We start from the raw sequence: 57,437 nt of genomic DNA on the forward strand, positions 1-57,437 counted from the left end.
TCCTTAAGGGAAGTTGGGGGGGTGTTCCATTGGGTAGTGTGGATTGGTTTACAGTTGGTCTAACCAATTAGTTTTTTTACTGATCAACCTATAAAATCAAATATGGAATGGTTTCATTTTAAGCTGTTCAATTAAGCAAAAGTTGCTATTTGTGGATTTGAATTCATTATTGGGCAAGTGGCTATTTTAGTTTTTTTTTTGTTAATTGAGCTAGGAAAATTGTAGGGCTGGTTTTGGTCCTATAAGTCAATAGGTTTAATATCCTTTTTTACCTTTTTTCAATAGTATTAGGTGGACTTTTTCAAGGTCTGTGCATAATTATTGGAAAAAGGTAATTCTTTGGGGTTAATTGTCAATGAAATTATAGTGAACTCAAAATAATTATTTAACCGATCAATTATGACTGAAAAGAAAAAATCCTCACTGTCCAGGCGGAAGTTTATGGGTACAGGTCTGCTTAGCGCGGCAGGAATTGGGGTTTTGCCACAAATAAGTCTTGGCAAAGAAAGTTACAATAAAAAGGAAGCCAATGAAGTATTACGTTTGGGATTCATTGGTCTAGGTAGACAGAGCAATGGTTTACTTGGTAGCTTTATAAAATTACCTAATATCGAAGTAGTTGCCGGCTGTGATGTGTATGGTGACAAGCAAAAGCGATTTTTAAATCGTACAAATGAGTATTACAAAAGCAAAGGGAAAACTGTTGAGGTAGAAGTGTATGAAAATTACCATGACCTTCTTGCAAGAAAAGATATTGATGCAGTGGTGATAGCAAGTCCGGATCATTGGCACGCTTTAATGGCAATAGATGCGTGTAAGGCCGGCAAAGATATATATTTGGAGAAACCCTTGACTTTTACCATCAAGGAGGGTCAGGAATTGGTTAAAGCTGTGCGCTCAAATAGCATTGTTCTGGCCACAGGAAGTATGCAAAGGTCTTATGACAATTTTCAGCATGCGGTTAAAATGGTGCAAAAGGGAAGAATAGGGAAAATCAAGAGAGTGTATGCTTGTGTAGGTGGACCTCCTAAACCTTATGATTTGCCCAAAGAGGAGATCCCTGCAAGCCTGAATTGGGACATGTGGTTAGGTCCATTGGCAGCTGATATACATTTTAATAATGATTTAAACCCACCCATTTCCATTAATCCACCGGAAAATGAAAAAGTTTGGGGAGCATGGCGTTGGTATAAAGAAACGGGAGGTGGACTGACCACCGACTGGGGTGCACATATGTTTGATATTGCGCAATGGGCTATTGGAATGGATAGAAATGGTCCAATAGAAATTATTCCTGCAGGATATCAAGACACTGAATATTTAACATTCATTTATCCAAATGGTGTCACTGTAACAGAAGAACCTTTTGATAAAAAAGAGACCAGAGGATGTAAATTCGTTGGTGAAGATGGTTGGATAGAAGTGTCCAGGTCTCATTACAAAGCCTCTGATGATAGCCTATACCCATTGATAGCTGAAGGCGATGATCTAAGAGGTGGTGGAGGTACAGCCCACCATATAGATTTTATAGAGTCTGTAAGAAGAAGAAAAGACCCTATCGCACCGGTTGAAGTTGGTCACAGTACCTGTACTACTTGTAACCTTGGCAATATAGCGTATGATTTAGGACGTCCATTAAAATGGGATCCGGTCAATGAGAAATTTGCTGCTCCCGATCCTGAAGCGGAGAAACAACTTCATAGATCTTACAGGCCGGGTTATAGGCTTTAAGGAATAAAAAAGCGAAACTATTCAAGTTTCGCTTTTTTTATTGTGTACCTGTACAAGCCTTTTTTCGAGTTCATTTTCCTGAGGTAGTCCCTAATGTACTATGGTTTAGTTTAAATTAAGAGACTGAGGTCCAAATTCCTCATATGAAATGTCCGATACAGCCACACCTTTGTCTATCAATATTTTATACTGTTGGGCAATAAAACCGGCAGGACCACAGATGTAATATTGAGATTTTTTTGGTATTGGGTCAATTTTGTTGAGATCCAAGGGGCCTTGGATTACCCCGTCTTTTTTATCCTTTTCTGTCAATGCATCATAGAAAATATGTTGTTGCATATTAGGGTAGGTTTCAGCTATTTTATAAACATCTTTTTTAAAAGCATGAACAGTTTGATTTCTACAGGCATGTAGCCAATAAACCTGGGAAGATTGATTTGGGAGAAGTGTTTGTAACATGCTAATTAGTGGCGTGAGACCTACACCGCCACTGATAAAAGTGATGGGCGTACCTTTTTTCGGGTTTAAGGTAAAATCGCCAACAGGTGCAGTCAGGTAGACCGGATCACCAACCTGTATTTGGTCATGTAAAAAATTGCTGATCATTCCATTGACATTCAGTTGAAGGTTAACTTCTTTCTTTACAGAAATGCGGTAATACTGTTCATTGGGAGCACTAGATATACTGTATTGCCTGGCCTGATTTAGACCCAATTCCGGCAAGAATACTTTGAGACTAATAAACTGGCCGGGCAGGTGCTTTACGACTTTTCCCCCATCGCTTGGATATAGGTAAAATGAGGTGATTTCATCTGATTCTTTTACTTTTTCCTTTACTTCAAATGGTCTCCAGCCTGTCCAACCTCCTATTTTTTTTGTTTGGGACTTATAGCAGTCGGCCTCAATCCCTATCATCAGTTCAGCTAATTGGTTATAGGCGATTTCCCAAGCTTCCAGAATCTCTTGGCTGGCTGCCTCACCAAGTACCTCTTTAATGGAAGCAATAAGGTGATTGCCAACAATAGGGTAATGTTCAGGACGAATATCTAAACTGACATGTTTGTGGCCTATTCTTTTTAGCTCAGGTAACAATACGCCCGGGTTGGCAATATTTTCTGCATAGGCCAATACCGCCATGGCCAATGCATTTTGTTGTTTTCCGGACTTTTGGTTCCCCATATTGAAGGTATTCTTCAGGTCAGGATGATGTAAAAACATCCTATTATAAAAATGGGTGGTGAGGGTCAATCCATGTGCCCTAAGAATGGGAATGGTAGCAGTAATAAGTTCTCGTTGGTTCTCGTTCATCGTGAAAATATTTTGTTGAAACCTCATGCAATTTGCTGAGGAATAGCATTTACTATGGTTTCCCAAAGGTATAAAAAATAATAAAAGATAAAAACATCTTTATATCTTAAATATTGCCAAACCATTTCAAATCACCCTGTATTTCTTTGAATTTAAACCAGGCTAAACATTGGTTTGAGGGTTTTCTAAATAAGGTAATAAAATGATTTTAAGGTTTTTATATGATTTCTAGCATAGATAAAAAATACTGAAGGATTGGTTTTATCCTTCAGTATGTATGCTAATAAAAATAGAAGATGTTTTTATAGTTTGATGAATCCTATCGTATTAAATAAAAAGTAAGTGGAGCTTGCTGCCTGGCACAATGCCTATTGGATTTAGGTATTTTGCTTTACACTCTATTGAAATATTTCTATTCAAATAGTTTAAAATCCTTTCTTGTTTTCTACTTAATAAATCACCTTTGGGTCAGTAACTTTTGAACCATGGGCAATAGAAATTGATACATTCTATAATTCCCCAGATCATTAAAATGTGTTCCATCAATCGTGGCTTCATTGTCTTGACCGATCAGGTCTTTATTGGTTACATAGAAGAGGTTTTTATTTTTATTGTCGAGGTAGACTTTTTTCAAGGCATCGTTCTGTGCTTGTATATAAGACAAGGTACCGAATGTAGATGGATCATTTTCCTTAAAATAGGCGTAATCCCTGACAATACTTTCCACCAATATTATGGGTATAGAGTCATTTACTGATTGGATATATGCCAATGTCTCAGGAAGATTGGTTAATATGGTATCAGGGGCTGAATTTGGGGTGCAGTCCAGAATGATTACAGAGGGATTGTCAGGCATGATAAATTGGGCCACTTCTTTTTCAAATCTTCCATTTCCACTAAAGCCAAGGTTGATCACTTCTTTATTGATTTTTCTTCCTAGCAGAGCGGCATAGGTAAGTCCAGGCCTTGAAGCAGAAGCACCTTGGGTGATGCTGGTACCATAAAATATGATTGGATTTTCTTGATCAATAATATCCTGCCCGGGCTTGTCAATTGTTGCATTTGACTCGACACCGATTTCAATGTTCTCTACACCTTCGTAGAGTGGCAGGTTTAATAAATATTCTCGGTTTTCTTTTGTCATGTCGGCGATGACTGTAGTCTCATTCACTACTTCTTTACCGGGTATGGCTACCCCCACAAATTGCCATCGATCTTTTGTATACGCGTATAGGTCCAATCCATTGCTAGCAATTGGAGTCATGTTTCCTTTTACACGGTTGTTTTTTAAGGTCCATCGGACTTTAATGATCGAAGAGTTGCTGGAAAACCTAATTGCCAGCCCAGCAGTGTTTTTTGACAGGGACCAAACTGAATTTCTTACTGAAGATTTAGCCGCTTCGGGTAGTCTGTTGTAGGTTTTTGTTTCAGACATTTTACCTAAGATTTCAAAATGCGTGGCATTATAATAGGTTATTTCTGGTAAATCATTCATTTCCTGTTTTAGGTTTAAATTAATACCATATGTGGAAGGAATCACACCAATAAATAAGTAGAGCCAATTGGAAAAATTTAAAATTTTCAAAAAAATTGTTTTATTCAATTTCATAGAGTTTATTTTTTACCTCGCCCACAATATATTAATAAAAGTCGATTAAGTGTTAAGCGTTTTTTTAGTTTAAATTTTGGGTTCAACGCAATTTATATTATCGGATTATGCTGGATGTTAACGGTAACATTTAGAATAATGGATTAATCTTATAATTATTTATTGATAAATCATAAATGAAAAATTGTTGCATGAGTGTTCAATATTATAGTTTTGATGTTGAAGGTAAAACCAGAATTATTTATTTTTTTTCCTTGAATCACCTTATTTAAAATTTTTATTGAAGCAGATTGGAATTGGAAATAAAATTTAAAATTATTAACTAGTGCTTCAACTGGTAAATAAATGTTTAATCAAAATTAAATTATGTTAATGAAGAAATGGAAGTAAAGAGTGCCAACCCTCGAAAACCAATACTAGGTCTAAGTGCTGAATATTTGGTAATGAAATTTTAAACACTACAAAATCAAAAAGATGAAGAATGAGAAAAATCTACTAAAACTAAATCCTGAAAGGCAAGTAAAATTTACTTGGATTCAGGTGCTTACACTTACCTTCTTACTTATCTTATCACCATTTGTAACTCAGGCGTTTGCCGAAATGACCAACCTTGTTCCGGATGAAAAAGCTGAGTTTTTGGTAGTGACCGGTAAAGTGACAGATTCTAATGGAGAGCCTCTACCCGGGGTTACAATAACAGTGAAAAGTTCTAATATAGGTACGGTTTCAGACATTGAAGGAAACTATTCGATAGATGTTGCTGAAAATGCGATACTTGTGTTTTCTTATATCGGTTTTGAATCCCAAGAAGTAAATGTCGGAAATCAAAGTACCATAAATATTACCCTAAATGAGGATATAGGGGATATGGATGAATTTGTAGTAACCTCTTTGGGTGTACCTAAAGAACCTAGAGCGCTAGGTTATGCCACTACTACCATTAAATCTCAAGAATTGGTAAAGGTGGGTACTCCAAATATTGCTACTTCTTTGTACGGGAAAGCACCCGGTGTTAGAATTCAATCCGGTGCTGGTGGAGCTACTTCGGCTGTTAATATTACCATCCGTGGTATCAATTCCATCACAGGAAGAAACCAGCCTTTGATTATTTTGGATGGTGTGCCTATCCGAAATGAAGAGGTGACGAATAATAATTACTGGGGTGACCAGAGATTGCGTGGAAACGGGCTTCTTGACATCAACCCGGAGGATATTGCAGAATTGACAGTACTTAAAGGAGCCTCTGCTGCGGCACTTTATGGATCTGAAGCGGTGAATGGAGTGATCATGATTACCACGAAAAAAGGATCGTCCAAAGGATTTAGAGTGGATTTTAATGCCAATATTTCCATGGACAAGATCGCCTATTTACCAAGGTACCAAAACGTAAGAGGACCCGGTGCTCCAAATCATGTTTTTGATGTTGGTCAGAATGAGGACGGTTTTTTCACTTATGAAGATGGAACTCTCGGCTTACCAAGTACTAGCTTAAACTTTGGGCCTAAATTTGACGGCCGCATGGTATACGGCTGGGATGGGGTAGAGAGACCTTATGTGGCACAGGAAGATAGTTATGCAGCTTTATTTAATAATCCGGTAAATTCACAAGTAAACGTTGCCATATCCAATTCAACCGATGTCGCAGATTTTAGATTATCCTTAACACGTCAGGACAATGAAGCGCTAAGTTTAAACTCTAAAAACAGCAAAAATATCGCTAACCTGAATTCAACATTCCGAATTTCAAAAAAGGTGCGTACTGACCTGATGATAAATTACATCAACCAGTACACTGCAAACAGACCCTATTCTGTTGACCGTCTGATTAATAATTTTGGGGGTATGATGTCCCGCTTTGATAATGGAGCCTGGTATCTGGATAAGTACAAGACCAGTAGGGGTTACCGTTATGTGACAGGGAATGGTCAGAGTTTAACTCCTGATGAAAACATAACCAGAAACGGATTTATGGGTGCCATAGGGGACTATGTTTGGAGGGTGAACGAACACCAGGCTTCAGAACTAAGTAACCGTGTAATTGGTAGTATTACCAACCATTACGATATCACGGATGAACTATTTTTGAGGGCAAGGTTATCAACAGATTTCACTTACCGAAAAAATGAAAATGAGACTTCTTCTACACGACCATTGGCATTTGGACCTTCCGGTGGCTTTAGTATGTCGAATGAAATCTTTAGCATTTTATATGGAGACTTGTTACTAACTTATAGAAAGAAACTAACTGATGAGGTGACATTAAGTGCCATGGCAGGATACACAGCCAATAAAGAATCCTATTCTTCAATTTCCAGAGGAACAAATGGTGGCCTAAGCACAGAGAACCTATTTGATATTGTGGCTTCTGTCAACCTTCCAAATAATGGTTCTAGAAGAACTTCACAAGTGATAGATGCTGCACTTGGAACGGTTAATTTCGATTATAAAGGGTTTTGGTTTTTAGAAGGGACGATCCGACGAGACCGTACGTCTACTATGAATCCGGATAACAATGCATTTGTTTATCCTTCTGCCAATACCAGTTTTATTCTTTCTGATGCCATTGAAATGCCAGGATTTATTAACCTTGCCAAATTTAGAGGTTCCTGGGGTATAGTGGGTAATTATCCGGATGTTTATAGGGCTAATATTGCCTATAACCAAAATACTTTGGGAGTTCAGCAGACTGGCGGATCACCTGTTTTATATACAAACATTTCAAGTAGTTTTGGTAATGACTTGATCAGGCCTGAGCAAAAGCACGAATTTGAATTAGGCTTCGAAAGTAGATTTCTTCAAGGAAGGTTAAACCTTAACTTCTCTTACTATAACGCACAGATTAGAGATCAAATTCTGCCTTTAACCCTTCCATCTACTTCAGGTGCAAGTTCTGTTCTAGCCAATATTGGTACACTTAGGAATAAAGGGATAGAAATCAGTATTGATGGAACAGCTTACAAAAGCACTAATTTCGAATGGACAGCAGGAATTAATTTTTCACGCAATAAAAACGTGGTTGAGAAATTAGCCAATAATGCTACAGAGCTTTTGCATGCAGATTATGATGGCAATGCAGCCCAGTTAAGGTCTGTGGTGGGACGCCCCATGGGAGATTTCTATGCAAGACCTATTGAAACCAATAGCAATGGTGAAAAAATAGTTCAACCAAATGGATTGTATAAAATCGACCCTAACAGTTGGTTTCGTGCGGGAAATGCCATGCCAAAAGCAGTCGGTGGGGTGTTTAACACCTTAAGTTACAAAAACTTCACCTTTGATGTATTGGCTGATTTTCAAATTGGTGGGCATGTAATGCCAACAGGTGTGAACTGGATGATCAGTAGAGGGCTTACTGAGGAAAGCTTGAAATATATGGATACTGAAAGTGGAGGTTTGTCTTATTATGTAAATGCCGATGGGCAAGGTGTGCAGACTAGCGATGGTCAAGGGCCCAATGGAGAAGAAGTTTACCATGATGGAATGCTAATGGATGGAGTTACTTCAGATGGAAATCCTAATACCAACGTTATCTCACAAGCCTTGTATTACCAAAGTACCTACAACTGGGGAGGTCCACAGTATAGCCAGGCAAGGTATGAATTGTATATCAAGGAAAACACCTACTTTAAGTTAAGAGAACTATCTGTTGCTTATAATTTACCATCACAAATAGCGTCTAAGCTAGGTGCTTCTAGTATTCAGGTGTCAGCTTTTGGTAGAAACTTGTTTTTCTTCTACAGAAACTTAAAGGATCTGGATCCAGAAGTTCTTACAGGTGGTTCAAGGTGGTCACAAACACTTACCAGTGCAGGTACCAACCCGGCTACCCGAAGTATGGGTCTTATGCTTAGGGCAAGATTCTAATAGTTGTTTTCTCTAAAACTTAAGAAATTATGAAAAATAAATTAATAAGCTTTTTTCTTGTACTGATTGTAGGCATTTCCGGATGTGAATATTCGGAGTTTGAAGACAATTATGCTGACCCTTCAAAAGTGTCTGAAACCTCAGTAGATAAGCAGTTTACAGGTTTTATCATTTCCAATAGGGAGTATGTTCTTCCCAGTTACTGGAATTACTTTGTGGTGTTGAGGATTACACTCAACAGGTATACTCAGGCTGTCGGATGGGCCAACGAAGAAAACCAGTATGTGCCGGGTTCTGCGGCAATAAATGACAGGTGGAACAATTACTATCAGTTCTTGGCTCAATACAGAGAACTGGAAAAAGTGTACAATGGGCTTTCAGAGGTTGATAAGCAAGATAACAGAATCTATATGATCACAGCTGCTACTTACCTTTATGATCATACACAAAAAGTAGTGGATCTCCATGGAGCCATTCCTTTTTCTGAAGCAGGAATGTTAAGTACCAATGGTGGTGATTTCAGCCAGTCTTATCCAGGATATGACGAACCGGAAGCCATTTACACCAAGATGCTTGATGATCTTGCCGGTTTTGCGGATGAATTGAGAACAATGGATATTAATCCTGGTATCCTTACAGGTTTTCAAACCCAAGATTTGATCAATAGAGGGGATATCGATATGTGGTTGAAATACATCAACTCATTAAGGTTGAGAATGTTGAATAGGGTAAGTGCGGCTCCGAACTTTGCATCTAGAGCTGCTACAGAAATTAGTGAGATTTTATCTAATCCTACTAATTACCCCATTGTGACTACCAATGATGAAAATATTAGCTTTCGTATTTATCAATTAGGTACGCTGATAAGTGCAACCAGCTGGCAAGGAGGTTTGGAAGACTGGAATGGAAATGTTGCCGGGAAGGAAATCGTTGATCACATGCTTGATAACAATGATCCAAGACTTACTTATGTTTTCGAGCCTGGTGAAGAAGCAGAAGGTGAATATATGGGACTTGATCCATTATTGAATGGTTCTGATCAAACAGACCTAATTGGTACCAATACACTTACCATCTATAACAGGTCTACACTTAGCAGAAACCAGTATTTCCCTGGTATGTTAATCAATGCTTCTCAGGTTCATTTGATTGCTTCAGAATTCTACCTCAAAGAAGGACAAGATAGCAAAGCCATGATGCATTATGAAACGGCTGTTAAGGAGTCCATCGATTATTATGAAATGTTAAGGGATATGACCAATACTACGATTTCACCTGATCCGGTGGTTCCCTCAGAAGACGATGTGATGGCGTATTTGTCAGAAGAAGCTATTAGTTGGAGTATGGCTACTTCTGAAATGGAGAAAATGAAGTTAATCGCTAGACAAAGATGGCTTCATTATAATGTGGTACAACCTCATGAAAACTGGGCAGAAATCAGAAGGAACGACGTGTTGGGGCTTGAGTTTTGGGAGGATCAGTCTAACCAGCAATCTTTACCGCCTAGCAGATGGATTTACCCTGGATCTGAGCAAACTTATAATACCGAAAACTATGAGCGAGTTCAGGGAGATGATGTACTTTCGAGAGAACTTTTCTGGGATGTTGATTAACTGATAATAAATTTAAGAGCAATTGTTATTAAAAATTTGCTCAATAAAATAAAAAGGGAGGCTACTTTAGCCTCCCTTTTTATTTGGATCAATTGATTTATATGCCCCTCACCCTCATACAAGGGTTCTTTTATTACAAGCTGTACGTATTTTAGTTAGGGTTTGAAACTTTCTTTTCCCAGGCTTTTAACGAACTGGATAGGTTTTCGAATATTTCAGGATGTAAAGATTTTTTATTTTCCTTTTCACCAATATCTGTAGCAAGATCAACAAGCATTCCTTCTTTGTTTTCTTCATCAAATAAAATTTTCCAGTTGCCTTTTCTAGCAGCCTTTGCTTCAGGAGTTTTCCAGAATATGGTTCTTTGAGGCATTGCTTTTCTTTGGGTGATTAGGTCCAGAAAGCTTGTTCCATCCAAGGCATTTTTTCCATTTTGATTTGGCATTGGACTGCCAATTATTTTCAGAACGGTAGGCAAGATATCCATACTCATCAACGTTTCGTCAGAAATTACGTTCTCCGGTATTTTTCCCGGCCAATAGGCAATGGCAGGCACCCGATGGCCTCCTTCATAAAGATCCCCTTTTTCACCATTTAACTTACCGTTTGACCCTACTTTAGGCCAGGTTTTGCCATCGTAATCCAGGTATTGCCCGTTGTCAGAAGTAAAGAATATAAAAGTGTTGTCAGCCAATCCTTCTTCTTCCAGAAACTGAACAAGGCGCCCAATATTGCGGTCCAAAGATTCAATCATTTCATGTACTACAGTGGGAACATCTTTTGGCTTATGAGGACCTAATTTGCTTTGCGTACCGGGTTTATTACTGGTGAAATCCTTTCCTTTTTCTCGCGTTTGTAGCTGCTCATCCTCAGGGGACTGCCAAGGAAAATGAACACCAAGATGGGCCAGGTATAAAAAGAAAGGTTGCTTTTTATGTTGTTTGATAAAGTTTATCCCATTTGAAGTGATCACATCTGTGGTATAGCCTTTTTGAAAAAATAACTGGTCATTGTGCCACCAGTCAGGGTAGCCGTAGCGATCGATTTTACTGAAATAATCCCCACAGCCGGAGGTGAGGCCTTTAAACTCATCAAAGCCAAACTTGGTAGGGTTGGCATCAGGATGATTTCCCAGATGCCACTTGCCATAATAGGCAGTGGCATACCCCGTTTCCTTCAGGTAGTTGGCGATGGTCTTTGGTTTGGCATGTTTGGCATCACTAATACCTTTTACCTTTCCTTTCCCCGGTTTTTGCCAGAATCCCGGTAATGGATCTTCTATGCCCACCCGCTGCTGATAGCGTCCGGTCAACAATGCGGCACGTGTAGGGGAACACATGGCGCCATTGCTGTGGAAATCCGTGAATAGCATTCCCTTTTGAGCCAGGCGGTTTAAGTGGGGTGTATTGGCTTCTCCACCATACCAACCACCTAAGTCGCCATAGCCAATATCATCTGCCAGAATGATGATGATATTGGGATGGGCAGAGTTTTGGGCATGGGTAGGAACAACAGCCACAGATAGATATAATAGGAAAATAAGGACAGAAATTCTTTTATTAGCCATTTTCTAGAGATAAAATTTAAGTGAAAGCTGTTTTGGCATATATGATAATACGCATTAGTGGATATTTAGGCCATTGTTAAAACTATTGAAAATGCGAGTCGAGGTATGGTTTTGATATAAATTTTCTATATTGGTTATTTATAAAATCTTAAAGAAACCAAACCATTTATGAACTTAAAATTACCAAGCCGATTAATCTATATCTTCGGCATGTTGTTCCTTTTGGCATCATGTGGCCCAAAAGAAATAAAAGAAGAAGCAAAAGCTGAAAATCCCAATATTGTAATTATTTATATGGACGATTTGGGGTATGGGGACATGAGTGCTTACGATGCCGGCACCTTGGAAACGCCAAACATGGATAAACTGGCAGAAGGGGGTGTGAAATTTACTGCCGGTTATGCTTCTTCCGCCACCTGCTCTCCCAGTAGATATGCCTTATTAACGGGGACTTATCCTTGGAGAAATAAGGACGCCAAAATTTTACCCGGAACAGCTCCTTTATTAATTGGAACGGAAGAAATGACCATACCCAAGATGCTAAAAAATCAAGGCTATGCGACCGCAGTGGTGGGTAAATGGCATCTTGGCCTTGGAGATGGTACTGTTAACTGGAATGAAAAGGTAAGCCCGGGTCCCAATGAAGTAGGTTTTGATTATTCTTATATTATGGCTGCTACGCAGGATAGGGTGCCTACTGTTTATCTTGAAGACGGAATGGTGCAAGGCCTGGATCCTAATGATCCTATTGAAGTGAGTTATAAGGAAAACTTTGAAGGAGAACCGACCGGAAAGGACAATCCTGAAATGCTCAAAATGAAATGGCACCATGGACATAACAATAGCATTGTGAATGGAATCCCAAGAATAGGCTTTATGAAAGGCGGGAAAAATGCACAATGGGTAGATGAAGACATGGCGGATCATTTTCTTGAAAAAGCCCAATCCTATGTGAAGGAGAAAAAAGACAAACCATTTTTCCTATACTATGCCTTGCAGCAACCCCATGTACCCAGAACACCGCATCCAAGGTTTGAAGGTAAATCAGGCATGGGGCCTAGGGGAGATGTTATCCTTGAAGCAGACTGGTGCATAGGGGAATTTATGAAAACATTGGAAGAGGAAGGTCTTCTAGAAAATACACTGATTATTTTTTCCAGTGACAATGGCCCAGTATTAAACGATGGGTATTATGATGATGCCGAAGAATTGGTGGGAGATCATACGCCGGCTGGACCTCTCAGAGGAGGTAAATACAGTTTGTTTGAAGCGGGAACAAGGGTGCCGTTTATTAGTTACTGGAAAGGAAAAGCCACACCGGGAACCACGGATGCCATGGTTAGTCAGATTGATATTTTTAACTCTTTGGCAGCTATTTCTGGAAGTCAGGAAAGGACTACAGATGGCAAGGATTTTTCTCAATTGTTCTTAGAAAATGATGGAGAGGGAAGAGATGCGTTAGTATTGGAAGCCACCACCCGCACAGCTTACAGAAAAGGAGATTGGGTATTGATTCCTCCCTATAAAGGCCCTGCCATAAATAAAATGGTGAATATAGAAATGGGAAATGATGCTGATTTTCAATTGTACGATTTAAGTACTGATTTGGAACAGCAAAATAACCTTGCCAAGGAAAATCCAGAAAAATTAAAAGAACTGTTAGAAGAGTTTATCGCCATCAGAGGTGAAGACTTTGTGGATACCAAAGGACTTGAATTGAAGTGATCCTGAATGTTTTCGTAATTTAGTTCTTAAGTAACAATAAATGACCAGATGCTAAATTTTAAATCTATTTTCCTACCCATTTTTGTAATTTGTTTGCTGGTGCCGGCACTGCTTCAGGCCCGGGAAAAACCTCAAGTGATTGTCCTAACGGATATAGGGGGAGATACAGATGATGAACAGAGCCTGGTCAGGTTTTTATACTATGCAGACCAGTTTGACATTAAGGCCATTTGTGCCACAAGTCGGCTGGGGCATGGTCAGGACATAAAACCGGAAATTATTCAGAAACAATTGGCAGCATACGGTGAAATTTACCCTAACCTTATCCTGCATAAGAAGGATTTTCCCCACCCGGATATACTGGCAAAATTGATCAAATCCGGTAGTGGTAACTCAGAGGCCCTTGGAGAAGGTCAGGATTCAGAGGCCTCTGAGGCCATTATCAAAATTGTGGATAAAAGCGAAGCGATGGTCCACATTCCAGTATGGGGTGGACTAAGGGAATTGGCTCAAGCCCTTTGGAAAGTTAAAAATACCCGAACTGAAGAGGAACTTGATGAGTTCTGCAAGAAAATTCAAGTGCATGCCATTGGTGACCAAGATGGCCATAGAAATTACCTATTAAAAAACTTTAAAGCCTTAAGATTTATAGCCAATGGCTATGCCTGGAATGGCTTTACCGGTATCAGAGAACTTTCGGCTTTCCGTGGCATGTACATGACGGGTAATCAGCACATGCAAGATGCGAATTGGGTTAAAAATAATATTCACGGCAATGGACCATTAAGTGATTGCTACCAGCTAAACGGTCATGGCACCAGCGGTATGAAAGAAGGAGACAGTCCCTCTTTTCTTGGCTTAATTTCCAATGGATTGAATGTCTCGGATCATCCGGAATGGGGAGGCTGGGGAGGTCGGTACAGGTTATTGTTCAACCAATTGTACATTGACGCGCCTGATTTTATGGAAGGCACATTGAATGAAAGACATGGGGTGGCCCGGTGGAGAACAGCCTTTCAGTCAGACTTTATGGCCAGGGTAAAATGGGCCGTTTTACCTTATGAGCAGGCCAACCATAACCCTGTAGTTATTGTAAACGGACATGAGTCCGATACACCTTTATATATAGATGTGCTGCCCGGTAAAGAATTGGAGCTGGATGCCTCTGCAAGCACAGACCCGGATGAGGATGCATTAACCTACAGATGGTGGATTTACAATGAAATATTTCAACCTATCGGTCCGGTTATATTCAAACCTACTTCGGAAGACGCCAAAATTAAAGTGGAGGTTCCACCTTTGCCTCCGGGAAAAGAATTGCACCTTATTCTCGAGGTAACAGACAAGGGCCTACCTGCTATGACCAAATACAAGCGTGTTATAATTACTTCAACAATATGATTTAATCCATTATCTCATTTAATAAGGATACTTGATACTCCTGATTTTGTTCAGAGACCTCATTTTTATCAGGGTCTCTGGATTTCAGTCCAATTTAATAAATTACTATAAGCCCGATTCCATGTCTATACCTTTGCCAGTAAAAATATATAAAATTCCACTGCTATTTATTTATTTCACTTTGGTGTTTTCGGCCTATTCGCAAGAAAACAGAAACCTATTAATTCATTCCTTAAATAGAAAACAAATTGCTGAGAATTTAAACAGTGCAAAAAAATGGGTCAGTTATCCTGCCTATGAGGAAAGAGAAGAATGGAGTAAACTTCCGGATGAAGTCAGGAAAACTATCATAAAAGAAGGAGAGGCTTACTTAAATTACGATTGGCCAATCGTTAAGGCCAGTATGTATCTGGAATTTACCCGAACAGGAGATAGGTCTAAAGATGCTGCAGTTAATAGTGCCAGAAAACAGGCCCTTCAAACCTTAATGATGGCAGAGTTAGTGGAGGGAAAAGGTAGATTTTTAGATGACTTGGTCAATGGGGTTTTTGCTTTCTGCGAACAAACATATTGGGGTGCCTCAGCACATTTTTACTTGTATGGATTTGATGGAAGCATCGCTAACCCAACCACCATTTTGCCTGATATCGACGATCCAATTATAGATTTAATGGTTGGAGATATAGCGAGTGATTTGGCATGGACTTTATATTTTTTCAAGGATGCTTTTAATGAAATCAGCCCTGTAATAAGTAGGAGGCTTACCTCTGAATTAAAAAAGAAAGTATTGCATCCATTTTATGAACGAAATGATTTTTGGTGGATTACCGGCTGGGGAGAAGGGAGAGTAAATAACTGGACGCCATGGTGTAATTTCAACGTTCTTAATGTTTTGTTATTGGTAGAGGATGACCCGATTAAAAAACAAGATGCTATCTATAAGTCCATGCAGTCAGTTGATTTATTTATAAATTCCTATCCCGATGACGGTAGCTGCAGTGAAGGGCCCGCCTACTGGGCTCATGCAGGAGGTAAAATGTTTGACTATCTGGAACTATTAGACAAGGCCATAGATGGAGGGATAGCTCCTGTTTTTGCTCATCCACTTATTGAAAATATGGGGAAATACATTTATCGATCTCATATTAATGATGGCAGATATTATATTAATTTTGCTGATGCTCCATTAAAAATCAAGCATAATCCGGGAAGAATATTCAGGTATGGGGAAAAAATAAATGATCCTATCATGGAGAATTTTGCGGCTTATTTGGCAAATGAAAGCAGTGAAAAAGACTTGGTAACTTCCGGCACAATTGGGGATAGGTTGAGAAATATATTTTTGCTGACCTCCTTAAACGAGGTGCCTGTGGAGGCCCCCAAAATTAAAGATTATTATTTTCCTGACTGGGATGTGGTGATAGCTAGAGAAAAAGCGAATACCGGTGGCTTTTATTTTACAGCAAAGGGAGGTAATAATAATGAAAACCATAATCACAATGACGTGGGTTCCTTTATGCTTTATTATGACGGAAAACCAGTATTTATCGATGTGGGAGTAGGCACTTACACAAGGCAAACTTTTAGCCCTGAGCGGTATTCAATTTGGACAATGCAATCCAATTACCATAATTTACCACTCATTAATGGAGTGGCACAAAAAGCAGGTGGGAATTTTAAAGCAAAAGGATCCCGATATCGTATGAAAAATGATCAAGTTCATTTTCAAACAGATATTGCAAATGCTTATCCAAATGAAGCCGCAGTGAAAAGCTGGGTAAGGACCTATGAATTCAAGAGAGAAGATGGTTTAATCGTAAGGGACCATTTTGAATCGGAAAAGCATAAAAACGCAATAAACTTCCATTTTATGAGTGCATTACCAGTAGCCTTAAAATCTCCCGGCTTATTAGAGATTTCAGGTGATGGGTTTGCAATAAATATGCGCTTTGACCAAAGAAAACTTGATGCCATTATCGAACCAATTTCAATTGAAGATCCTAAGCTAATCTCCAACCATGGAAAGGAATTGTATAGAATAGTTTATAAATGGAAAGAGGACAAGCAGAAGGGAGATATTAAATTTTCAATCAGTGCTAAATAGCAAATGCTAATTTGCAGACCTTTGGTGCTAGATACAAATGAAACAATGTCCATAGATCTTCCTGATTGTATATTTTTTTGAAATTGAATGTCATTAATATTGAATTTGTTTTTCCGGTTATCCTCAAAATATGGGCAATAACATAATTTCAACCATTATTTCAGTAATTAAGTGATTTTTTCAATTAGATTGTATGTCAAATTAAATAGATCAATGAAAAACATCACCCTATTCTTCATTATTATGAGTTTTATGGCTTGTACTAATAGCCACAAGGAGTTGGAGCAGCCAAATATTCTCTGGATCTCTCATGAGGATTTAGGGCCTATTTATGGTGCTTATGGGGACGAATATGCCAACACGCCTATATTGGATCAATTGGCAGAAAAAAGTTTGAAATTTACCCAGGTGTTTTCCAATGCACCCATTTGTGCCCCTGCACGCTCTACCTTAATCACGGGGATGTATGCGAGCTCCCTAGGGACCCAGCATCTAAGGTCTGACATACCAGTTCCTGCGCCAATGAAAATATTGCCGGAAGTAATGCGAGAGGCAGGGTATTATACGAGCAATAATGTAAAGACAGATTATAATTTTAGCCATGAAGGAAGGTGGGATGAAAGCAGCAAAGAAGCACACTGGAGAAATAGGCCGGAGGGGAAGCCTTTCTTTAGTGTCTTTAATTTCATGATTACCCACGAAGGACCTACCAATGCCTTGCGTCCAACAGATACTTCAGGTCTTAAAAATTTTCATGATCCCCAAAAAGCAATCCTTCCACCCCATTTACCGGACAGTCCTAAAATGCGTGAAATATGGGCGCATATGTATGATTTGCTTTCCGTATTTGACCGGCAAGTTGGTGATTTATTAGGCCAATTGGAGGAAGATGGTTTGTTGGAAAAAACAATAATTTTCGTCTTTTCTGATCATGGACATGGCCTACCGGGACACAAACGCTGGCTAGACAATGCCGGTTTGCAAGTCCCTTTTCTTCTACATGTTCCTGAAAAATACAAGCATTTGGTAACTCATATAGCTTCTCCGGAATCGGATAGGCTGGCAAGCTTTGTAGATTTTGCACCTACCACCCTTGCCTTGGCAGGAGTTCCCGTTCCTGAAATGATGGAAGGACTTAACTTCTTGGCAAAAGAGGAAAGAAAATATGTCTTTGGCTATAGAGACAGAGCAGACGATGTTTATGAAGTGTCAAGGTCGGTTTACGATGGGAGGTATCTGTACATCCGTCATTTTATGCCGCACTTACCTTATTTTCAAAATGCCATAATTTTTAACAAAGGGGGGAGTTATGCGGAAATTAACAGACTTCGGGAGGCTGGAGACCTTCCTGAACCAACCATGAAAATGTTCACTTCCAAGCCGGTTGAGATTTTATACGATCTGAAGACAGATCCCTTGGAGCAGCATAACCTTGCAAATGATCCGAAATTTGAAAATAAAATAGCAGAATTGGCCAATGAGCTTGATAAATGGATGATTCAAAACCGAGATACGGGATTGCTATCTGAAGGTATAATGATGGAACAAGCTAAAGCAAAGGAAGCAAGTGTTTATGAGATCAGCAGAGGATATACTGAGGCTGATTTCAGTGCAATCTTGAAGGCAGCCAAAATGGTAGGTGAAATCAATAAACCTTCCGCCATTTTACCTTATTTGGTAAGCGAAATTGATGCAGTCCGATTTTGGGCTCTTGTTAGTTTGTCAGCCTATAAGGGAGATATTGGAGAAGTGGTTCCGAACTTATTGCCCCTCTTATCTGATGAGGCCCCGGCTGTGGCGATCAAAGCAGCAGAAATCTTGATTAAATATGAGGATAATGACGCGGCCTATAAATTATTGGGCGAGATGTTACTATTAGACGATGAAGTTCAGGTTTTACAGGCAGCCATAAGTGTCCGACAATTGGGTGTCCAGGCAAAACCATTAATCCCATTAATTAAGGAAGAAGTATTTCCCAGGTATTCTGGAGATATTTGGGGAAGGTATAAAAACTGGAGTTATCCCATGTTTATAGGAATGGCGTTAGATCAGGCTCAGATAAATTGTGGGCTGAATATCTCTATTAGAAAATAACTGTAATTTAAACCCAAAATAAAACCAAGAAACATTTCATTGAGAATTAATCCCCACTAACAAACTTAAATTATGTTATTACAAGGAATTGATTGGTTGATATTGATCGCATTTTTTGCGGTTTCTCTGGGCATAGGTTTGTACAGTTCCAGGCAATCATCTAAAAATATTAATGAATTTTTTAAAGCCGGTGGAAATCTTCCTTGGTGGATTTTGGGCACTTCCATGGTGGCCACCACCTTTTCTACCGACACGCCCAATTTAGTAACGGATATCGTGAGAAAAAATGGGATTTCGGGAAATTGGGTGTGGTGGAGTTTTCTATTAACAGGTATGTTAACAGTGTTTTTCTTTGCCAAATTATGGAAGAGGTCTGGGGTGTTAACGGATATTGAGTTTTATGAATTGCGTTACAGTGGCAAAGCGGCTTCTTTTTTAAGGGGGTTCAGGGCAATTTTTTTAGGATTGTTTTTTAATGTGGTCATTATTTCCGGTGTTTCTCTGGCGGCGATTAAAATTGGTGGGGTGTTATTGGGAATTAGCCCGATGGCTACCTTATTGATTTCCGGTATTGTGACAGTGATATATAGTTCATTAGGAGGGCTTAGAGGAGTTGTATTTACGGATTTCATCCAATTTGTACTCTCCTTGGCAGGGGCGATTGCTGCTGCTTGGGTAGCTGTTAATCATCCTGCTGTTGGAGGTCTTGAAAACCTTATCAGTCATGAAATGATAGTAGACAAGCTGGATTTTATTCCTGATTTGGCCAATAAGGAGATATTCCTGACCATATTTCTTATTCCCCTGTTTATCCAGTGGTGGTCTGTATGGTATCCGGGATCTGAGCCCGGAGGTGGGGGCTTTATTGTCCAGAGAATGCTTGCTGCCAAAGATGAAAAGAATGCTTTGTCATCGGTAATGTTTTTCACCATCGTTCATTATGCCATCAGGCCTTGGCCTTGGATATTGGTAGCCTTGTGTAGTATCATTGTTTTTCCGGATATGGCTTCCCTTCGGGATGCATTTCCCAATGCGGATCCTTCCATCGTACAGGATGATATGGCTTATCCTGCCATGTTGTCTTTTATGCCCGTTGGCATCATGGGTTTAGTGGTTACCTCTTTGGTAGCTGCCTATATGTCGACCCTTTCTACCATGCTCAATTTGGGTGCATCTTATATGGTCAATGATTTTTACCAAAGGTTTATCAAGCCTGACAGCACCCAAAAACATTTGGTGTTTGTGGGAAGAGTTGCAACCGTAACAATAATGGTTTTGGGAGGTTATGTGGCATTGCAACTACAAAATGCCTTGCAAACTTTCAGTATCTTATTGCAAATAGGTGCAGGAACAGGTTTGATATATATATTACGTTGGTATTGGTGGCGAATCAATGCCATGAGTGAAATTGTGGCCATGGCAGCCTCCTTTTTAACAGCCTTGTATTTTGCTTTTGTTCATGATGCTTTCTTTGAGCCCTTGGCCACCCATGAGGAATTAATTATAGGGATCATGGTTACTTCATTTTGCTGGATTTTAACAGCTTATATTTCCACACCTACGGAAAGGGAAGTGCTGGTTTCATTCGTGAAAAAAACCAAGGCTCCGGGCCCGGGTTGGCGTAGGATACACGGGCTGATAGGGGAGGCCGGTGAAAAAGTGGACACTACAGGCTATTTTGATTTTCAAGCTGCAATACTCGCCTTTGGCGTAGGGGTAATTGGGGTGTTTAGCTTTTTGTTTGGAACCGGAAATATTTTGCTTGGTGATCCGTTCAACGGATTCTTATTATTGATTCTGGCAATCCTGGCTTTTTGGGCTTTATTTGCTTTAAGAAAGCGATTTTGAGGATTAGTGTCCTTTGGGGTCGTCATTGCAAAGCCTTTTGGGAAGGGATAAGCAGGGTAAGTATGGGGCAATTCCGTCTTCAGGTCTGGTGTTTTTCAAAGATGCCTTATCTCTAGTTCAGCAAAAGTCAAAGCAGTGCTGAAAGATCAAAATCCCCTTTAAAGGGAAAAAAGGGGGGGCGATCCCAATATAGCCGATATGATTTCGCACGGCTTAGACCGTCTACCGGCGGCTGAGCGGAGTCGAAGCCATAGGGTAACTGTAACTGCTTCGAGATACCTTTTCCTACTTTCACTTTTGTCTCATCAGGGATAACTAGAAGCTGTTCAACACCTTCAGTGTTGAGGGAGGAGGTATCTTTCATTCCCGTGGGTTGTCACCCACGGCTATTATAGTTCAGACCCTTCAGGTCTGGGGTTTTGAGAAAAAATGACCCATCTGGTCAAAGTTTAGCAAAGTATAACTTAGACCTAAAATGCCGAAAGTTTTCAACTTTCAACAAAAAAACACAAACTGCCCCAATCCCAAAATTTGTAGGGAAACGCCTTAACAATAAGATTTGGCTAAACCCACGAAGACGAGTAATTCATCATCCCCCAGTTAAAGTTAAGGGCTATTGAAAAAAGGAATCATATTGGGGATTTTTCAATCCCAATAAAACCGATATGTTTTCACATGGATTATCCGAATGCCGGTGGCTGAGCGGAGTCGAAGCCATAGGGTAACGAATCCGAGATACCTTTTCCTACTTTCACTTTTTCTCCCATCAGGGATAACTAGCAATTGTTCAACACCTTCAGTGTTGAGGGAGGAGGTATCTTTTATTCCCGTGGGTTGCAACCCACGACTATTATAGTTCAGACCCTTCAGGTCTGATTTTTTTAGAACAATTGGTCGTTTTAAAACAATTATTATTGTTTTTCGGATCCTTATTGTGAAGCCTTTTTGAGAAGAGGGTAAACAAGGAAAGACTTTGGCCATTTCGCATTCGGCTCTTGTGTTTTTCAAAGATGCGCTATTCCTCGTTCAGCAAAAGTCACTGTAGTGCTGAAAGCTCAAAATCCCCCAAGACAAGGAAAAAAAGGGAGAGTTCAATCCCAATATTCCCGATATGTCTTAACATGCGTTATCTGTCTACCGGTGGCTGAGCGGAGTCGAAGCCTTAGGGTAACGAATCCGAGATACCTACCCCTTCTGCTCAGGGTCCGGAAATATGAATTCTGATTCTAATATTTACGATTAAATAGTGTAGCATAATGCATTGATTTTACGTCTTGTGATAAGGCCGGTCCTATTTATTGGAATGAAACCTTTACTGAAAAATTTCTTAAATTCTAATAGGGTAAATAAATAAAGTTTCCGAAAAGAATTTTTATTTAATTTATAAAAGAAGAGGTATACAACCATTATGTTTACTTTAATATTTCCTATAGCGGTTGGCAAGTCATTGGTTTCAATTATATTTGCCAAATTATTTTTGGTATTGTACTTATTTATATAAAAAATGAGATTCCTTACATTTTGCGTTTTATTCATACTTTTTGCTTTTCAAGTGTTTTCTCAGAAAATCACCATAAGTGGCACCGTTAAGGAAGAGGGTACAGGTGAAAACCTCATCGGAGCGAATATTTATGACAAGGTTTCTCAAAAGGGGACAGTGGCCAATCAGTTTGGGTTTTATAGTTACACCACTACCGGAGATAGTTTAGACCTGTACTTTAGTTTTGTTGGTTTCCAAGCCAAGCATATTCAATTCCAGGCAAAAAAAGATACCGTAATTAATGTAACGCTTTTGCCGGATGGGGCGCTTGAAGAAGTGGTAGTCTCAGCATCTGATATGGACCAAATTCAAGAGATCACCAGGATGAGTTCCGTAAATGTACCCATCGAGCAAATCAAAGAATTGCCCGCCTTAATGGGGGAAGTAGACGTTTTTAAGGTATTGCAATTGATTCCCGGCGTCCAATCAGGAACCGAAGGCGGGAGTGGCTTATATGTTAGGGGAGGTGGACCTGACCAAAATTTAATTTTGTTGGATGGTGTACCGGTTTATAACGCCTCCCATTTGTTTGGTTTCTTTTCTGTGTTCAATGCAGATGCCATCAACAATGTAGAGCTTATAAAAGGAGGCTTCCCCTCTAGGTACGGTGGTCGTCTTTCCTCTGTGATCGATATCAGTATGAAGGAAGGCAATATGCAGGAGTTTAAAGGAGAAGGCTCCATAGGACTTATTGCTTCAAAAGTAACCTTTGAAGGGCCGATTAAAAAGGACAAAACATCTTTTATTCTATCTGCCAGACGAACTTACTTGGATATTTTGGCCCAGCCGATTATCAAAGCTGCTACTGAAGGAGATGAAAATATCGGCTATTATTTTTATGACCTGAATGGCAAGGTTAACCATATCATAAATGATAAAAACAGGTTGTACCTGAGTGTATATTCTGGGGATGACAAGGCCTATTCCAAGTATAAAAACTTTTATGTCAATGACAATGAAAGGACAGATTATGATGAAGAATTTGGCTTGAAATGGGGCAATTTTATTTCCGCCCTTAGGTGGAATAATGTGATCAATAGCCGCCTCTTCAGTAACTATACCTTTACCTATAGTCGTTATAATTTTGATTTATTTAGCAATTATGAGGAGACAATTACCGGTTTAGGTACCACCGAAACCAATGTTTATTCGGACAGGTATTTCTCCGGTATCAGAGATTGGGCAGGAAGGGCAGACTTTGAATTTATTCCCAATCCGGATCATTATTTTAGATTTGGGACCAATGTCATTTTCCATAAGTTCTCCCCCGGTGTTTATGCAAGTAAAAGCAGTACTGGTGACAATGATCTTCAATTAGGTGCAGATGAGCTGAACTCCACTGAGTATTCGGTATATGCTGAAGATGATTTCAATATCAGCACTCGCTTAAAAGCCAACTTAGGTCTTCATTATTCAGGATTTACCACAGATAACCAACATTATAATTCACTTCAGCCACGGATATCTGCCAGGTACTTGGTGAATGAAAGCACCTCTATCAAGGCATCTTATGTAACCATGGCTCAATTTATCCACTTGTTAACCAATGCAGGTTTGGGGTTGCCTACTGATCTCTGGGTGCCGGCTACTGCCAATATAGGCCCTCAAAAAGCGATGCAAGTAGCCTTAGGAGGGGTTAAAAACTTTAATGGGTTTGAATTCAGCGCAGAAGCCTATTACAAAACCATGGATGGCTTGATTGAATACAAAGACGGGGCAACTTATCTCAATCTGGATGAAGATTGGCAGGATAAAGTAGCTGTAGGAGAAGGGGTAAGTTATGGCATTGAGCTATTGCTTCAGAAGAAAGTGGGTAAAATTTCCGGCTGGGTTGGATATACCCTTTCCAATACCGAAAGGAGATTTGACGAGATTAACTTTGGAGAATGGTTTCCATATAAATATGACAGAAGACATGATGTGAGTATAGCCCTTACCCATGACTGGAAGGATAATAAAGACTTTTCATTGGTTTGGGTGTATGGTACAGGGAATGCAGTATCACTGCCCACCCAAAGGTATGAAGGTGCCGAGGTGGATACCCGCTTTGGAGGTTCATGGCGACCGGATATAGAATACTATGAAAGTAGAAACAACTTCCGAAACAGGGCCTATCATAGACTTGACCTAAGCTTCAGTTGGTGGAAAACCAAAAAATGGGGCGAGCGGAAATGGACCCTTGGCATATACAATGTTTACAACCGAATGAACCCATTCTTTATGGATATTGGGTATGATCAGCAAAGCAATAAAAAGGTGAAACAATACAGTCTCTTCCCTATAATTCCTTCATTTTCTTACGGGTTTAAATTTTAAATGAATATGTATACAATACTAACTTATCGAAGAAATTTCCTGTATGTATTTATTTTAGGGGCAATATTAATGAGCTCCTGTGAAACCACTGTGGACATTGACATCCCATTTGAAAAACCTCAGGTAGTTTTAAATTCAACCCTTACCCACAATACTTTTCCGAAGGTTAGGCTAACTTATTCGAGACATATTCTTGACAACGATTGGGAATTTGAACCCATAACCACAGCAGAGGTGAAATTAACCATCGAAGGTCAATCTTATTTCCTTGAATACAATGAGGATAGTGGGCAGTACGTTAGTTTAGACCATATGGTGGAGGGAGGAAAAGAATACATTGTTGAAGCCGTTGTCGAAGGATATTCTGTGGTAAGCGCTTCTGAATTTGTTCCTGTTCAGGTTCCAATCAAAGATTTGGTTTATAATGGGCAAGCCCATGTTGATGCCTGGTTGACAGGGGATGACTTTTCACTCATATTTGATGATCCGGAGGGAGAAAATTTCTATGAGATATCAGCCTATTATTACCGTATGGATCACTATATTGACCAAAATGGAGATGAGGTGTATTATTATGATAGCCGAACGATCTATCTAGAGCCCAAAAATCCCAGCTATGAAAGTGATTTTTACCTGAATGGCGGTTTGATAATTGATGATAAGTTATTTGATGGAAAAGAAGCGAGTATAGATTTTTTTACAGGAGGAAATTATATGGAAATGGAGGTTGACGGTGGAGAAGTTCATTTTGTATTGAAAAATATATCTAAAAGTTACTATGATTTTCAGTCTACCTATGGATTGCAGGACTGGAATGATGGTGATCCTTTTGCACAGCCTGTTCAAGTGTATTCAAATATTGAAAATGGGATTGGTATATTTATGACAGGCAATGTCTCGTCAATAAAAGTGGAAACCGGTTCTGATCAACAATAACATTAAATGTCCGGTTACTGTTTCTATAATATATTCTTGACATTAATTAAAAGCCTGTTTTACTTTTAATGGTATTGAGAATCATTCGATAGCAAAAAATGCTACTAATTGCATTTAAAATTTTAAATTATCCAGATCTGATGCGGACCCTATAGTCGTCTCTTGGTAGTGCAAACTCCAACCAAGAGAATTGGTCAAAATATATATTTTGGAAAGCTCATTGATCAGCCTTTCCTTGGCGTTGGCTTTGAGATCTGATTGATCAATCTTGGCCTGTATCATTTTATCCACACTACCTTTAATCTTATTATAATCCGCCTCGTCAAACTGATTGAAATAATCCTGGCTAATATCATAGTACTTAAGATCGGGATAAGTGTTGATTTCAGGGTCCGGTAGGGATAGAATAACTACCTGTTTGTTCTCTTGGTCTATTTCTGTTTTTATTTGTCTCAAGTCATAAGCGACAGTTACTTTTGCATTCACAATTACCAATGCTTTTTTGTTTGCTGAAAAAATATCGAAGTAATTTTTCTTGGTGTTCTTATAACTTAGTACCTGAGAGAATTGTCCTTCAGTCACAATTAACTTCCCTACTTGACGAATTTGCTGTTCCAATAAAGCGGAATTAAGCTGTACTTCATCTTTTTGGTTAGATTTTTCAACGAAATATTGAAACGACCAAATAACGACAATTGCAGTGATGATCCCCGCCAAAAATCTAAGCATAATTTTAGATTAAAACCTGAATGACCTTATTGATATAACAAAAGAAAGGAGAAATAAATTGTCTTCCTATAAAATTGTTTGTTGAATCTGAGGCCCTGTAGAAATAATGGATTGAATCTTAATGCGAAAAACCTTTAATAAAAGAAATACATTGAATATATTAGTACAAAAGCCCTTAACAATACACTCAAATTAACAATTATGATGGATTTTCCATGGTTTCAATTTTATCCGGAAGCTGTTCCAAAGCATATTGATCCGGAGGAATACAGTAGTGCTGTAGATCTTTTTGAGGAAAGTATAAAAAAATATGGAGATGCAATCGCCTATGAATGCATGGATAAAACCATTTCATTCAATGAATTGGATCAATTGTCTGCTACTTTTGCTTCCTTCTTACAGCATGAGTTTAAATTAAAAAAAGGAGACAGGATAGGCATTCAAATGCCTAATTTACTCCAATATCCAATAGTCATGTTTGGTGCCCTTCGTGCAGGATTGATTGTAGTCAATACCAACCCTTTGTATACTTCATCAGAAATGGAACATCAGTTTTCGGATGCAGGTGTAGATGCCATTGTCATTGTTGCGAATTTTGCACATAACCTTGAAAAAATCAAAGAGAAGATTGGGGTTAAAAAAATCGTAGTAACCCAGATTGGAGATTCTCTAGGAGGATTAAAAGGTTCGATAGTAAATTTAGTGGTCAAATACATAAAGAAAATGGTGCCGGCCTATGCTATACCGGAGGCTTGGACATTTAAAAAAGCCATGGCAGCAGGGAAAAACAAACCCTATGAAAGGCAGCAAATAAAAGGAGAAGATTTGGCCTTTTTGCAATATACGGGAGGCACAACCGGTGTTTCTAAAGGAGCCATGCTAAGCCATACCAATATCGTAGCCAATATGCAGCAGATTTCAGCATGGATGAAACCTAAGCTGATTGAAAAAGAAGAAACCGTGATTACTGCACTTCCATTATATCATATCTTCGCCTTAACAGTAAATTGTTTAGCGATGATGAAAATTGGGGCACACAACGTATTGATAACAAATCCCAGAGACATGCCGGCCTTTTGTAAAACCCTGAAAAAGCACCCTTTTAGTGTGTTTACGGGAGTCAATACGCTTTTCAATGGATTGCTAAATCAGGAATCCTTCAGGTCCCTGGACTTTAGTTCATTGAAAATAGCTGTTGCCGGAGGCATGGCCTTACAGTCTTATGTTGCCAAACGTTGGAAGGAAGTAACCGGTATTCCTATTTCAGAAGGCTATGGGCTCACAGAAACAGCTCCTGTGGTTACTTGTAATCCCATAGATGGTACAGAAAGATTGGGGACCATTGGAATTCCTTTACCTAATACTGAGGTGAAAATCGTAGACGATGAAGGTAATGATTTACCGCTAGGGGAGCGAGGTGAATTGTGCGTCAAAGGACCTCAAGTTATGCCCGGCTATTGGCAGAGACCCGATGAGACAGCAGATACATTTTTAGGGGAATGGTTCAAAACCGGAGACATTGCGGTGATGGATAAGGATGGTTTTTTCAAAATTGTCGATAGGAAAAAGGAAATGATATTGGTTTCCGGCTTCAACGTTTACCCCAATGAGGTAGAAGACGCTCTAGCAGCCCATGATATGGTCAATGAGGTAGGGGTCATAGGGATTCCTGATGACAAGTCTACTGAGAGGGTAATTGCCTACGTTATAGCCAATGATAAATCACTTAATGCTGAAGATTTAATCGCTTTCTCCAGAGAAAGCCTGACCAGTTATAAGGTTCCAAAGGAAATATACTTTGTAGATGAATTACCCAAGTCCAATGTTGGTAAAATTCTTAGACGAATAATAAAGGAAAATCATGAAAAAAAGATGGCCAATTAAGCCATCTTTTCTTTTTGGTCTATGTCTTTTATTACCCTAGCAGGATTGCCACCTACGATCACATCGGGCGGAACGTCTCGCGTAACAACGGCTCCTGCAGCAATGATGCTCCTATCACCAATGCTTACACCAGGGCAAATAATTGCTCCACCACCAATCCAAACATCTTCGCCAATGGTTACCGGTTTTCCAAATTCAAGAAAGCTACTTCTGGTCTTTGCATCAATCGGATGGGTGGCTGCATAAATATGAACACCCGGCCCCAGCATGCTTCTATCGCCAATATTCACAGCATTAATGTCCAAAATAACACAATTGAAATTAATAAATACCTGATCTCCTATACTGATGTTGTATCCGTAATCGCAGAAAAAAGGAGGTTCAATTCCAAAGTCTTTGCCCACTTGTTTAAATAATTTATTGACCACATTATTGGTGTGGTTGCTATCTCCGGGTAGCGTTTGATTAAGCTCCTTTAACAGTTGCCTGGCTTTGAACCGGTCTTCACTGAGGGTTTTGTCTGAAGCAAGGTACAATTCTCCTGCGAGCATTTTTTCTTTTTCAGATTTCATCGGTTAGTTGCTTTTAAGTAGGTTTTTTATTTGAGACAAATGCCTTTTTTCATGAGCAAGGATAATCTCAATGGCCATGTCTAAAGGGTATACGATCCATTTGTTTGCTGGAGAGCTTATCATTATATTTTTTCCCAAAAATGGTTCTAATTTTTGTAAATAGTTGGACAGTTGATCTTGTTGCTTAAAAAACTTTATTTTTAAATCATTGTTATGCAATTTTTCCGTTGGTTTCCATGAATTAAAAGTTTTAATTTTAGAAGATTTGTTCATGGAAGCAAGGATAATCTCACCCATTTTTGAGCCATAAAAGGGGAGTTTTCCCATGAATGGGGATTTGTATTGCTGTTGGATAATTTGGTCGAAGGTAGGGAAATAAGAAGTGTTAACTAAAATTAAATGCTGCAAAATTTCCATAGGACTCCATTGGTTGGGACCCGGTTTTAGATTTAAGGTAGTAAGGTCAAAGTCTTCCAAAACCTTTTCATATTGCCAGGAAATTTCAGTTAATTCCATTTGCCAAGCATCTGCTTTTTCTTTGATCATTGTGAGCTATTGATAAGTTTTGAATAAAAAGATGACCTGAAGGAAATTGTTTACTTCGTTCGATAGTTAAATATTTAATATTACAAATTTGACACCTTTAATTCAAATAGAATTTTAAGGAAACAAATTTGTTTGTGGTAATGCTATATTTACAAAAACCTATTTATGTACGCAATCGTTGACATTGAAACTACCGGAGGCTTTTCTGCAAATAATAGAATCATTGAGATTGCGGTGGTTTTTCATGATGGAGAGCAAATTACGGGCCAATTCGAGACCCTATTGGATCCTGAGATGTCTGTTCCCGGCTTTATTACTGGCCTAACCGGTATAGATGCTCAAATGCTGGTAGGAGCACCAAAATTTTCAGCTATAGCAGGTAAACTTTATAAGCTGTTGGAAGGTAAGGTCTTTGTGGCGCATAATGTAGGATTTGATTACAGCTTTGTGAAGCAGGCTTTTGAAAGAGCGGGAATGGTGTACAAGCCCAAAAGACTCTGTACTGTCAGGTTGAGTAGGAAGTTGTTTCCGGGGTTAAAAAGTTACAGCCTGGGTCGATTGTGTGAATCTAGAGGGATTGTTGTAAATGACCGGCATAGGGCCATGGGGGATGCCTGGGCAACTTCCATATTGTTTGGACAGTTATTGCAGGAGGACAAAGAAGGACATATTGAACAGGCGGTAAAGGGAAAACACAAAGCCTTAACTTTGCCTCCAAACATCAGCAAGGAAAAATTTAATGAGATTCCTCAATCCACAGGCGTTTATTATTTTCATGATGCCAATGGAAAGGTGATTTATGTCGGTAAAGCTGTCAATATTCAGAGTAGATTCAACGGTCATTTTAGCGGAAAGCCCAAATTAAATTTGAAATCTGAAATTTTTGATGTAAGCTATGAAATTACAGGGAGTGAATTGTTGGCCCTGTTATTGGAGGCTTTGGAAATAAAGCGACTTTGGCCAAAATACAATCGGTCACTAAAAGTGAAAGCCCTGTCTTGGGGTGTTTTTTCCTATACGGATATGGAAGGGTACCTGAGATTTCAGATCAATAAGGTAGTATCGGGGATCCGACCTTTGGCTACCTTTACAAGCCATGCTTCAGCTTGGAAATTTCTTCTGGATAAAAACGAAGAATGGAAACTTTGCCCGAAACTTAATGGAATCCAAAAGAAAAATGGAGCCTGTTATGATTTTCAATTGGGCGATTGTTATGGTGCTTGTTGTGGCATTGAAGCTGCAGAAGATTATAACAAAAGAGCCAATGAAGTTATTGAAGGGGTGAAGCTAGAAGGAGAAAAATTCCTTGTAAAGGATCGCGGAAGAAATTCGGAAGAAGAGGTAGCTTTATTTTTTGAGGATGGCTTTTTATCAGCCTATGGTTTTATAGATTTGAACCAATCCTTTCAATCGGCCGAGGAGGTTATAGAAGTGCTTAAGCCGGTAAAAAGAGTAATTGAAACCCGTTATCTTTTAAAGTCTTATTGGGATAAAATCCCTGAAAAAAATATAATATATCTTGCGAATAGTTAATATTGACCAATTTACAACTTTATAATAAAAACGAATAATTTATGAAAATAAACGACAAAGATCCATTGCAAACCTATGTGGCAGCCTCTTCAAGGTATGATAAAATGAAATTCCGCAGGTGTGGTAACAGTGGCCTGGATTTGCCTGCAATATCATTGGGTTTATGGCATAATTTCGGGCATAGCGATGATTTTAAGATAGGTAGGGAGATTTTAAGAACTGCTTTTGATTTAGGGATTACTCATTTTGACCTTGCCAACAATTATGGCCCTCCTTATGGAGCCGCAGAAGAGAATTTTGGTAGAATTTTTAAAAAGGACTTTTTGGCTTACAGAGATGAGCTGTTGATTTCCTCCAAAGCTGGTTGGGACATGTGGCCTGGACCGTATGGCAATTTTGGTTCTAAAAAATACTTGATCGCCAGCCTGGATCAGAGCCTGAAAAGAATGGGGTTGGATTATGTGGATATCTTCTATCATCACAGGCCTGATCCTGATACACCGCTGGAAGAGACCATGGGGGCATTGGACTTGCTTGTAAGACAGGGGAAAGCATTGTATGTTGGGATTTCCCAATACAATGCAGCAGACACAGCAAAAGCTTCAAAAATACTCAATGAATTGGGTACCCCTTGCTTGATTCATCAGCCAAGGTATAATATGATGGACAGGTGGGTAGAAGATGGACTTTTGAATACCTTGGAAGATTCAGGGATAGGAGCCATTGCTTTTTCACCACTGGAACAAGGAGTTTTAACAGATAAATACCTGAACGGTTTTCCTGAAGATTCCAGAGCAATTAAGGATGGCAGGTACTTAAAATCTGATGCCATAACGCCGGAAATTTTGGACAAGGTGAAAGCCTTGAATGCTGTGGCGATTGAGAGGGGACAAAGTTTGGCCCAAATGGCCATTGCCTGGCTACTAAAAAGCCCCACTATCACTTCAGTGCTTGTTGGGGTGAGTAAAGCAAGCCAACTTTATGACAATGTGAAAAGTTTAGATCATTTGGAATTTTCCTCAGAAGAGCTGAAAAAAATTGAAGCCATCTTAAAGGATTAATAAAGGATTTTTTTATAAATGGAATTAAAAAGCCCTAATGACTCGAGAGAGGATTTAGGGCTTTTTTTATTTCCAATAAATTTATTTTTACAGGTAAAAATAAATTATAATCGGTATATAATGTATTCTAATTTTTGTATATTGGCTAGGAACCCAAAATAATAAGGTATGAAAAAGCAATTAATTATTTGGATAATCTCCCTGTTTGCAGTAGCCAATGTTTATGGACAAGATGAACAATTTTTAGTCTTGGAATTTATCAAGGTGGAGCCCAATAAAGTTCTGGATTATTTAGAATACAAAGAGTTTTTAACCAAGGTTTATGAACAAGAAAAGGAAGATGGTCATATTAAAGGCTGGGATTTCTGGTCACTTCAATCGGGATCTGATTTGGAAGGCGAAAACTTTCAATATTTGACGGTCACTTATTACGACGATCCTGTTTCTATGATGAATGGAAACAATTTAGACCAATTGGTAAATAGTGCTGTTCAGGCATTTCCTGAACTGAGTGCCGAACAAGCAAAAAATAAAATCACCTCTTCTCTGGAAATGCGTGACCTGGCTGTCAGAAGTTATATGATAGAAGTAGCCAGGACAGATGATAATTTCCAATATAAGCCCGGAATTTTGGCAACGTTTGATCTTATGAAGGCAGTAGAAGGTAAGTTTCAGGATTATGAAACAGCTGAGCAAGAAATTTTTCTTCCCCTTCATCAGAAAAAAATCACCAATGACCTGATGGAGGATTGGAGGTTTCTTAGAACAGCTCTTCCTACAGGTAGTGAAGCCAAGTCAACTCACTTAACCATGAATATCTATAAGGACTATATTCAGTTCTTTAATTCTATGGAGTATGAGGACATGGAAATGACAGATAAGGAAGAGGAGGCGATGATCGAAGGCTTAAAGTCAAGGGATCAGAAGTGGGTTTATTTGGCTACCTTGGATTCAGTGGTCAGATAAAAATAATAAAGTTGATCTTTGGATGCTTAGGTAGGAGTTTTTTTGATGAAAAGCCATGATTTCCAATCATTGGGACAAAGAACTATTGGAGGGACAGCTGCTGAGGCCTGAAATCTTATGCCTAAATCAAAGGGCTTTCAGGGTGGTAAGATTATCGTTTATGGATTGAATACTGGATTTTTCCAACCCAATCTTTTGCATAGTAAAACCATCAAAAAGTTGACACCAGTGTGGAAGACAACTAGCAGGAATATAGCCAATAGAGGCACTCCAAATACCTGAAAAGGCCAAGAATACGTCCACACGCCTAAATTAATGGTGATGATTTCTCCGTAAGTGGGGAAAATCATTGCCACAATTATGGAAAGGATGATTTTTGTGGACACTTTAGAAACGGCTAAAACCCTAAATAAATCTTTTTCTAACTGGTAAATATAGGTGAAGGCCAAGGCCCAGGCAAAGGGAAGCCAATAGGGAAAGTTACGACTGAATGAAAGGTCATGGTATTCCCAATATCCATAATAAATTCCCCACAATTCACAGCAAACCCCAAAAACCCCTCCCAATAGGGTGCCTGTTAGAAACACCATTTTATCCTCGGCATTGCGTTTCCATCTCTTTACTATGGAGTAAATAAGGTAAATGGCGAGCAATAAACCTATCCAAAAATCATAAGCATGGAAAAAACCAATTAGCAAACCTGCCAAAGTCAATTTTATAATACTTTTGATGAGCACCCTGGAAATTTCTGAAGTTGCTTTGCTGCTGTATTCTGTGTCCAATGGATTGGTTTTAAAAGTGAAAGGCAAAACTATAAAATATAAATTTATTAGTCCCCAAAATTCCAACTTTTAAGAATGTTTTCCATTTTTAGGACCCCAGTACTGGCTTTTTCTTCAATACAAGTGATTCCTTTTCTTGCACTTAAATGAGGGATTTTTAAATCAATAACAATTTTTAAAATTTCCTCGGGGGCATAATCAATCAGTCCGGCGGCGGGATACACCAGCATGGAAGTTCCAATGATTATCAAGGCTTCTGCTTTTGCTACTGCCTCGATGGCCTCACTCATTTTTGGGACAGCTTCCCCAAACCAAACGATATAGGGGCGCAACTGACTCCCCATTTCACAGCTGTCTCCTAATTTTAGCTCCCAACCCTCCATATTGTAAATAAGATTTGGGTCTAGGGTGCTCTGCGATTTAAATAGCTCACCATGTAAGTGGATTACCTTAGAAGAACCTGCAGCCTCATGAAGATTGTCTACATTTTGAGTGATTATGGTTAGCTCATAATTTTCTTCTAGCTCAGCTAATTTCAAGTGGGCCTTATTGGGTTTGGCTGCAAGACATGCTTTTCTTCGTAAATTGTAAAATTCAAGCACTTTTTCCTTGTCTTTTTCCCAACCTACAGGCGAGGCCACTTCCATGATATCATGTCCTTCCCATAGTCCATTGTCATCACGGAAAGTTCTTATACCACTTTCTGCTGAAATTCCAGCGCCGGTCAATACAACAATTTTTTTCATTTGTATTTTAATCTAGGCAATAACTTTTGACTTTAAAAAGCATGTTGCTGTACCACATGGCTCCTTTTTCATCTAATTTTACCACTTGCTCTCCATTAGCGCATGGTTTGATTTAACCCGAAATACTAATCCTATTGCAAAACCCGAGTATAAAAATCTAATTCAATAATCAATAAAAATTCTACTGAAGGCAAGTCAATTCGGAATTAATTTCTTATAAAACCTGCTTTATTGGATAGAAAGCAAAAAAGGAGAGCCATTGAAAATGACCCTCCTTTTTGCTTTTCCGCTTTTTCCCATGTTTCATCATAGGGAAAAATTGCTTATAACTCTTTCACACGGATATTTTTGAAATACAAGATATCACCATGTCCAAGGAATCCAATATGTCCTTTTTTATTGGAAAGTCCAGGGTGCTCTCTTTTGTCTAAGGTGCCGTTTTCACGTGCATCCGAGATGTTCACATCCAATGTTTTGGTGCCATTTAAGATTACCTGAATCCTGTCCCCTTTGACAATCACTTCCTGATAATTCCATTCTCCAACAGGTTTAAGATGTCCTTTTTTGGCAGCACTTACCCCATATAATGAACCATGGTACTGGTAAGGTTTAAGCTTGCTGTAAATTTCGGCCGTATCATCCAGGATCTGAAGCTCCATGCCTGCATAGGCAGCATCGCCTTTTAATGGTGCCCTGATGCCTAAACCGTTATTGGCACCCGGGGTTAATTTAAACTCAAACCTAAATTCGAAATCTTCAAACTCCTCTTCGGTCATTAAGTTTCCACTTCCACCTCTTCCGGGATTGATGGCCAAAACACCATTCTCTATAAAGTAATCTGTTTTATTGCCTGTCCATTTGTCTAGGTTTGTCCCGTCAAATAAAACTTCAAATCCATCCTTTTTCTCTTGCTCGCTTAATTCAAATTTTGGAGCACCTATCAACTCTTTGATATAAATATCTCTGTAGGCAACATAGGTACCGTGTGCTTGCAATTCAATTTGGCCAGTTGGAAAAATAGAATTGGACCTGTCCCAATAATTTTCCAGTGTAACATTGTCTACTACCAACTCACCATTCAAATAAACAGTGACTTTTTCACCTTTCATAATGATATGGAAAGTATTCCATTCGCCTACGGGGTTGTCAGCAACTTTTAAAGGTTTGCTAGGATTCTTTTGGTTGTTGTACAAACCTCCTGACCCTACTTCTGCACCAACATTGGTTCTTGCAATATCCCATATCTGAACTTGTGGTGTACCTCTCAAATAGATGCCCGCATCTCCATCAGGGGTGATTTTCCAATCTACCAACATTTCAAAATCTCCAAATTCTTTGACTGCTGCAATATTTTGACCTTTTCCGGTAAAAACCAATAAGCCATCCTCAGCTACCCATCCTTCTTTCATGATCTCGTCAGCTTTGGCCTGCTCTTTTTTAAAGGTTCTTTCGCTCATTTCAGCCCTTTTGATTGGGTTGCTGAAAACGCCTTTCCACCCATCTAGATTTTTCTCATTAAATAGACTGTAGAAACCTTCTGTTTTTGGCATCTCATCCAAGAACTTCTTTAGGGATGTTATGTAATATTGACTATCCTGTCCGCTGATTACTTCAATGGTGCGTTCCACAATTGTTCTAACTTTTGTGCCATATAGGTTGTCATTGTTCAAGACAATTTTCATCACAGCCCTGGCAGCAGCTTGCTGGTAAGCAGGTTTTTCCTGATACTTTCCGGCAACAAGCAATGCCTGAAAGGTAGGGTAATTGCCAAGCTGTCTCAATATAGCCTGCACATTGTCTTGGTTTTTTGCCAATGCCAACGCATCTCTTAACATCAATACTTTTTGTTCGTTGGCTCCTTGCGTTGAAGGAACTAGCCTGATAAAGCCTGATAGGGCATCATCCATCAACTCGTCAGTGCTTGCATTTCTGGCAATATGTAACAATGGAACGGTTGCGGCAGGATCTTCAGATTGGTTCAATGCACCAACCACAGCTTGTTTTTGTTTTACATTTCCGGTTTCGTAAATGTCTTGTAGCTTATCCAAAGCTTCTTTACCACCGGTCTTGGCCAATATTTTATATAGGTATCCTTGTTTGTCTAAAAGTAAGGTAGGCAATAAGTCCATGGCCCATTTTGTCTCAGCTTTTAGGTCCCTTTTTTGAGCATTTGCCACAATAATAGCCTCTTGGATCTTCTCAAGGTCCTCTGAGTTACTTTCTGTTTTTAGCAAACTAACCAATTGGCTAAGATCATCCGGTGTTGCCATCGATGCAAGCGCAGTTAATGCTGCTGACTTTACATCTGAATTGCCATTTGATACTGCCCCGAAGACGACATCAATTTGATCTTCTGCCGCTCTGGATGCCAAAAGACCTAGTAATTTAACTTTAAGTTCATTGTCTGCCTCTGAAACTCTTTTGGCGATTTCAGCTGTGACATTGTCACCTTTCATTGTTCGTAGCGCAGTTATCAATTGGGATTGATCCAATTCATCAGCAGCTGCCAAAAGATCCAATATTTCGGTCAAAGCCAAATTGTCTCCTGCGGTAACCACAGAAGCAATGGCAGCCTGACGAATTTTTTCATTTGGACTTGAGAGATAAGGCAAAATGACCTGTGCTACTGCTTCGTTTTTGACTTTACCCATTCTTTGAAGAATGGCAGCTACACTTTCCTCAGAAGCTTTGTCCAAAGCTTTTTTCCAATCATCCAATTCTTGGATCAACTGGTCGTTGCTAAGGTAATGCAAGGCAGTACCTCTGTATCTAAACTCATCTGACTGGGCAGCTTTGATGATTCTTTTATTTGATTTTTCAGGGTCTAATTTCACCAATAAATCCAAAGCTCCGGCCTTGGTATGGTAGTGTTCCGTTACATTGGTGGATTTGTCAAGTTTTTTTGCCAGTTTAAGGGCCTGCTTTGGGTTACCTGCAGCTCCCAAATTGTCAATATACCTTAGGTATTGAGCAGCTGCATTGGTAGGTTCAAAAGTAAACCCTGCATTTTTGGCTGCCGCATACAATACGTCGGCACTTGATGGAGAACCTATGCTCGCCAAGGCGTAAATGGCTACTTTTCTAAGTTCTGGGCTGTTACTATTAACATATTGAGCAATGATTTCGGCAGCTTCCTTGTCACCAATATCACCCAAAGCTTCTATGAAATTTGCCTTTTGAGCATCAATGGTAGAAGCTTCTAAAGCTCCAATCAATGCCGCGATGGCCTGTGATGAACCAACGTTCGCCAGTACCCTGGAGGCAGTTCCTGAGAGCCTGTCATCGGTCAAAAATGGTTCAATATTCCCTACATTTTCATCTTTTGCAATGAACTTTATTTGTTTCAACACAAAATTTTGAGCTTCAGGGTCTTGTAACTTGTTAATGGCATCGATATAGGCACCTACAGCCATATTGGCTAAGTCTTCCTTGCCATCTTTGCTTGCATAAAAAGCAAATCCTGCCAAAGCATATTCTATTTTTTCATTGTTGACACCCGGTTTTTGCATCAATGCCATTTCGGTAATTCCATTGGCCCCAAGGGCTTCCATTTGCTTCATGGCAGCCTCTAATTTATCGGCATTTTCGGCAGGAAAGCGGTTCAGTAGGTCTGCAATCTTTGTAGCGGTAGTTCTTCCCGCATCGAGTTGATTTTGCGCTTGACTTATAAATACTTGGCCTATTAATAGGCAAAGAATAAAAGTCATTTTCTTTATAAAATATTTTTCCATAATTCTGGGTATTCCTTTAATGTTTTATCTAAATGGTATAGGGTGCTCTCATCGGCTGATCTATAAGTCTATTTGCCCCCTCATCATTAATAAATTCTAATTTTATAGGGTCAAAATGTAAATCTCTATTCAGCCTTAAAGCTGCCAATCCCATGTTAACAAGGGTACAAGAACGGAATCCATTTTGCTCGTTCAAGGCAAATTTCTTTCTGTTTTTAACTGCATCGACAAAGTCTGTCACTTGTGGGGCAGGTTCAGGGAATTGCGCCAGCTTTCTTTCAAGATTAGGTATGTCGGATTTAAAACCTCTATACAAATTACCTTCAGGCCCTTCGATATAAGGCGCCTCAGTTGTACCTTCTCCATCCAATATAATTTGACAGCCATCTTCGTAAGTATAGGTGATTTTTCTCCAGGTACCTACGGCTTCCGGATGCTGCTGTGGTGCATCCACTTCCACTTTTACTGGGCTCGTTTCATCCTTGCCCAAGAAGTATTGAACCGGGTCCAAGTAATGCTGCCCCATATCTCCTAATCCACCACCATCGTAATCCCAGTACCCTCTAAAAGTACCATGTGTTCTGTGCTCATTGTAGGGTTTGTAAGGTGCAGGACCTAGCCACCTGTCATAATCCAATTCCTTAGGTATTGGCATTTCATTTAAGCCGGTTTTTCCTACCCAGTAAAATTTCCAGTCAAAACCGGTTAATTTACCCACCGTTACTTTCAGGGGCCAGCCCAGCATTCCTGAGTCTACCAATTTCTTTATATTTTTCACCTCGGTATTCATTCCATAGAAATTACTATCGAAGCGAAACCAAGTATTTAATCGAAATACATTGCCATGTTGCTTCACAGCTTCCATGACTTTTTTTCCTTCACCAATAGTTCTGGTCATTGGTTTTTCACACCATATATCTTTACCTTCTCTGGCAGCATCTGCAGCCATGATACCATGCCAATGAGGCGGAGTGGCTATGTGGACGATGTCAACTTCCGGGAGTTGGATCAGGTCCCTATAATCAGCAAAAGTTTTGACCGTTTTGCCTAAAGTTTCTTGAGCAATACCTATATGACGTGTGTCCACATCACATATTGCCACAGTTTTGGTTCCGGCATAATCGAAATGTCCTCTTCCCATGCCGCCAACACCAATGATGCCTTTCGTCAGATGATCACTTGGGGCCAGGTGTCCTTTTCCCAAAACGTGTCGGGGTACAATACTTATACCTCCTAGCGCCAAAAGGCTCCCTTTTAGGAAGCTTCTTCTGGAATTTTTTAAGTTACTGCTCATATCTTATTAAAATTTTTCTGAACTAATGATCCGTGAATATATTTCCTTGTGAAAGGATAAACAAGTAAAATTGGATTTAGGGTAAAATTTTTCTGTGAAATTATATGTCAAAATCAATTTGGAATGGTTTTGGTTATAATTTACATATAATTAAACAAAAAAGACCAAGATGAAAAATACAAAAGGAAGTAGAAAAGAGGAAGATTTTCAGGACAATAGCTTTCTTGATGCCCAAGAAGAGGCGGAAGATGGAAAAGCCGGCAAAAAAGCTCCGGATGCGAATGATAAAGAGGAGTCAAGTCAAGCTGCAAAAGATGCATTAAGAAGAGCAAAAAATGCGAGCAAAGATGTAACCACTGAAAGTGAAAAATACAGAAGGGAAAAAAGTGAAAACAATGAGTAAATCAGATAATAAAATGAACAGAATAAAAAATGAAGCGCAATATGAAGCGCTCAGAGACCAAGGGTACAGTAAAGAAAAATCAGCGAGAATAGCCAATTCTCCTGATAGCAAGACCGGTAAAAAAGGCGGTAAAGCGTCTCCATATGAAGAATGGACAAGAGAAGAGCTGTATCAGAAAACAAAAGAGATAGGAATGGAGGGCGTTAGCCAATTGAATAAGAAAGAGTTAATAGAAAAATTAAGAAATCACTAAACCGGGATCCACCTTAGTTTAGTGATAATTAAAAGTTAAATCTCAAATGAATTGGAGAGGTGGCCTTAACTCAAGTGGTATTTTTTTATCTATCCCTTCTATTTTTTTTAGCCCTTCTCCAAAAGAAAAATAGGATAAGCACTATTATTGGTAAAATAATAAAGATTATCAAATCGCTTGTCTTAGAGGGATCTACAGGGTCCGTAGGTTTGGGAAGCCCTTTTTGAATTTGAGCCAGAAGCGGATAAGGAAATAAAGCAACAATAGTTAAGGTTAACAATTGTAGAAAACTACCTACCGAGTTGACCTTGTGTTTATTCTTAATTCTTAGAAATAAATTTTTCATTTTAAACATGTTTTTATAATGATTATTTGTTTCAATTGCCTCAAGCTACACCAAAGTTTTACAGGTTGTTTGTGATTTGGGGAGAAAAGAAATAGCAATGATTCAGATATTTTTGTTGCCAGGATAATGGCCATTAAATTCTTTCAGACCTGTCAAAGGCTATCCCCTAAAAATTCACACATTCCTTATGGTAAATATTTCTGTCTTTTACGACAGGTTAGTAAATAAGTAGCTCTATCAGAATAAACTGCAAATAACAGGCCAACTGTAAAAAGTTATGTATGATTAGGCCTTATAATTTTCTAGGATGAAAAATTATTTTAAAGACAAAAAAAAGAGGCAGAAATTAAACTGCCTCTATCATTGATTATTTTTTTGCTTTCTTTTTAGCCGGAGCTTTTTTTGCAGCTGCCTTTTTGGGCTTGGCCTTTTTGGCATCGCCTTGTGTTTCAATTAGCTTCATTACCTCTTCATAAGTCAAAGATTCAGCCTCTTTGTCTTTTGGGATCTTGAAATTGCTTTTGCCCATTTTGATGTAAGGTCCCCATCTACCATTGAGTACCTGAATGTCAGGGTTTTCATCAAAGGATTTGATATGCTTTTTGGCATCAGCTTCCCTCTTGTCTTTGATTAATTGTATGGCTTCATCTAAAGTGACAGATAGTGGATCGTATTCTTTGCCTAAAGAAACAAATTTGCTGTCATGCCTGATGTACGGCCCAAAACGCCCAATGGCTGCCACAACTTTTTTGTCTTCAAATGTACCTAAATCCCTCGGCAGCTTAAACAGTTCCAATGCATCCTCTAAGGTGATGCTTTCAATAAATTGTCCCTTCCGAAGGCTGGCAAACTTTTTCTCCTCATCTTCCGCATCTCCAATTTGAACGAGAGGACCAAATTTCCCCAGTCTGGCAATTACTACCTTGCCTGATTTTGGGTCGATCCCTAATTCTTTGCTGGAATTAACATCTGTTCGTTTGATGTTTTCTGTAAGTTCCACTTTTGAATGGAAGTTGCCATAGAAATTTTGAATCATTTCATCCCAGGGTTGGTCTCCCTGAGCAATATGGTCAAACTCTTTTTCTACCTTGGCAGTAAAGGAGAAGTCAATCACATTTGGAAAATGCTCCACCAGAAAATCATTTACCACCATGGCAATATTTGTTGGGAACAATTTATTCTTTTCCGTGCCTGTGGTTTCTGTTTTTTCTGCTTCATTGAATTGTCCATCACCAATGGTCATTTCAATGTATTTTCTTTGGACGCCATCTCTAGACTCCTTAACAACGTAATTTCTTTTCTGCACTGTAGAAATGGTAGGGGCATATGTGGAAGGCCTTCCTATACCCATTTCCTCTAATTTTTTCACCAGAGATGCTTCTGTATACCTGGCAGGTGGTCGCGTAAAAGACTGGCGGCCTTTCATTTCAATTAACTGCAGCACTTGCCCCACAGTGAGTGGAGGCAATAATCCTTTTCCAGTTGTTTCTTCTTCCTCCTCATCATCGGTGCTTTCAAGGTAGACTTTTAAGAAGCCTTGAAATTTGATAACTTCTCCACTTGCACTTAAAGTTTGGTCCACATTGGATATGGCTATGCTTACATTGGTTTTTTCCAGTTGAGCATCTGCCATTTGAGAGGCAATGGATCTTTTCCAAATCAATTCATACAAACGCTGCTCATTCCTGTCCTTACCGGCATCATGTTCGGCAAAAGAGGTAGGCCTAATGGCCTCGTGAGCTTCCTGTGCCCCTTCAGATTTTGATTTAAATTTTCGCTTTTTATGGTATTCATCCCCATAAGCTGATTTTATCTCTTTTTCTGCATCCTTTAATGCATCATCAGATAAATTAAGACTATCCGTCCTCATGTAGGTAATTTTACCAGACTCATATAGCTTCTGGGCGATATTCATTGTTTGGGCCACAGAGAAATACAACTTCCTACTGGCCTCTTGTTGCAAAGTGGAAGTGGTAAAGGGTGGCGCCGGACTTTTCTTTGCTGGCTTTGTTTCCAGAGATTTGATTGAAAAATCTGCCTCTAAACATTTTTTCAAAAATTCCTCTGCCTCTTCTTTGCTCTGGAATTTCTTTGGCAATTCTGCCTGTAGTGTTTTGCCTTCTACATCAAAAAGGGCTGTTATTTTAAAAGATACTGTAGGTTTAAATTTATCAATCTCTCGCTCCCTGTCCACAATGAAACGAACGGCCACAGATTGAACCCTACCTGCGGAAAGCCCGGCTTTGATTTTTTTCCATAGTACCGGTGAAAGTTCAAAACCAACTAGCCGGTCGAGAATTCTTCTTGCCTGCTGTGCATTTACCAAATCATAATCTATGCTTCTAGGGCTTTCTAGAGCCTTGGTAATTGCTGATTTGGTAATTTCCCTGAAAACGATCCTTTTTGTATTTTCATCTTTTAATTGAAGTACCTCTTTTAAATGCCAAGAAATCGCTTCTCCCTCACGGTCATCATCACTTGCTAGGAATACAGTATCTGCACCCTTTACTAATTTTTTAAGTTCTTTAATTACTTCCTTTTTATCTGGAGTTACCTCATAGGTCGGCTTGAACTTGTTTTTAATATCGATGGCATTTTCACCTTTAGGGAGATCTCTTACATGCCCGTAGCTGGAGGTAACTTTGAAGTCTTTTCCTAGGTAACCCTCTATTGTCTTGGCTTTTGCAGGAGACTCCACTATGACTAAATTCTTTGGCATGGTTAATTTCTTTAAAGATAAAAATAAATGGGACCAGGTAAATTCCCATAATTCAAGTCCTAAAAATAGATGTCATATTATTCTCTTCCAAATATTCATTCAAAGCAATTTTTATTGCCGACAAAATTTCCACATATTTATTTTTCATTTTGAAGTTTAATTGAGCTACATGGATAAGGAATTATTGTTGGTGCGACATGGGATTACAGAGGCTCCCGGTTTTGATAAAAAGGACCTGAAAAGAGACCTAATAAAGCCAGGAATTGATCAATTGGAAAGGTTGTCCAGGCTATTGAAAGCAAATGGGCAGATTTGTGACCATATGGCCTTTAGTCCTGCGAACAGGTGTAGGCAAACGGCGCAGATTCTTTCATCAGCTATGGAAGTAGGTAAATCCACAGTGGTTAATGAAATATATCAGGCCGAGCATGGAGCCTTACTGCAGGTTTTAAATAGCTTTGATAATAGGGATAACCATGTAATGATGGTGGGGCATAATCCGGGAGTGAGCCATTTGGCTGCTTTTCTAACCGGTGAAGACCACCTGCTTTTTTCTCCGGGAATGATGGTCCGAATTTCCTTTTACCTGGAGGAGTGGCAGCATATTTCCAAAAATAGTGGCGTTCTAGTCGAAATCCTTCAATAAACATAGCCTTGAAATTTTTATCAAATACCTTAAGCTTTAGAAAATGTCAACAACTGATAAACTAACAATAATTTCAAATTTCGACCCCAATGGAGTGGGGGTAAACGCACAGCTATTTGGGTTGCCATTTTCTGTAGCTATGGCTGAAATGGTGATCTTACCTGTGCCCTGGGAGGTTACCGTTTCCTACAGCGAAGGTACAGCCAATGGGCCTGAAGCTATCCTAAATGCCTCTACTCAAGTAGACCTCTTTCAAGAAGATATAATTGATGCTTGGAAAATGGGAATTGCCATGTTGCCCATAGATGATCTGTTAAAATCCCAAAGTGAGCAACAACGAAGCCTTGCCAATGCCTATATTCAATGGCTTGAGGCCGGGGAACCTGAAGCCGTAAGGAGCCGCTATGAAAAAAGCCCTGAAGGAATCAATGCAGCATGTGAGAAAATGAACGATTGGGTTTATCAGCAATCCAAAAAATACCTGGAGCAAGGGAAAATGATCGGCTTGCTGGGTGGAGACCATAGCACCCCTTTGGGTTTAATTCGAGCAATGGCAGAAAAACATTCTTCTTTTGGCATTCTTCAAATTGATGCGCATGCTGATTTACGCGCCGCCTATGAGGGGTTTGAATATTCCCATGCATCCATTGCCTATAATTTTATGAAAATTCCGGAAGTAAAACAGCTGGTGCAAGTGGGAATAAGAGACTTCTGCGAGCAGGAATATGCCTTCAGTCAATCTGATAAAAGGATTACAATGTATACGGACAACCAACTCAAAGAAGCCATTTTCCAGGGAGTCAACTGGAGTGACTTATGTAAAAGGATCATTGCGGATTTACCGGAAAAGGTGTACTTGACAATTGATATCGATGGCCTTTTACCCAATTTATGCCCCAATACCGGTACTCCTGTGCCGGGAGGGTTGGATTTTCAACAATTGATGTACCTTATCAAAACCCTGGTCAAGTCAGGAAGACAGATCATTGGTTTTGATTTAGTAGAAGTTGCCCCGGGAGAAAACGGGGATGAATGGGATGCCAATGTAGGCGCCAGAATATTGTACAGGGTGGCAAATTTGGTAGGGCTTTCACAAGGAAAACTTTCTTGGTCCTAAGTGTAGTATTACGATCAACTATTTGGGATACATCAATCAGGGAACCTGAAGGTAGATTTCTATAGAATTTCTGCCCATCACATCGGAACTTCTTTTGTTTGACTAGTCTTTTATTTACCGGATGAGGGAATACTGGTTCCAAGAATACAGTCATAGGCAATTGAACTCCGCATGAAGAAGCTTCTTTCCATTTATCGCATGATCTTGCTTGCCATCCGTGGCAGTGAACAGGACTTTACCAAATTGCCCATTAAAACAGGAATATTTCTTTTGGCAATTCCTATGATTCTGGAAATGGTCATGGAATCTCTTTTTGCTGTGGTAGATATATTCTTTGTAGGCAAGCTTGGGGAACATGCCGTGGCCACAGTGGGGCTCACAGAAGCTGTGTTGACATTGATTTATTCACTCGGTGTAGGGATTAGCATGGCCGGTACAGCCTTGGTTGCAAGGAGATTTGGTGAGAAAAAATTCAAGCAAGCGGGTACCCTGGCTTTTCAATTGTTGTTGGTAGGTATTTTCGTTTCTTTGGCTTTGGGCATTGCCGGATTTCTCTATGCCGGAGAAATTTTGAAGTTGATGGGAGCAGAGGCTGAAGTTTTGAAAACAGGAACCTCCTATACCCAAGTTATTTTTGCCGGAAACACTGCTGTGATGTTACTGTTTCTGATCAATGGCATTTTCCGCGGTGCTGGGTCAGCACATTTGGCCATGCGGGCCTTGTGGATTTCCAATGGACTCAACATCCTATTGGATCCTTTGCTTATTTTTGGTTTGGGAACTTTCGAAGGCTTGGGCTTAACAGGAGCAGCTTGGGCCACCACAATCGGAAGAAGTATTGGGGTGCTGTACCAATTGTACCACCTACTCAATGGAAAGCATCGCTTGGTGATACGTGCCGACAACCTGATGGTGCGTTGGGAGACCTTAAGAAAAATCATTCAAATTTCCCTGGGAGGCATGGGTCAATTTTTGGTTGACTCTGCAGCCTGGATAGCACTTACCCGTATGGCATCAGAATTCGGCAGCGCGGCTGTGGCCGGATATACCATTGCTTTTAGGATTTTGCTATTCAGCCTGATGCCTGCCTGGGGCTTGTCTGCAGCTGCGGCTACCTTGGTGGGACAGAATTTAGGGGCAGGGAAAGCATTTAGAGCAGAAATCGCTACTTATCTTACTGCACGTTACAATTTCATTTTCCTGGCATCGGTTACCCTGTTTTATTTGTTTTTTGCAGATCATTTGGCAGGAATTTTTTCACAGGAAGCTGCTGTAAGATCCATAGCAGCCGTGGGCTTGAAAGTAACGGTGCTTGGCTATGTGTTTTATGCCGTAGGCATGGTGATGGTGCAAGCTTTTAATGGGGCAGGAGATACCAAAACCCCTGCCTATATTAATATTGGTGTATTTTGGTTATTGGAAATTCCTTTAGCTTATTATTTAGCCATTGTTCTTGATCTCAATACCTTGGGTATTTTTATTACCATAGCTTTTTGTCATTCTTTGCATGCCTTGATCGCGCTATGGTTTTTTAGAAAAGGGTATTGGAAGTTTGTAAAAACCTGAAACCATTAAATGGAAGAGGGGTAAAAGCAAAAAAAGCTACCGGTTGTTTCAATACCGGTAGCCTAGGAAAATAGGTTTTGATAAGGTATAATTTGTCCGTTTGAGCTTCACCTTATTTAATTATCAAATTTATCGAATATAATGCTTCGGGAGGGTATTCAAATGTATTCATTAGGGGTATGAAATGTAGCCAAATGCCTCTTGAAGCCTTTTCTCTGAATTATTCAATAGCTTTCTGTCGCAGGTTCAAATCGATTCAAAATCAGTTACTTCGTTGCTGTTTTCAATTTCACCCTAGCGATGCTAGGCTAGAATCCTCAATCTTTCGATTACAATCCTCCCTGAACAAAATCAGGACTGGCATCAGGAAGCTTATTGCATAATCTGAGTTGAATAGGTTATTATGTAACCACAAGGAAAATTGGATTTCAGTCTATATTCTTTGTCTAGTAGCGGCTGTATTGAATTAATTTTTCAAAGCTATTGCATTAGTAAACTGTAGTAAGGATTACCAGACTGTCCACCTCTGCTAGGTTCAACACTTTTTCTTTTGCCGGATTCAATAAAAGTTCTTTGCCATTGGCTCTTTCTATAAAAACTCCCAAAGCTGTTTCACCATGTGACTCGGCATGGGCTTCTAATTCAGAAAAAGAGGCTGTTGAACCGTCGATGGCGTATTCCTCGATTTTTCGGAAAATCATTTCCGGACCTCCCACTGTGAAAAGCTCATTGTAAATGCTATAAAGCTCCCTTTGTATGGCGATACCTGCCAGAAGGTGACTTAAGACCAAGGGGCTAATGATCACTTCACTTTGGAATGGTTTTAATAGAGACTCGTTACTTGGATCTGCCAACTCCAATAAGATGGAGGGGTTTTTTACTGATCGCTCCAAAACTTCTTCCAAGAGTACAAAGCCCACCATTGTTCTTGCATCTGCTTCTTCCTCTTCCTCCATCCGATCGCTACTTAGCATTAATATATGGTCAAAAGTTTCCGCTTCAATTCTTTTGATCACAGACTCTCTTACATAGTCTGCCACTATATGATCAATCTCAATTCTATCCGGAAGCTCACTGACAATGCCAAAATCCTTTTTTCTGTCTTGAAGTGGTTTTAAAGAGACAAGTCTAATGAAATAGGTTTCATCTTCGTAGGTTGTCAATTCTTTGATTAGCGAAGGAACATGTTCATTCCAGCCCAAAATCAATATTCTGATAACACCGGTCTGCTCTTCCACAAGCAAGGGTTTTTTTTCAGAAAATGGCAAACTGCTTTTCTCCAGCGTTTCCAAATCCGGTTCCAGGTCAGAGAAATCTTGGGTGATTAAAATCAGCTGATCTTCTTCTTCTAGTAATTGCTTTCTGTCCGGATTTAAATTAGGGAAAAAGCTACCATTCTCCTCCCTCACTATTCCCAATACGATGGCCTTGGAAAAAGCCTTTTTGACTGTGCCAAAGGAGTGGTTTACGGTTTCGGGAAATGCCTTGGTGAAAATATTGTTCTTTGTCAATTGGGCCAATAGTTCATTGTAAACCTGAGAAAGCCCCGGGTGACGAATGTTTTGTGCCATCAGCCGACTGATAATCGCATTGCTACCAACAACCTCAAGTGGGCCACTGTATGACCTGTAAGCAGCATTGATTTTATTGTCATCCTGAATTTCTGCCACCACATAAGGAAGCTTGCTAATGTTAAATTTTCTTGCTTCAGCATTCAGTGAAAGCAAACATTTAATGGTTTCGATGTCCGGATTGATCAATTCCTTTCGGTCATAGGCCAGACTGGGAATAATGATTACAGAGGCATTCAATGCATCTACTCTCCGCAAATGTTCCCGGTCAATGGCCATTCCTGTCCTTAAAATTATTTCATGCGCCCTTCGGCCAATCATGGGGTTGTCCTTGAGTTCCTGCATTTGAAAAGGACTCACCTCCTGAGAAAGAATAATCAGTTGTAATTTTTTAATATTTAACTTGTCAAAAAGCCTCTTTAAGCTTGCCGAAGATTGAAAAATTTCTGCTGCAATATGAATGGTCCGGTTGGACCATCCCAATATGACCAAGTGATTATTGGCTGTCACAGGTGTTAGCCCCTGTTCCAAGTGCCTGATTTTTCGGTTCATCCATGTGGTAATAATCGCAACCAGAGAGCCTAGAAAAATAACATAGCCGGCAAGGGTCAATAAGGTGGAAATAAAACGCCGCCAATTTCCTTGATCGTCTCCCAAATAACCGGGATCGGTGAGCCTTAAAAAGGCCCACCAGATGGCTTCACCTAAGGTTTGGCTAGGGCTATTGGTAGGAACGACCAACAAGCCACCAATGATTGAAATCATACCTATCAAAGCAGCTACGACCAGCAATTGGTACTGGGCACCCTTCACCAACTGTCTTTCCAGGGTAAATAAAATTTTTCTCCGAATTCTAGGTCTTTTTAATCGCATAAATTACTTTGAAAGGAATCTTTATCCGCTTCAATATAGAAATTAAGACGGAATAAACGATAATGAATACTATTGGATACTTTAGCCTCGATATTTTGTTGCTAATTTTTATTAGTGAAGTAAATCAATATTAAGCGAATTGGACGAATGGTAACCCGGAAAATATAGTAGTTGTTCCTTTTTCTGAAAAAAACCTTTCCTAAAAGTTATCCAGAACATGCTAAAAATATAAGGGCAATCCATGACCTCTTAAAGCAACTTTATCCATGCAGGAAAATCCGTTAGAAGCCTTGCTTTAGCACAAAAAATCCGGAACAGTACAGGCTATTCCGGATTTTGGTTGATTTCAACTGAGTCAAATTTCTTCCATCTATATTTTTTTGTGGAAAGGAGTAGGGGCACAATGAATGTATTACTCAACTTGAGGTTTTGACTACTCTGCTGCTTGCTCTCCTTCGGTCAATCTGAAATTGCTTACCGTTTTTCCCTCCAGGTGTTTGCTCCATTTCTCTAGCAATGGTTTTTCTAAAGAAAGCTCTCTGTACTCATCAGGGTTCATTATAGGCAAACCTTTTACAATTGGGTAAATCCTTTTGCATTGAGTGCAATGGAGCCAGCCTTCTAAAACACGCTTCTCGGTGTCTTCTGTAATTGTAGTAAGCGTTAAATCGGCTTTATCAAATGGACAACATAGTTTATTTATAGTGGATAATCTCATGTTTGATTCTTTTGAATTGAATTAAAATAATTTTGAAGGGCCATCACTGGGTTTTCATTTTGCATCACCCCGGATATGATGGCAATTCCCGAATAGGGGAGTGCATGCAACTCATTCATGTGCTTGGTCTTAATTCCCCCTGCTAAAAAAACAGGAAGGGCTGTAATTTCAGCAGCTTTCCTAATGGAGTCGAAACTAACCAAGTCACAATGTTGCGTGGTGGATGTAGGGTAGACGGAGCAAAAAGAAACATAGTCGAAGCCCAGGCTGTCTGCCTGATGGATCAGATTCATGTCATTATTTACAGTCAATCCTACCAAATGATTCTTTTCGGCAAATTTAGGGATTCTGGATAGATTTACCGGAATGCTGTCCAAATGAATACCATCAGCATGGCTCAGCTTCAGCAAATCCCATCGGTTATTTACCAATATTGGAAAATCATAAGCTGCAGCCATATTGACTACTTTGTTGGTAAATGCCACCGCATCCTGCTTTTCCCCAAAATGATCCCAAATTTGAACGGCAATAAGTGGGAAGGTAAATAACTGCTCTAATATAGAAAATAGCTCGTCTTCAGTTTTGTCTGATGGGTCAATCACCAGATAAATCCCTTTTTCCGCTTTCAAGTTTAATTTTTTCATTTCCATCCTTTTTTATACGCTTCATAAAATGCAGCCCAATAAGGATCGACAGATTGATAGGGTAAAGGGGTAAGTTTGTCTTCCTTTTGAAGCAAAATACCTTGCCCTGCATCAGTCAGCCGGCCAATTTCAGCACAAGGAATATTTTCCGTATCCAACCGGTCAATAATTTCCTGAACTTTATCTTTTTTGCAGGCGATCAACATGGCTCCTGCGCCTATGCAGTGATTTGGATCCAGTTCAAAAAGTTGACAAACAGCCTTTTGAACTTCGCCGACAGGGATCAATTGTTCTTCTATTACTGCGCCACAATTGGCTGCTGTGGCCATTTCGTAAACAGCTCCCAAAACGCCACCTTCCGTAACATCATGCATGGCCGTGACAGCTTTGTTTTCAGGTTTACCTCTAGCCACCAGCGCATCTTTCAAAGAGCTAGTTTGGTAAAATGAGGCTGCTGCTTGCCGGTAAATTTCTTTCCCAAGTTTGTTGGAAACGGTTTGGGGAAAGCACATGCCCAGAATAGCAGCAGAGGAAATAGCAGCGCCCTTGGTTAGCAGTAAACTGTCTCCGGCCCGGGCTTTGGTACTGGTTAGAATTTGTTCCAGCGGTGCAATACTAATAAAGGTTCCTCCTCCGGCAATGGTGGAGTTTTGTCCTTCCACAAAACCGGTATGGCCTCCGGTGATATTCACTCCCAGGGCAGTGCAATATTCATGAATGTATTGCCAATACACTTTAAAATCCTCCTGACTAAATGTAGCCGGTAAATTCAAAACAAACTGACCGAATTGAGGCGCGAAGCCGGTGGTGGACATGTCATTGGCCATCAGGTGAACTGATAGCCAGGCTGATTCTTGTAAACCCAAGCTAGGGATCAATGTAAGTGGATCACTAGTGAGTGCCATGCCTTGGTCTCCGGCCAAGGCCACCACAGATACATCAATGCCAAAGCCGGGTTTTACCCGAACATTTTCATTGGGTTTTCCGCAGCGTGAGGTAATAAAATTACCCAACAAATGTTCATCAATCTTTCCTGGTTTTTGACTCATTTATTTGACATCATTGAACTGAACATAAAGACCAAAGAAATCCCCGTAGGGCATGTTCCATTGTTGGACAGGAAACCACTTAGGCAAACCGGTGCAAGACCAGGTGATGGTGTAGTCTCGCCCTTCCAATGCTTCTTCGATGATTTTGATAAGGTGTTTTGGGGTGTAAAAGGTAGCAGTAACATAAAAAGGATTCTTACCGAATGCTTGCTGAACCCTACGTCGAAGAACTTTGGGAGAGTTTTTGTTCATCATCCCCATGGCTATACCGTATTTTCCAACCCTTGCTGCTTCACGGATTACCTTGACCGGATCTTTGTAGTATTCGAAAGTGGTAATAAAGGCCAATGAATCAAAAGTATGGTCTTTGAAAGGCATATGGTGTGAATCTGCCATCACCAGATCCCCGTCAAACAAATGAATGGCCTGTGATAACATCAAAGGGGAGATGTCTCCTCCGGTGGACTCAATGCCTATTTCTTTCCACCATCTTGTAAATCTTGTGGTACCACAGCCAAATTCCAATAGGGTTTTCACCCTTTTGTCTTTGGTAACCAGCTGTTCCATTACTTTTTTCTGCCAAACTTCCGCTCTTTTATACCTGCCCTCATACCAAAGTTCATAAGTATCCGTATGGTCTCTGTTGAAGAACCACTCAGGTCTATTTTGCCAGTTTCTTTGTTGCTGTGGGATCAGCCCCATTTTTTGTTTTTCTATTTCCATTTTGTCATTTATTTAAAAAAAAACATTCGACCGGATAAAACCAGTGGAATGTAGCTTCAAATCACAAAAGGAAATCTGGCTTGCATCCCTACGTTGGCATTATCCAAATCAGGTTTCGGGTATTATCTCAGCCGGATTAAAATCCAGCACCCCGTGCATACAATATGGTCACAAAGATATTGAATAACCTATGTAAAGCAAGAAGTCTTGGCTAAGCCTTTATTTATGGAAATACTGAATTAGAAATAATTTAAGGAGAAATCATGTGTGTTTTTAATATTTTCGATAAATTAGATAGTTGTTTAAGGATTTTTGAAAAATAAGATTAGATACATGTCCACGTTAACAAAATTTATTACCTGGAAGAAAGGTAACACAGTAGTTTCATGGGTACTTTTTGGCTTGTTGGTTCAGGTGATATTTAATCGAAAGAACGTACCGAAACATATAGAAGTGCTGGATGATACGCTTACCCATCATTGTTCCAGGACCAAAAGAAACCGCTGGGTGAGTTTTATCAATTTTATGGTGACGCCCAGATTCGTAAGGAGGCTGATTGAATCCCAATTGAATAAAAATATGGTGGACCATGAGCGTGTGTTTTTGTCGCTCGATAAAGAATTGACCAAGGATGATTTTTTTGATAAGGACAAGCCGCATCGGCAAAAGTGGGGCAATTGGTATGGCAACCATTCCTCAGAACCCTTGCGATTTTTTGTACCCGGAAATGGGGATTATAAAAACTTTTCTCCTGAGGGGGAGTTCTGCAATTGGTATGATTACAAAGGTTTGACCGAGGTAAGTGAATTGGTGAAAAATGCCGAGAAAGAAAATAGAAAAGTTCGAGCCGTAGGTTCCGGTCATGCCCTGACGGCAGTGGCTCAATGTGAAGATTTTCTGGTTTGCACCCAAAACATGAACATGACCCAGCGACTTGCCAAAGAATGGATTAAAGAGGAATATAAGGAGGGGTTCGATGTAGAAGTGAATTATGGGAATAAAAAGTCTTTGGAAAAGCACTACCTTTTCGAAACAGGAGGTGGAACCAAGATCAGGCACCTAATAGAAGCCTTGACCTATCATGGCTTTGCTTTGATCAACCAGGGAGGGTCCAGCATACAGTCCATTACCGGAGCAATTGCCACCTCTACTCATGGTTCAGGCATAGGGATTGGTCCGGTATCAGCTTTTGCCAAGTCAATGACCATTGTAGGTAAAGGAGGCAAGATCTATCGCGTAGAACCTACGGATGGGATTACCGATCCGGAGGCATTTAATAAGGACCAAGAGGTAAAAAAATATGGCATAGAATTGATCCAGGACGATGAAAAGTTCAATGCGGTTATGGTTGGTATAGGATCTATCGGGATTGTTTTCTCCATGATTCTGGAAGCCCAACCCAATTACCGGCTGTATGAGGAACGGAAAAGGTACAATTGGGAGGAGCTTAAAGCAGAGATGCAAAAAGAGGATTTACATCATTTCATTAATCAACACCGTCATTTTGAGGTGTTGATCAACCCCTATTGTGACCTTTCTGCAGAAACTGAAGAAGGGCAAAAAAGAAAATGTTTGGTAACCACTAGAAACTATTGTGAAAAATCCAATAGGAAACAGGCCGGCAGGGAGCGGAATTATATTTCTTCATTTATATCAGGAATAGCCATTTCTGGAAGGCTTTCCCCTTGGGTATTCAATAAAAACCACCAGTCCATTCCTGCCATGACCAATAACTCCATTCATCGATTGATTGACCATAGCGGTGATGAAGGCGGAGGTTTTGAGGACGACTGCCGTTTTGTCTTGGACCAGGGCTTGGGAGAGTTAAAATTTTATGGCTATGCCGTAGAATTTGGTTTTCCATTGGAGCGGGTTTTTGATGCAGTAGATTTGATCATTAAGGTTTGTGAAGAGGCTCAGGCCTACCATCACTTATTGGCTGCTCCCTTTTCATTGCGTTTTGTTAAACAATGTGATGCCCATCTATCCATGATGAATCAGCACGATACCTGTATGATTGAATTGGTAAGTGTGAAAGGAGTAACCGGCAGCCTACCCCTATTTAGGCGTTTAGAAAGGGAATTGTTGGATTTCGGAGCCATACCACATTGGGGGCTTTCCGTAGAGCCCTGGTACAGAGCAAGGGTTGAAAAAGCTTTTCCTAGATTTAAAGACTGGGAGCTGCAGCAGGCCTTTTTTGGCGGGGATACTTTCAAAAATGCATTTTTGGAACGGATTCAGGATTCATAATTTCTATTCGGAGTGGTTGTTTAATTATATTGTTTTCAAGTTTCGGAATCCCTTTAAAGTAGCTTTGATACCTAATTGCCTAAACCTATGATAGGATAAGGCCTATGATAAGAGGAATTGTTCAACCCGCTATCGGGGTTGAGGAATAGGTGTGGAATTGGCCGTCCACCGGTTTCACCCGTGGCTATTGTTATTGAAGTCCTTTAGGCTTCTTTCGATTAACTTCAGTTCGATTCTATACTTGCTGGTAAAATTAGGTTTATTTAGTCAAGCAGTTCCCTTCCTTAAATAGATACAGGAAAGACAGATAAGGTAAGTCCCCCTTTCTCTTAAAGGGGGAAAAAGGGGGGCGATCCCAATTCTCTGGAGATTCCTTCGACTTTCTCTACACAAAGCCCCAGCAAAGTCTCGGAATGACGAGGAAACGCGTCACTGCGAACCCTTAGGGGAGGGCAGAGGAGAGGCAAGGGTGTGGCAGTCTCGCTATTGTTGAGATTCCTTCGCCTTCCAACGCGGAATGCCCTCGCAAAGACTCGGAATGACGTAAAATAATCGTTATCGGTCCCTATCTTTCGGCCACTGAGCCTGTCGAAGTGAGCCGGGATGTTCTTGTTACGTTTCATTGCGAACCCTTTTTGGAGAGTTGTTGTGTATGGAAAGGAGTCAAACCTCATTCCGTTGGAGATTCCTTCGACTTTCTCTTCGCGAGGCCCTACAAAGTCTCGGAATGACGAGGAAACGCGTCACTGCGAACCCTTAGGGGAGGGCAGAGGAGAGGCAAGGGTGTGGCAGTCTCGCTATTGTTGAGATTCCTTCGCCTTCCAACGCGGAATGCCCTCGCAAAGACTCGGAATGACGTAAAATAATCGTTATCGGTCCCTATCTTTCGGCCACTGAGCCTGTCGAAGTGAGCCGGGATGTTCTTGTTACGTTTCATTGCGAACCCTTTTTGGAGAGTTGTTGTGTATGGAAAGGAGTCAAACCTCATTCCGTTGGAGATTCCTTCGACTTTCTCTACGCAAGGCCCTACAAAGTCTCGGAATGACGAGGAAACGCGTCACTGCGAACCCTTAGGGGAGGGCAGAGGAGAGGCAAGGGTGTGGCAGTCTCGCTATTGTTGAGATTCCTTCGCCTTCCAACGCGGAATGCCCTCGCAAAGACTCGGAATGACGTAAAATAATCGTTATCGGTCCCTATCTTTCGGCCACTGAGCTTGTCGAAGTGAGCCGGGATGTGCTTGTTACGTTCATTGCGAACCATTTCTGGAGAGGTGGAGTGAAGGAAAAGGGAGTGGCAATCTCATTACATTGGAGATTCCTTCGACTTTCTCCACTCGAGCCCCAGCAAAGTCTCGGAATGGTGAGGAAACGCGTCACTGCGAACCCTTAGGGGAGGGCAGAGGAGAGGCAAGGGTGTGGCAGTCTCGCTATTGTTGAGATTCCTTCGCCTTCCAACGCGGAATGCCCTCGCAAAGACTCGGAATGACGTAAAATAATCGTTATCGGTCCCTATCTTTCGGCCACTGAGCCTGTCGAAGTGAGCCGGGATGTGCTTGTTACGTTCATTGCGAACCCTTTTCTGGAGAGGTGTAGCGTAGGGAAAGGGTGTGGCAATCTCATTACGTTGGAGATTCCTTCGACTTTCTCTTCGCGAGGCCTCTGCAAAGTCTCGGAATGACGATAATAATTTCCGCCTTGTAGATTTTCGGCGTTAAGAAATTTAAGAAGTGATGGCAAGAGCACAGGCACTGTTTGACGAAGTTTTTGGTTTAGTTAACATTAAAAAATCAAGGCCAATGTTAAAACCAAAAACTAAGGAGTTTGCCTGTGTGCGGGAGGCCTTAAATTTTAGTCGAAAAGATACTCAGCGGTGGGGTTTTCTCCTGACTAGCTCCGCTTCAGGACAGGCCACTGAGTTGCTCCGCTTCAGGACAGGTTCCTTACTTTTTTGATCCCGATTCGTTTCACTGCTCGGGACATGCACTGCAGCAAAAAAGTAAAAATGCTCTTTTTAATTGAATGCTGTCATCATGATTGCTGCGTTTTTAAAATGTTAATTCTTGGAAGGACGATTTTTTCAAAATTTTTTAGGCAAATGCAGTTCATATTACTCACGCAAAACCCCAAACCCTGAAAGGGTGAAAATATTATAGCCGAGGGTGTCAGCCCTCGGGATATAATTAAAAAGCATACCTTGATTTTGGCGGTATTGTTGCTTTTTTTTCTGCAACAATGCTGACAAAATCACTTAGAAGATCCACTAACAAAAAAAAAGCTATGAAATAAAATCTCATAGCTTTAGTCAATTAACAATAAACCCAAAATAACCTGCTGTAGGAGAAGGAGTCGAACCTCCACGGAGCAGTTAGGAAAAATACGAGCTCGATATCTTCTTTATCCTGTGATCTCCACCCCCGAGACAGGAGGGCATGTCTGCCAGTTTCATCATCCTACAGTATATATCGGTAATAAAGCTTCCCTTTACTACCCAAAGACCTTTTGTCTTTGTTTGATATGTCAAAGGTAATAAAAAGATTAATAAGTTAAAATTACGGCAATAATAAATGCATATTTTTACACTATAATTATTAAAAATACTATTTTGTTTTATTTTCATTAATTCAACACTTCTAAAATCAACCTAAATTAAAAGATTTGCAATAAATAAAACACACAACCTCGATTTGACAAATGAAGTAACATTTCTTGCCTACAAAACACATCTACCTTGGGAATGAAAACAAGCATTTTCGCTCGTATTCCAGCCTATTTTTAGGAGAAAGAGAGATAAAAACCATCCGAAATCAATATAAAAAACACCGACTTCAACCTCACAAACTCCGGAGGAGTGTCATTTTTATAGCCGAAGGTATCAACCCTCGGGAAATTAGTTATATGTACGTCTTGATTTTGGCGGTATTGTTGCTTTTTTTTGCAACAATGCTGACAAAATCATATCGAAAACAAACGCTTCGAACTCTTTTGCGGGTTTTTGAAGTGGAAAAGGGTGCGCCAGTCTCCCCAATGTTGAGATTCCTTCGCCTTCCAACGCGGAATGCC

Annotated in this window: 38 protein-coding genes and 1 riboswitch; of the genes, 21 read left to right on the forward strand and 17 right to left on the reverse strand. The window is 39.9% G+C overall.

The genetic code is table 11. The annotated features are described in order from the left end of the window. Nucleotides 1-399: 399 nt before the first annotated feature. Nucleotides 400-1,731 (forward strand): Gfo/Idh/MocA family protein, encoded by a 1,332-nt coding sequence (locus tag ACYVHJ_RS00460; RefSeq protein WP_339906064.1) that lies wholly within the window; start codon nt 400-402, stop codon nt 1,729-1,731. Between the two features lie 105 nt (nt 1,732-1,836). Here the strand turns inward: ACYVHJ_RS00460 and hmpA are convergent, their stop codons facing one another. Continuing rightward, the gene (gene hmpA / locus ACYVHJ_RS00465; protein WP_460511579.1) at nt 1,837-3,039 is read right to left on the reverse strand and encodes an NO-inducible flavohemoprotein; all 1,203 of its coding nucleotides are present in this window, start codon (nt 3,037-3,039) and stop codon (nt 1,837-1,839) included. Between the two features lie 457 nt (nt 3,040-3,496). Next, the gene (locus tag ACYVHJ_RS00470) at nt 3,497-4,534 is read right to left on the reverse strand and encodes an SGNH/GDSL hydrolase family protein (protein WP_460511581.1); all 1,038 of its coding nucleotides are present in this window, start codon (nt 4,532-4,534) and stop codon (nt 3,497-3,499) included. A 588-nt stretch (nt 4,535-5,122) separates the two neighbouring features. Here ACYVHJ_RS00470 and ACYVHJ_RS00475 point away from each other — a divergent pair. Together ACYVHJ_RS00475 and ACYVHJ_RS00480 are read left to right on the forward strand one after the other, a co-directional pair. Then, nucleotides 5,123-8,512, forward strand: a complete 3,390-nt coding sequence (locus ACYVHJ_RS00475; protein ID WP_460511584.1) for a SusC/RagA family TonB-linked outer membrane protein — start codon at nt 5,123-5,125, stop codon at nt 8,510-8,512. 29 nt (nt 8,513-8,541) lie between these two features. Beyond that, nucleotides 8,542-10,125: a RagB/SusD family nutrient uptake outer membrane protein gene (locus ACYVHJ_RS00480; protein WP_460511586.1), complete on the forward strand. Its 1,584-nt coding sequence runs from the start codon at nt 8,542-8,544 to the stop codon at nt 10,123-10,125. Between the two features lie 151 nt (nt 10,126-10,276). Here the strand turns inward: ACYVHJ_RS00480 and ACYVHJ_RS00485 are convergent, their stop codons facing one another. Then, nucleotides 10,277-11,692, reverse strand: a complete 1,416-nt coding sequence (locus ACYVHJ_RS00485) for an alkaline phosphatase family protein (protein WP_460511588.1) — start codon at nt 11,690-11,692, stop codon at nt 10,277-10,279. Nucleotides 11,693-11,860: 168 nt separating this feature from the next. On the opposite strand from ACYVHJ_RS00485, the gene ACYVHJ_RS00490 reads away from it, so the two are divergent. The 5 genes from ACYVHJ_RS00490 to ACYVHJ_RS00510 all read left to right on the forward strand — a co-directional run bounded on the left by ACYVHJ_RS00490 (nt 11,861) and on the right by ACYVHJ_RS00510 (nt 20,864). Next, entirely contained in the window at nt 11,861-13,417 is a 1,557-nt protein-coding gene (locus tag ACYVHJ_RS00490; RefSeq protein ID WP_460511590.1) for a sulfatase family protein, read from the forward strand. A gap of 48 nt (nt 13,418-13,465) precedes the next feature. Continuing rightward, nucleotides 13,466-14,818 carry a DUF1593 domain-containing protein gene (locus ACYVHJ_RS00495; RefSeq protein WP_460511592.1) on the forward strand — a complete coding sequence of 451 codons (1,353 nt, stop codon included), beginning with the start codon at nt 13,466-13,468 and terminating at the stop codon, nt 14,816-14,818. 121 nt (nt 14,819-14,939) lie between these two features. Next, a complete protein-coding gene (locus tag ACYVHJ_RS00500) occupies nt 14,940-16,922 on the forward strand; it encodes a heparinase II/III family protein (RefSeq protein ID WP_460511594.1) in 1,983 nt (660 codons plus the stop codon). A 213-nt stretch (nt 16,923-17,135) separates the two neighbouring features. Further along, nucleotides 17,136-19,016 (forward strand): sulfatase-like hydrolase/transferase, encoded by a 1,881-nt coding sequence (locus ACYVHJ_RS00505; protein ID WP_460511596.1) that lies wholly within the window; start codon nt 17,136-17,138, stop codon nt 19,014-19,016. 72 nt (nt 19,017-19,088) lie between these two features. Further along, nucleotides 19,089-20,864 carry a sodium:solute symporter family protein gene (locus tag ACYVHJ_RS00510; RefSeq protein ID WP_460511598.1) on the forward strand — a complete coding sequence of 592 codons (1,776 nt, stop codon included), beginning with the start codon at nt 19,089-19,091 and terminating at the stop codon, nt 20,862-20,864. Between the two features lie 127 nt (nt 20,865-20,991). On the opposite strand, the gene ACYVHJ_RS00515 is transcribed toward ACYVHJ_RS00510, so the two are convergent. Continuing rightward, a complete protein-coding gene (locus tag ACYVHJ_RS00515; RefSeq protein WP_339902730.1) occupies nt 20,992-21,228 on the reverse strand; it encodes a hypothetical protein in 237 nt (78 codons plus the stop codon). A gap of 1,140 nt (nt 21,229-22,368) precedes the next feature. Here ACYVHJ_RS00515 and ACYVHJ_RS00520 point away from each other — a divergent pair. After that, on the forward strand, nt 22,369-24,720 hold the full coding sequence (locus tag ACYVHJ_RS00520) for a TonB-dependent receptor (protein ID WP_460511601.1): 2,352 nt from the start codon (nt 22,369-22,371) through the stop codon (nt 24,718-24,720). A 6-nt stretch (nt 24,721-24,726) separates the two neighbouring features. Then, nucleotides 24,727-25,656, forward strand: coding sequence for a DUF4249 domain-containing protein (locus tag ACYVHJ_RS00525; protein WP_460511603.1), 930 nt, complete (start codon nt 24,727-24,729; stop codon nt 25,654-25,656). 114 nt (nt 25,657-25,770) lie between these two features. On the opposite strand, the gene ACYVHJ_RS00530 is transcribed toward ACYVHJ_RS00525, so the two are convergent. After that, the gene (locus tag ACYVHJ_RS00530) at nt 25,771-26,385 is read right to left on the reverse strand and encodes a DUF4230 domain-containing protein (protein WP_460511605.1); all 615 of its coding nucleotides are present in this window, start codon (nt 26,383-26,385) and stop codon (nt 25,771-25,773) included. 201 nt (nt 26,386-26,586) lie between these two features. Here ACYVHJ_RS00530 and ACYVHJ_RS00535 point away from each other — a divergent pair, with 201 nt between their 5' ends. Next, nucleotides 26,587-28,269, forward strand: a complete 1,683-nt coding sequence (locus tag ACYVHJ_RS00535) for an acyl-CoA synthetase family protein (RefSeq protein WP_460511607.1) — start codon at nt 26,587-26,589, stop codon at nt 28,267-28,269. Here the strand turns inward: ACYVHJ_RS00535 and ACYVHJ_RS00540 are convergent. Then, a complete protein-coding gene (locus ACYVHJ_RS00540) occupies nt 28,266-28,841 on the reverse strand; it encodes a sugar O-acetyltransferase (RefSeq protein ID WP_460511609.1) in 576 nt (191 codons plus the stop codon). The two genes, ACYVHJ_RS00535 and ACYVHJ_RS00540, sit on opposite strands and share 4 nt — an antisense overlap. 3 nt (nt 28,842-28,844) lie before the next feature. Further along, nucleotides 28,845-29,387, reverse strand: coding sequence for a DinB family protein (locus ACYVHJ_RS00545; protein ID WP_460511611.1), 543 nt, complete (start codon nt 29,385-29,387; stop codon nt 28,845-28,847). 165 nt (nt 29,388-29,552) lie between these two features. Here ACYVHJ_RS00545 and ACYVHJ_RS00550 point away from each other — a divergent pair, with 165 nt between their 5' ends. The 3 genes from ACYVHJ_RS00550 to ACYVHJ_RS00560 all read left to right on the forward strand — a co-directional run bounded on the left by ACYVHJ_RS00550 (nt 29,553) and on the right by ACYVHJ_RS00560 (nt 32,947). Then, nucleotides 29,553-30,920, forward strand: a complete 1,368-nt coding sequence (locus tag ACYVHJ_RS00550; RefSeq protein WP_460511612.1) for an exonuclease domain-containing protein — start codon at nt 29,553-29,555, stop codon at nt 30,918-30,920. Nucleotides 30,921-30,961: 41 nt separating this feature from the next. After that, nucleotides 30,962-31,981 carry an aldo-keto reductase family protein gene (gene mgrA, locus ACYVHJ_RS00555; RefSeq protein WP_460511614.1) on the forward strand — a complete coding sequence of 340 codons (1,020 nt, stop codon included), beginning with the start codon at nt 30,962-30,964 and terminating at the stop codon, nt 31,979-31,981. 168 nt (nt 31,982-32,149) lie between these two features. Beyond that, complete coding sequence (locus tag ACYVHJ_RS00560) at nt 32,150-32,947, forward strand: hypothetical protein (RefSeq protein WP_339902435.1); 798 nt, start codon at nt 32,150-32,152, stop codon at nt 32,945-32,947. A gap of 158 nt (nt 32,948-33,105) precedes the next feature. Here ACYVHJ_RS00560 and ACYVHJ_RS00565 read toward each other — a convergent pair whose 3' ends face one another. From ACYVHJ_RS00565 to ACYVHJ_RS00580, 4 genes are all read right to left on the reverse strand, one after another. Then, complete coding sequence (locus tag ACYVHJ_RS00565; RefSeq protein WP_339902434.1) at nt 33,106-33,729, reverse strand: hypothetical protein; 624 nt, start codon at nt 33,727-33,729, stop codon at nt 33,106-33,108. Between the two features lie 47 nt (nt 33,730-33,776). Next, nucleotides 33,777-34,475 (reverse strand): SIR2 family NAD-dependent protein deacylase, encoded by a 699-nt coding sequence (locus tag ACYVHJ_RS00570; RefSeq protein ID WP_460511617.1) that lies wholly within the window; start codon nt 34,473-34,475, stop codon nt 33,777-33,779. Nucleotides 34,476-34,798: 323 nt separating this feature from the next. Further along, complete coding sequence (locus ACYVHJ_RS00575) at nt 34,799-38,206, reverse strand: DUF1080 domain-containing protein (RefSeq protein WP_460511619.1); 3,408 nt, start codon at nt 38,204-38,206, stop codon at nt 34,799-34,801. Nucleotides 38,207-38,234: 28 nt separating this feature from the next. After that, nucleotides 38,235-39,500: a Gfo/Idh/MocA family oxidoreductase gene (locus ACYVHJ_RS00580; protein WP_339905258.1), complete on the reverse strand. Its 1,266-nt coding sequence runs from the start codon at nt 39,498-39,500 to the stop codon at nt 38,235-38,237. A 169-nt stretch (nt 39,501-39,669) separates the two neighbouring features. Here ACYVHJ_RS00580 and ACYVHJ_RS00585 point away from each other — a divergent pair, with 169 nt between their 5' ends. Beyond that, complete coding sequence (locus ACYVHJ_RS00585) at nt 39,670-39,903, forward strand: hypothetical protein (protein ID WP_339905256.1); 234 nt, start codon at nt 39,670-39,672, stop codon at nt 39,901-39,903. Between the two features lie 13 nt (nt 39,904-39,916). Continuing rightward, a complete protein-coding gene (locus ACYVHJ_RS00590) occupies nt 39,917-40,156 on the forward strand; it encodes a DUF7218 family protein (protein ID WP_339905254.1) in 240 nt (79 codons plus the stop codon). A gap of 713 nt (nt 40,157-40,869) precedes the next feature. Here the strand turns inward: ACYVHJ_RS00590 and topA are convergent. Further along, on the reverse strand, nt 40,870-43,221 hold the full coding sequence (topA, locus tag ACYVHJ_RS00595) for a type I DNA topoisomerase (RefSeq protein ID WP_339905577.1): 2,352 nt from the start codon (nt 43,219-43,221) through the stop codon (nt 40,870-40,872). Nucleotides 43,222-43,390: 169 nt separating this feature from the next. On the opposite strand from topA, the gene ACYVHJ_RS00600 reads away from it, so the two are divergent. The 3 genes from ACYVHJ_RS00600 (at nt 43,391) to ACYVHJ_RS00610 (ending at nt 46,550) form a co-directional block, all read left to right on the forward strand. Beyond that, nucleotides 43,391-43,867, forward strand: coding sequence for a SixA phosphatase family protein (locus tag ACYVHJ_RS00600; RefSeq protein ID WP_460511622.1), 477 nt, complete (start codon nt 43,391-43,393; stop codon nt 43,865-43,867). 43 nt (nt 43,868-43,910) lie between these two features. Continuing rightward, complete coding sequence (locus tag ACYVHJ_RS00605) at nt 43,911-44,984, forward strand: agmatinase family protein (protein ID WP_460511624.1); 1,074 nt, start codon at nt 43,911-43,913, stop codon at nt 44,982-44,984. Between the two features lie 171 nt (nt 44,985-45,155). Next, nucleotides 45,156-46,550, forward strand: a complete 1,395-nt coding sequence (locus ACYVHJ_RS00610) for an MATE family efflux transporter (RefSeq protein ID WP_460511626.1) — start codon at nt 45,156-45,158, stop codon at nt 46,548-46,550. Between the two features lie 488 nt (nt 46,551-47,038). Here the strand turns inward: ACYVHJ_RS00610 and ACYVHJ_RS00615 are convergent, their stop codons facing one another. The 5 genes from ACYVHJ_RS00615 to ACYVHJ_RS00635 all read right to left on the reverse strand — a co-directional run bounded on the left by ACYVHJ_RS00615 (nt 47,039) and on the right by ACYVHJ_RS00635 (nt 52,128). Continuing rightward, nucleotides 47,039-48,994 carry a CASTOR/POLLUX-related putative ion channel gene (locus tag ACYVHJ_RS00615; protein ID WP_460511628.1) on the reverse strand — a complete coding sequence of 652 codons (1,956 nt, stop codon included), beginning with the start codon at nt 48,992-48,994 and terminating at the stop codon, nt 47,039-47,041. A gap of 433 nt (nt 48,995-49,427) precedes the next feature. Continuing rightward, nucleotides 49,428-49,712 (reverse strand): Trm112 family protein, encoded by a 285-nt coding sequence (locus ACYVHJ_RS00620; RefSeq protein WP_303612774.1) that lies wholly within the window; start codon nt 49,710-49,712, stop codon nt 49,428-49,430. Further along, nucleotides 49,709-50,356 (reverse strand): thiamine phosphate synthase, encoded by a 648-nt coding sequence (locus ACYVHJ_RS00625; protein WP_460511631.1) that lies wholly within the window; start codon nt 50,354-50,356, stop codon nt 49,709-49,711. The genes ACYVHJ_RS00620 and ACYVHJ_RS00625 overlap by 4 nt, the downstream gene beginning before the upstream one ends. Continuing rightward, nucleotides 50,353-51,405: an AIR synthase family protein gene (locus ACYVHJ_RS00630; protein ID WP_460511633.1), complete on the reverse strand. Its 1,053-nt coding sequence runs from the start codon at nt 51,403-51,405 to the stop codon at nt 50,353-50,355. The genes ACYVHJ_RS00625 and ACYVHJ_RS00630 overlap by 4 nt, the downstream gene beginning before the upstream one ends. Then, nucleotides 51,406-52,128, reverse strand: coding sequence for a class I SAM-dependent methyltransferase (locus tag ACYVHJ_RS00635; protein ID WP_303612777.1), 723 nt, complete (start codon nt 52,126-52,128; stop codon nt 51,406-51,408). It abuts the gene before it with no gap. A 68-nt stretch (nt 52,129-52,196) separates the two neighbouring features. After that, a riboswitch (TPP riboswitch) is annotated at nt 52,197-52,292 on the reverse strand. Between the two features lie 169 nt (nt 52,293-52,461). On the opposite strand from ACYVHJ_RS00635, the gene ACYVHJ_RS00640 reads away from it, so the two are divergent. Beyond that, nucleotides 52,462-54,378, forward strand: a complete 1,917-nt coding sequence (locus ACYVHJ_RS00640; protein ID WP_460511636.1) for an FAD-binding oxidoreductase — start codon at nt 52,462-52,464, stop codon at nt 54,376-54,378. Nucleotides 54,379-56,173: 1,795 nt separating this feature from the next. Beyond that, on the forward strand, nt 56,174-56,329 hold the full coding sequence (locus ACYVHJ_RS00645; protein WP_460511638.1) for a hypothetical protein: 156 nt from the start codon (nt 56,174-56,176) through the stop codon (nt 56,327-56,329). Nucleotides 56,330-57,437 lie beyond the last annotated feature (1,108 nt).

Source organism: Cyclobacterium sediminis (assembly GCF_054781075.1).

What these genes read in the sequence shown, in the direction of transcription:
- ACYVHJ_RS00460 (WP_339906064.1), top strand. Translation starts at nt 400, where the DNA reads ATGACTGAAAAGAAAAAATCCTCACTGTCCAGGCGGAAGTTTATGGGT.
- hmpA (WP_460511579.1), bottom strand. Translation starts at nt 3,039, where the DNA reads ATGAACGAGAACCAACGAGAACTTATTACTGCTACCATTCCCATTCTT.
- ACYVHJ_RS00470 (WP_460511581.1), bottom strand. Translation starts at nt 4,534, where the DNA reads ATGAATGATTTACCAGAAATAACCTATTATAATGCCACGCATTTTGAA.
- ACYVHJ_RS00475 (WP_460511584.1), top strand. Translation starts at nt 5,123, where the DNA reads ATGAAGAATGAGAAAAATCTACTAAAACTAAATCCTGAAAGGCAAGTA.
- ACYVHJ_RS00480 (WP_460511586.1), top strand. Translation starts at nt 8,542, where the DNA reads ATGAAAAATAAATTAATAAGCTTTTTTCTTGTACTGATTGTAGGCATT.
- ACYVHJ_RS00485 (WP_460511588.1), bottom strand. Translation starts at nt 11,692, where the DNA reads ATGGCTAATAAAAGAATTTCTGTCCTTATTTTCCTATTATATCTATCT.
- ACYVHJ_RS00490 (WP_460511590.1), top strand. Translation starts at nt 11,861, where the DNA reads ATGAACTTAAAATTACCAAGCCGATTAATCTATATCTTCGGCATGTTG.
- ACYVHJ_RS00495 (WP_460511592.1), top strand. Translation starts at nt 13,466, where the DNA reads ATGCTAAATTTTAAATCTATTTTCCTACCCATTTTTGTAATTTGTTTG.
- ACYVHJ_RS00500 (WP_460511594.1), top strand. Translation starts at nt 14,940, where the DNA reads ATGTCTATACCTTTGCCAGTAAAAATATATAAAATTCCACTGCTATTT.
- ACYVHJ_RS00505 (WP_460511596.1), top strand. Translation starts at nt 17,136, where the DNA reads ATGAAAAACATCACCCTATTCTTCATTATTATGAGTTTTATGGCTTGT.
- ACYVHJ_RS00510 (WP_460511598.1), top strand. Translation starts at nt 19,089, where the DNA reads ATGTTATTACAAGGAATTGATTGGTTGATATTGATCGCATTTTTTGCG.
- ACYVHJ_RS00515 (WP_339902730.1), bottom strand. Translation starts at nt 21,228, where the DNA reads ATGAAAGATACCTCCTCCCTCAACACTGAAGGTGTTGAACAGCTTCTA.
- ACYVHJ_RS00520 (WP_460511601.1), top strand. Translation starts at nt 22,369, where the DNA reads ATGAGATTCCTTACATTTTGCGTTTTATTCATACTTTTTGCTTTTCAA.
- ACYVHJ_RS00525 (WP_460511603.1), top strand. Translation starts at nt 24,727, where the DNA reads ATGTATACAATACTAACTTATCGAAGAAATTTCCTGTATGTATTTATT.
- ACYVHJ_RS00530 (WP_460511605.1), bottom strand. Translation starts at nt 26,385, where the DNA reads ATGCTTAGATTTTTGGCGGGGATCATCACTGCAATTGTCGTTATTTGG.
- ACYVHJ_RS00535 (WP_460511607.1), top strand. Translation starts at nt 26,587, where the DNA reads ATGATGGATTTTCCATGGTTTCAATTTTATCCGGAAGCTGTTCCAAAG.
- ACYVHJ_RS00540 (WP_460511609.1), bottom strand. Translation starts at nt 28,841, where the DNA reads ATGAAATCTGAAAAAGAAAAAATGCTCGCAGGAGAATTGTACCTTGCT.
- ACYVHJ_RS00545 (WP_460511611.1), bottom strand. Translation starts at nt 29,387, where the DNA reads ATGATCAAAGAAAAAGCAGATGCTTGGCAAATGGAATTAACTGAAATT.
- ACYVHJ_RS00550 (WP_460511612.1), top strand. Translation starts at nt 29,553, where the DNA reads ATGTACGCAATCGTTGACATTGAAACTACCGGAGGCTTTTCTGCAAAT.
- mgrA (WP_460511614.1), top strand. Translation starts at nt 30,962, where the DNA reads ATGAAAATAAACGACAAAGATCCATTGCAAACCTATGTGGCAGCCTCT.
- ACYVHJ_RS00560 (WP_339902435.1), top strand. Translation starts at nt 32,150, where the DNA reads ATGAAAAAGCAATTAATTATTTGGATAATCTCCCTGTTTGCAGTAGCC.
- ACYVHJ_RS00570 (WP_460511617.1), bottom strand. Translation starts at nt 34,475, where the DNA reads ATGAAAAAAATTGTTGTATTGACCGGCGCTGGAATTTCAGCAGAAAGT.
- ACYVHJ_RS00575 (WP_460511619.1), bottom strand. Translation starts at nt 38,206, where the DNA reads ATGGAAAAATATTTTATAAAGAAAATGACTTTTATTCTTTGCCTATTA.
- ACYVHJ_RS00580 (WP_339905258.1), bottom strand. Translation starts at nt 39,500, where the DNA reads ATGAGCAGTAACTTAAAAAATTCCAGAAGAAGCTTCCTAAAAGGGAGC.
- ACYVHJ_RS00585 (WP_339905256.1), top strand. Translation starts at nt 39,670, where the DNA reads ATGAAAAATACAAAAGGAAGTAGAAAAGAGGAAGATTTTCAGGACAAT.
- ACYVHJ_RS00590 (WP_339905254.1), top strand. Translation starts at nt 39,917, where the DNA reads ATGAACAGAATAAAAAATGAAGCGCAATATGAAGCGCTCAGAGACCAA.
- topA (WP_339905577.1), bottom strand. Translation starts at nt 43,221, where the DNA reads ATGCCAAAGAATTTAGTCATAGTGGAGTCTCCTGCAAAAGCCAAGACA.
- ACYVHJ_RS00600 (WP_460511622.1), top strand. Translation starts at nt 43,391, where the DNA reads ATGGATAAGGAATTATTGTTGGTGCGACATGGGATTACAGAGGCTCCC.
- ACYVHJ_RS00605 (WP_460511624.1), top strand. Translation starts at nt 43,911, where the DNA reads ATGTCAACAACTGATAAACTAACAATAATTTCAAATTTCGACCCCAAT.
- ACYVHJ_RS00610 (WP_460511626.1), top strand. Translation starts at nt 45,156, where the DNA reads ATGAAGAAGCTTCTTTCCATTTATCGCATGATCTTGCTTGCCATCCGT.
- ACYVHJ_RS00615 (WP_460511628.1), bottom strand. Translation starts at nt 48,994, where the DNA reads ATGCGATTAAAAAGACCTAGAATTCGGAGAAAAATTTTATTTACCCTG.
- ACYVHJ_RS00620 (WP_303612774.1), bottom strand. Translation starts at nt 49,712, where the DNA reads ATGAGATTATCCACTATAAATAAACTATGTTGTCCATTTGATAAAGCC.
- ACYVHJ_RS00625 (WP_460511631.1), bottom strand. Translation starts at nt 50,356, where the DNA reads ATGAAAAAATTAAACTTGAAAGCGGAAAAAGGGATTTATCTGGTGATT.
- ACYVHJ_RS00630 (WP_460511633.1), bottom strand. Translation starts at nt 51,405, where the DNA reads ATGAGTCAAAAACCAGGAAAGATTGATGAACATTTGTTGGGTAATTTT.
- ACYVHJ_RS00635 (WP_303612777.1), bottom strand. Translation starts at nt 52,128, where the DNA reads ATGGAAATAGAAAAACAAAAAATGGGGCTGATCCCACAGCAACAAAGA.
- ACYVHJ_RS00640 (WP_460511636.1), top strand. Translation starts at nt 52,462, where the DNA reads ATGTCCACGTTAACAAAATTTATTACCTGGAAGAAAGGTAACACAGTA.
- ACYVHJ_RS00645 (WP_460511638.1), top strand. Translation starts at nt 56,174, where the DNA reads ATGTTAAAACCAAAAACTAAGGAGTTTGCCTGTGTGCGGGAGGCCTTA.